Raw genomic sequence first — 57,671 nt, 5'->3', positions numbered from 1 at the left:
ACGGGCGCAGCACAGTACTACCGCGACGCCCGCATCCTGACGATCTACGAAGGCACCACGGCGATTCAGGCGAACGATCTGATCGGGCGCAAAACCTTGCGCGACGGCGCAGCGGTGGCGAAGGCCATCCTCGCCCAGATCGATCGAACGCTGGGAGAATTGCGGGAGTGCGCGTCGTTCTCCTCCCACCCCGCATTCCGGTCACTGCACAAGCGGCTCACGACAGGCCGCGAGGCTCTCGCGAACGTGGTGGAATTCGTGCTCGCCAATGCCAAAAACGATCCGAATGCGGTATTTGCCGGCGGCGTGGCCTACCTGAAGCTGGCCGGCATCGTCCTCGCGGGCTGGCAATTCGCCCGTGCCCTGCTGGTGGCTGCCGGGAAGCACGGTGAGGATCAGTCGTTCTACGACTCGAAGATCGCCACCGCTCACTTCTTTGCCGATCACATCCTGACTCAGGCCGTCGCGCTCGAGGCATCCATTGTCAGCGCGAAGAACAACGAAGGCATGCTGGCGCTGAGTGAAGACCAGTTCTAAAGAAAAGGCATCACATCGTGACAGACACAAGTCTCATTGAGCAGTACGGCCCCCGCGAGTCGATGGAATACGACGTGGTGATCGTCGGCGGCGGCCCGGCTGGCCTGTCCGCGGCGATCCGCCTGAAACAGCTGGCGGCTGAGAAAGGCGTCGAGCTGGGCGTGTGCGTACTGGAAAAGGGCTCGGAGATCGGGGCGCATATCCTGTCGGGCGCGGTGATGGACCCGCGCGCGATCACCGAACTGATGCCGGACTGGAAGGAAAAAGGCGCGCCGCTGACGGTCGACGTGACCGAAGACCGCTTCCTGTTCCTGACGGAAACCGGCTCGAAAAGCGTGCCGACCTGGGCGTTGCCGGACAACTTCAAGAATCACGGCAACTACGTGATCAGCCTCGCGAACGTGACGCGCTGGCTGGGTCAGCAGGCCGAGGCGCTCGGCGTCGAGATTTTTCCGGGCTTTCCGGCGGCCGAAGTGCTGTACAACGACGATGGCTCGGTGAAGGGCGTGGCCACCGGCAACCTCGGCATCGGCAAGGACGGCGAGCCGACCGAAAACTTCCAGCTCGGCATGGAACTGCACGCGAAGTACACGCTGTTCTGCGAAGGCGCGCGCGGCCACCTCGGCCGCCAGCTGAACGAGAAGTTCAAGCTGCGCGACGGCGTCGATCCGCAGGTCTACGGCATCGGCATCAAGGAACTGTGGGAAATCGATCCCGCGAAGCACAAACCCGGTCTGGTCATGCACACGGCCGGCTGGCCGCTGCAGAACGATACGTACGGCGGCTCGTTCCTCTATCACATGGATAACAACCAGGTGGTGGTCGGCTTCGTGGTCGGCCTCGGCTATTCGAATCCGTATCTGTCGCCGTTCGAGGAATTCCAGCGCTACAAGACGCATCCGGCGATCCGCGCGGTGCTCGAAGGCGGCAAGCGCGTGTCGTACGGCGCGCGGGCGATTACCGCCGGTGGCCTGATGTCGCTGCCGAAGCTGGTGTTCCCCGGTGGCGCGCTGGTCGGTGACGACGCGGGCTTCCTGAACGCATCGCGGATCAAGGGCTCGCATGCGGCGATCAAGACCGGCATGCTGGCCGCCGAAGCCGCGTTCGATGCCGTGCAGGCTGGGCGCACCAGCGACGAACTCACGGCCTATCCGGAGAGCTTCAAGACGTCGTGGCTGCATACCGAGCTGTACCGCGCGCGCAACTTCAAGCAGTGGATGAGCAAGGGCCTGTACCTCGGCACGCTGATGGTCGGCATCGAGCAGAAGCTGCTGGGTGGCAACGTGCCGTGGACGCTGCATCACCAGCATTCGGATCACGAGATGCTCAAGCCGGCTTCGCAGTGCACGCCGATCACGTATCCGAAGCCGGACGGCAAGCTGACGTTCGACCGTTTGTCTTCGGTGTTCATCTCGAACACGAATCACGAGGAGAACCAGCCGGCGCATCTGACGCTGAAAGATCCGTCGGTGCCGGTGAACGTGAACTGGCAGACCTATGCCGGGCCGGAGGCGCGCTATTGCCCGGCGGCGGTGTATGAGTTCGTCAAGAACGACGACGGCAGCGAGCGGCTCGTGATCAATGCGCAGAACTGCGTGCATTGCAAAACCTGCGACATCAAGGACCCGACGCAGAATATCGTGTGGGTCACGCCGGAAGGTGGTGGCGGGCCGAATTATCCGAATATGTGAGTGACCAGGCGGGCATCGAAAACGATGCCCGCGTACGCAATCGAAATGAAAAAGTGCCGTGTGTCACGAGAACGACTTCTCGTGACACACGGCACTTTCATTTGGGAAGTTCGGTAGGAACCCGAAAAGATGGACAGCCTCTTGAGCTTGCGGTGTTCGTGGCGCGAGAGCTACACGAACAGGCCAAGGTAGCCGGACATCAAACAAGCCATGTGGTCTTCGGCGATAGTATTGCCACTGAACCTCAACACATGTGCACGGCACATGTAGCCGCCATGTATGGCGGTGTCTCCGAAGCGGCGCCGACACGAACCGTGAACCACCTAGGGTAGCCGGACTCGAAGGTCTTCTGATTCGACGCCGGCCTTTCGCTCCAGCAAAGGCCTGAGCTCGACGCGGCCGCCCGGTGCGCTCGCGTCGACTACAGCAGCTTACATACCGCCAAACGGCTTCTCCACGGTCAACTTGTTGGTGACCGAAGTGACCCCGGGAACACCTCTCGCGATCTCCGCGACCCTGCCCACCTGGGACGCGTTCTCGACCGTGCCACTCAGCGTCACTGCGCCGTCTTTGGCGACCACGCTGATGTTGCCGGCGCTGATGTCCTTCTGCTTCGCGATCGCGTTATAAACCTGCCGACGCAGCGCGCGATTCGCCTTCCGTCCCACGGGCGCGTTCGCCGAACCCGATGCCGCCGTCACAGACGCGCTGACCGGTGCGCTGGTCTGGGCCCATGCGCTCATGCACGTCGCGACGACGACGAGTCCAACAGCCAGCCTGAAAGTCTGAATGCTCTTCATTGAATACTCCGGTTGTGGATAGCGGAATCAGAAGGTATGGCGGATGCCGATCATGGCCGCCGTGGTCGAGACGCCTGGCGCAACCGGAACCCCATAGATGATCGTCTGGTTCATGGTTCCCTTGTTGTCGACGTAGCCGACCTGTGCGTACGCCCGGGTCCGCTGGGACAGGTTGTATTCCGCACCCACCGCGATTTCGCTCGAATGATTGTCCGAATGGTTGCGGTCCTTCAGGTAGTAGAAGCCGGAAGTGATCTTGAAACGCGTAGTGAACTGATAGCCGAGACCGGCCGAAATCATTTCGAAGTCCGCAGTATCGGTGTGCGCCGGGTTCTTCCCCACGCCGTACGAGCCGGATAGCGAGAATCCGGCGATCGTGTACATCGCGCCGACATAGTAGAAGCGGTTATTGGCCTGGCCCGTCGCGGGCACGGCAGGCGCTGCCGGGTAATTCAGCGGATAAGGATTGGTGTCGTGTCCGTTGTAATACACGGCCGCGAGATTCAAACCATAGTTCGAGTACTTGAGCACCGCCGACTCGCGTGTGCCGCCCTGAAAGTGGCCGGCCACACCACCCGGCGCGTATTCGAGCGCGAGCGACGCGCCATAGAATTTCGGCGAGTTGTACACCAGCGCATTGCTGTCGTACAGCGCGCCGATCGGGGCATTCGTGCTGGTGCCGGGCCAACCGGCCGCCTGATTGACGCCGAGCCATGCAGTCAGAATACTGCCGAAGTACTGCGCGCCACGGACATCGGTTTCCGACATCGCGTAGATCATCGGGATGATCTGCCGGCCGGCGTCGAATGTGCCGAACGGACCCGATGCGCCGACAGTTGCAAACTGGTTGAAGATCGCGACCGCACCCGGGGTGTCGGACAGACCGGACTTGCCGGTCGTCGTATTGAACGAGCTCTGCAATTTGAAATTGATTTTGTAGCCGCCGCCGATATCCTCGCTTCCCTTCATGCCCCAGAAGCTGGAATAGATGCCGCCGTCCTTGAGCTGATAGACGTGCCCCAGGTTGCGGGCGGTGGGCTGGAACGTCGCCGCCGAGGTGCTCTGATACAGAAATCCGGTATCAAGCACGCCATAGAGCGTAACCGTCGACTGGGCCTGGGCGGCGCTGACGAACATCAGCAGCGCCGCGGCGCTGCTCAACTTCAACTTCGATTTCATTCTGTCTCCTTTGGTTTTTGGGTTTATGGTTTGAATTCATCCGCGATGCATTCAGGTCAGCGTGCGTCCTACAGGTAGTAGTTTCCGTACTGCTCGCGCAACTGGTGCTTGAGCACCTTGCCGGTCGCGCCGAGCGGAACCGATTCGACGAAAATCACGGCGTCGGGCTTCCACCACTTCGCAATCTTGCCGTCGAGGAAGGCAAGCAATTCGCCTCCGGTGAGCATGCTTCCAGGCTGTCTCACGACCAGCAGCAACGGCCGTTCGTCCCACTTCGCATGACGCGCGGCGATGCAGACCGCCATCGTCACTTGCGGATGCAGGCACGCGACGTTTTCGATGTCGGCCGAGCTGATCCATTCGCCGCCGGACTTGATCACGTCCTTGCTGCGATCCGTGATCTGCATGAAGCCGTCGGCATCGATCTTCGCCACGTCGCCGGTCGGAAACCAGCCGTCACGCAGCGGCGACACGTCGTCACCGCGAAAGTACTGCCGCATCACCCACTGACCACGCACCAGCAGGTCGCCGGCTGCCTTGCCGTCCCACGGCAGTTCGTCGCCCTGCGGGTCGACGATCTTCATGTCGATGCCGAACACGGAGCGGCCCTGCTTAGCCTGAACCGCGTAGCTGTCGTTGACGGACAGCGCGCACTGATGCGCCTTGAAGCTGCATACCGTGCCGACCGGGCTCAATTCCGTCATGCCCCAGGCGTGCAGCACGTCGACGTGGTAGCGCTCCTGGAACTGCACCGTCATAGCCGTCGGACACGGCGCGCCGCCGATGATCGTACGGCGCATCGACGAGAAAGCGCCGTCCCGTTCGGCGACATGGGAGAGCAGTCCCTGCCAGACCGTCGGCACGCCGGCCGACAGCGTGACCTGCTCCGTCTCGATCAGTTCGTAGAGCGACTGGCCGTCGAGCGCCGGCCCCGGAAACACCAGCTTCGCGCCGACCATGCAGGCGATGTAAGGCAGCCCCCACGCATTGACATGGAACATGGGGACCACGGGCAGGATCACGTCGCGCGCGGAACAGTTCAGCGAGTCGGGCAGCGCCGCGGCATACGTGTGCAGCAATGTCGAGCGATGGCTGTAGAGCACGCCCTTCGGGTTGCCGGTGGTGCCGGAGGTGTAGCAGAGCGAAGACGCACTGTTTTCGTCCAGCAGCGGCCAGTCGAACTCGTCGCTCTGAAGATCGATCAGGTCTTCGTAGCACATCAGCATGCCGGACCCGATACACGTCGGCTCCATGTGCTCACGATCGGTCATCGCCACGAAGACCTTCGGGCTTTTGACGCGAGATGCGATGCTCTCGATCAAGGGCAGAAAAGTCAGATCGAAGAACACCACGCGGTCTTCCGCGTGCTCGATGATGTAGGCCAGCTGGTCGACGTGCAGCCGGGGATTGAGCGTATGCAGCACCGCGCCGGACCCCGACACCGCGAAGTACAGTTCCATGTGCCGATAGCCATTCCACGCCAGCGTCCCGACGCGCTGGCCGGGCTCGATGCCGAGCGCCGCGAGGGCATTGGCCATGCGGCGGGCGCGTTGCGCAAGATCCCGATAGCGGTAACGGTGAATGTCTCCTTCGACACGCCGTGAGACGATTTCCTGATCGCCATGATGGCGATCGGCGTGTACGAGCAGCGAAGCCACCAGTAGCGGTTGCTGCATCATCAAACCTTGCATCCTTGTTCTCCTGAATATTCATGTGGCCTCGCGCGGCAGGTCCGTCGGTGCGGACTCGCGCCGCTCATTGCGGCGCGTCCCGGTTGGCGACGACCACGCGCGCAGTCCGGCACCGCATGCTTGCCGCGGTTCTTCCAGATCGGCATGTAGGGCGGGTCAATTAGCCGCCGACGGCAAACCCCGTCGGCCGGACCCCTATCATTGAAAAGCGGCGCGCAACCGCTTAGCGGCCGGCCCGGTCGCGCAGTGCGTCCAGCCGGTCCAGATCGACGGCGTAATTGCGCTTGCCGATAAAAAACGCGACCGCGGCGATCAGCGACGCAAACGGCACCAGTTGCAACGCGCCGAGCAGCCCGATCCGGTCGGCGACGATGCCCGTCAGAATCGCGGCGGGCGCGAGGCCCAGCAGATTGTTCGCCAGCGTCAGCGTGGCAAACGCGGACGAATGAATCGACGGCGGCGTGAGGTTGGCCACCATGGCGCCCGAGGGACCGCTCGCGCCTGCGCTGCAGAACATGCCGGCACCGATCAGTATGAGTTGCAGCGGGCCCGCCGGCAGGTGAATACCGATCGCGAGCAGCGTGAAGCTCGCGAGGCAGATTGCGATCGCGGTGCCCCACTTCCTTTCCCGAGAATGCTTGCCGAGCCGGTCGGCCAGATTGCCGCACACCACCATGCCAAGGCCCGTCACCAGCACGAACACTGCGGCGCCCATGGCAGCCTTGCCGGTCTCCATGCCGTAGTAGCGGTTCAGGAAGCTCGGCATCCACGCCCACAGCGCGGCAGGAACCAGCAGATGCACGCCGCTGCCGACGTAAGCGCATACGACCGACTTCGTCGAAAAGAGCCCCTTCATCAGCGCGCGAAAGCTCATCCGCACGCCGAGACCCTGATTACCCATGCTCGCCACCTGAAGCGGCGCAAGACGCTTTTCGGTGACGACGAGCCAGTAGATGACGACCAGCACGATACCCACGGCCGCCATCGCGCCGAATGCGGGGCGCCAGCCCATCTGAGCGGCGACCGCGCCGCCCAGCGCCATACCCAGCACCGAGCCGAACGCGCCGCCCGCCATGAAGGTGCCGGTGAGCGTGGCGCGCAGCCGCACCGGAAAGATGCTCAGGACAACCGCGATGCCGACGCTGCCGTAAGCGGCTTCGCCGATGCCGACGAAGGCACGCGCGAGCAGCATTTCGCCGTATCTCGTCGCGATCGCGCAGCCCAGCGTCGCGAGGCTCCACATGGCCGCCATCAGGACGATGCTTTTCACGCGCCCCCAGCGGTCAGCCAGCACCGACAGCGGGAACGTGAGCAAGCCGACCATCAGGGCGACCACACTGCTGAGCGAACCCAACTGCGTGTCGGAAAGGCCCCAGGCCGCCTTGAGCAGCGGGAACACCGCATTCAGCACCTGACGTGACATGTAGTCGGAAAGCAGCAGGCCGACCGTCAAGGCGAATACCACCCAGGCATAGGGGCGTACATCGGCTTGTGTTGCTGAAACTTCTCCCGTGGTGGGCTCAACGTGCTGCATGAGCATCATTTGTCTCCTTCGCATCTATCTCGTGTTTATCTGGTTGGCTGCCGTCCTGCTGCGCGGCAGACGATGGTCGATTCTGGATATCCCGTCGCCCTTCGCGGCGCGCCGGCAGGCATCTACGTCGTCACTCCGCCTCGTTCAATCTTGCCGGTGGCAGTCCCGCGCCCCGGGTTCGCGCGTGAAGCGCCTGAAAACTTTCCGGAGCGAAACTCACGTCCTGCTCGCACAATACGACCATCGCGCATTACACTTTTATGATCAGGCGCCATCCTTTTAGCGGCCGATGCCACTGCGCGTAAACACCGGTATTCGTTGCCGCGGGCATCTCACGCCCGGAAGGGGAGACGCTCCCCCGTATAGGATCTGCGGAGACAAGGCGATGGAAACGATGTTGCGCTCGATAGCGATGAGCGGCTATTTCGATGTGACGCGGCGGCTCGGACTGAATCCGGTCGAACTCGTCCAGCAGGCGGGGATCGATCCCGCGGCACTCGCGAATCCGGATGATCGCGTCCCGGCCGCCGCGTGCTGCCGGCTACTCGAACTCACGGCCGACAAAGCCTCGTGCCCCACGTTCGCGCTGCAGATGGCCGAGACCCGGCAGAAGTTCGGCACCGGCGTAGTCAATGTGTTGCTCGCGCACAAACGCACGCTGCGGGAGGTGCTGCGGGCCGCCGCCGAATTCCGGCACCTGCTCAACGAAGCGCTGGCGGTCTACATCGAAGACGCGGGGGAAACGGTCACCATCCGGGAGGAACTGGCCGTCACTCCGGGTACGCCGACCAGGCAGGCGATTGAACTGGCGGTCGGGATCCTCGCGCGCCACTCCAGCGCGCTGCTCGGCAATTACTGGAAGCCGCGCGCCGTGCATTTCACTCACCGGGGGCCCGCTGATCTGACGTTTCATCGACGCTTTTTCGGCTGTCCGCTCGAATTCGGCAGCGACTTCAACGGGCTCGTGTGCGCGGCCGCCGAGCTCGACTACCCGAATCCGGCCGCCGACCTGGAACTGGTTCGATATGCCGAGAGCCTCGCGACGCCACTGAACGCGGCGGCCGCGGATTCGATCGAGCAGGAAGTGCGCAAGGCGATCTATCTGCTGCTGCCCGTCGAGCAGGCCACGGTCGAGCTGGTGGCTCGGCATTTGAATTTGAGCGTGCGCACCATGCAGCGGCAACTTGGATCGGCCGATACCTGCTTTTCGACGCTGGTCGAGGAAGTTCGGCGGGAACTGGCGATACGCTATATGAGCAATGCTCGTTATCCGATCGGGCGGGTCGCGGCACTGCTCGGCTACTCCCAGCAGGGTTCTTTTACGAACTGGTTCACTTCGCAATTCGGTATGACGCCACGTGATTGGCGTAGTGGCCAGGCGAAATGACCGGACGCTGCGTGGCGTGCCTGAGCGTGCGTGCGCGATGCCTGTTGGGCTGCGGCGCAGACCGGTGAATACTCTGACGTTTACCCGTCCGCGTTGCGCGGACGGGGTCCTCTACTCGTCCGATCCGACTTGGGATGGGAAAAGCTTCTGGCTATCGCATCTCGGCCTGATCGGCCATCAGAGGCTTGCGCGGTCCGAGGAGACCGCCGAACCCGACCCGCGACCTTTCGCGGGCGTGTAATACGCCCGCCCGGCTCAAGTGTTCAAACGACCTTGCGCAGGAAGCCCTGCGTGCCACCGTTGCGGTTGGGCGCGAAACCGTTGGCAAGCAGGGTCTCTTCCACCGTGTCGTAGAACACGCCGATCTTGCTGATCTCGCGCGCCTCCTGGGCGGTGGCCACCTTGCGGCCAAACTCGCGTGAGATGCGCACCAGCTGCTCGATCTGCTCGACCGTGCTCATCTTCCTCGTGCGCGACTGGTTCCAGAGGTTGTCCTCGATGCCGCAGCGCACGTGCAGGCCCATGGCAATGCCCATCATGTTGACCGGCAGCACGTTGCGCATCGAGCTCTCCACCGTCAGCACCGCGCCATCCGGCGTGGCGCGCACGAAGTTGGCCAGGTTGTAGATGTTCGGTGCATCCATGCCGCCGCCGATCGCCACCCAGTTCATCACCAGCGGGCCCTTGTAGATGCCGCGCCGGATCAGACGCTCGACCGACTCGAAGCTGTTGATGTTGTAGCACTGGAACGCGCTCTGAATGCCCGCCGCGTTCAGGCGACGGATATGTTCCTCCGCCCAGCCCGGCTGCGCCGGCACGGTCATTTCCTTGTACGCGTTGTAGACCTCGGGGTCCGCCATGGAGGTGCCCTTGACGTCGGCATCTTCCCAGTGCTCGACGACGTTCATCTGCGAGGTATTGATCGTCACCGTCACCTGGTCGGGCTTGGGGTCGAGTTCGGCCAGCATGTGACGCGTGTCGTCGCTCAGCCATTTGGCTGCGGCGCCTTCGCTCTCGGGTGCGAAGCTGATCGAGCCACCCACCTGGATGATCATCTCGGGCACGGCATTGCGCACACCAGCGATCAACTCGTTGAACTTCGACAGGCGTTTGCTGCCCTTGCCGTCGAGTTCGCGCACGTGCAGGTGCAGCACCGTGGCGCCGGCGTTGTAGCAATCCACCGCCTTCTGGATCTGCTGGTCCATCGTGACGGGGATGTCCTCGGGAAAGTCGGAGGGCACCCACGACGGCGCGTAAGGCGCGGCGGTGATGATCAGAGGTTGCTGGTTTTCGGTGTAGAGGGAACCGTCGAGAAAGTTCATGGCATGGTCTCCAGGCGTGGATTGAGGGGAAGGAAACACTCAGGGAGTGCTAATAAAGTGCTGTCGTCAACGGAGCGTCGAGCAACGCAAACCTTCGCACCCTTCCCCCGTAAATGACGGATGTATCAACTCCGCATCGGGCACGTGCAGGCGCGACGGAAGATCGATCAGTTCGGCGAAGATACGGCAATCCGACGAAGCGATTTACGTTTTGGCTGCCATATTTTTATGATTTAACGCCACTACGTGTTAACACCCAGGTCACCGTCGAGAGACCTCGAGGTCGTATAGACCTGAAGGCTGAATGCCGGGCTGTGCTGCCCGGTTTTCTGAAGCGCCGCTCGGGCGAGGCGTGCGAATTCCGTATCCTGGAATGCGAACGGCCCGAGTCTATTCGCAGATAGACCCGGGCCGTTCGACGAAGAAAATCCGATACCGCGGTCAGCGATACCGACCTTCCCATTTGGCACTGCCTGGACCACAACGTAGCTGACCGGTCAATAACCGATGTGCTTTTAACGGAAGAGCATCGCCAACCAGCTCGCCCGAGACGACATAAGCGCCGTTCGGATCATTCCCACTCAATTGACAACCACCCGCCGCAAACCCACCGCAGAGCCTCGCTCGGCTCCCATTGCACCCGCCGATACCGTCAGCGATACCGGCATTCCATCCTGGCATTCAAGGGCTCTAAGTGGGCCGCAATTGGAAAATCAACGCCCCCCGCCTTAAAAAATCGTCAACGCCACGCATCTCAAGACGACTTGGCAGGTTGATACCGTCATCGGTACCGTCAAGTCACGCCCTTTTGCACCGCGATCAACCCTGAGCCGCGGTTCGAGCTTCTCTGACTACAACGACGATTTTTAAGGTACAACCGCCACTCGCCTTACTGAGTCGGTCGGCGGGTAGTCGGCCTTATGCGAAGCTTTCCATAAGGCCGATTATGCCAAGTCGTTGATTATGGAAAGTAGCAGGTCGGAACTCGCGTCGAGAGCTGATGGAAAGCGGCAAGCACGAATTCCGGCCTTTGCATAATCACAGCGCCTTCAGGAAGTTGAGCAGCGAGTCAGGTGCCCGATAGCGCGGGACCTTGCTGCCTGGTTCGTGAAGCCTGGCAAGCGCACGTTCCTTCATGTTCAGGTCGGCTTCGACGTAATGGTGTGTCGTGACGGGGCTCTCATGTCCGAGCCACAACGCGATTACGCTGATGTCGACGCCAGCCTGTAGTAGGTGCATGGCCGTGGTGTGTCGGATGGTATGGGGCGATACGTGTCGCTCTGCCAGACCGGGAGAGGAACGGGCTGCGTTCCTGGCAGCCAACGTCAGCCTCAACGCAACATTGGCTCTCGTCATTGCGTGACCGTTCCGATTCGGAAGCAGTGGCGATGTCGGCTGGAATTCCGGATTGACCCGCAACCATGCCCGTGCCGCCTTCACGGTAGAGCGCCAAAGCGGCACACTGCGCTGCTTGCGTCCTTTGCCGCGCAAATGAATGCAGGCAGAACTGTCATCAAGGACCACATCCGCAACTTTCACCCCGGTAATCTCCGAGACGCGCGCTCCGGTGTTGTACATCAGCAGGAACAGAAGGTGATCGCGTTGGCTCAGCCAGGAACCGCCGGGCGTACCGATCACCGTTAGCATCTCCTCGCGCGACAGATAGCTAAATATCGGGCGATCGAAGCGCTTGACCGGAACGCCCAAGGCGCGCTCAATCGCTTGTAACGACGCGACATCGCGGTGCGCGGCAAACTTCAGGAACGACCGCAGCGCTGCCAGACGTGCATTGCGCGTGCGTACACAATTGTGCCTTTGACGTTCAAGGTGATCGAGGAAGGCCATGATCAGTTCCGGCGTCATATCGGCGAGTGCCATCGTGGCTGGCGGCTTGCCCAGGCTCGCCTCTACGAAGTCAAGGAAGAGTACGAAGCTATCGCGATAGGCTGCAATGGTTTGCTCGCTGAGTGCCCGCTGCTGGGTCAGGTATTCGGCGAACCAGGCTTGCACGAGCGCGGCAAACGAAGGCGCTGTCTTAGTTTGCCTATACATTGCCGTCTCCGGCGAGATCGGCGAAACGCTCAAACTTGCCGCCGGCCAAGGCCATCAATTCCGGAACAGCCGTCAGATACCAGTACGTGTAGAAGATCTCGGCATGACCCATGTAGGTCGACAGCGCCAGCATCATCTGATCGATGTCGGTACCCTCGGCATGCCAGAGCATCATGCGTCGCACGGCGAAGGTATGCCGCAGATCATGAAGCCGTGGCGCCGTATGAGCGCCGCGGTTCACCCAGCCAAGGCTATCACGTAGCGAGTTGAAGACACGATGAGCCTGTCGCTCTCCAAGGGGCTGTCCCAGTCGCCGACCACGACTGCTGATCAGAAACGACATGTCAGGGGTATTGGCAATCTGCTGAATGCGTTGCCGTCGGTAGCGCCTTAACGCGGCAACGGTGCCCGGATGGATCGGCAGTTGTCGCGACTTGGCGACCTTGGTCTGTCGAATGGTCAGCATCCCACGCTTGAGGTCGACGTCGGCATCGCGCAAATGAATGGCCTCGGAGACCCGCAGGCCAGTCGAGGCCATCAGGCCGAACAAGGTCTCGTAGGTAACTGGCCGGAGACTTCCCTTTGGATCGAGCCGGCAGGCCGCCGCCAGCAACGCAACGATTTCGTCCTCATGGAAGATATGCGGGGCAACACGTCCCCGCTCAGGACCGAACACCGCTTCCTCCGGGATTTCGGTATCCGGTTCGAACTGCTTCAGGTAGCGGGCGAAGTGGCGAACTATCGCCAACCGGGCCGCCCAGGTCGCCGGCGTGTCACGGTGCCATTTATCCTGCCGGGCCCAATCCGTCATGAGGTCGGCCGTAAGTGGGCCACGGTGATGCCGATCGGCGGCGTAACGGGCGAAACTGGCCAGGAGCGTGTCCCGCGAGCGCAACTCAAATCCCAGGGAGCGCCTCTCGACGAAGTAGTCGTCGATCCGCTGCTGCAAGCTGATGCGCGCGCTCATGATTGACTCCCCGGCCACGGCAGAGCGACTGCCGACAGCTTCGGCGTGTCTAGCTTGGCGTAGATCAGGGTGGTATTGAGCGACCGGTGACGCAGCAGGTCAGCCACTTCCTTGAGCGAGCTGCCGTTCTCGACGAGGCGACAGGCCAGGGTATGCCGAAGTGCGTGGGCAGTGGAGTGCAGCAGACCGCTACGACTGCAGGCCCGCTTGATCACCTTCTGGACCGCCGTCGAGGTAACGGGCTGGTCTCGCCCTGCTACTCGCCGGACAAAGAGGGCCGGGTGGCTGGTCGCTGGACGTTCGTGTTGCAGATAGTCAGCCAGCGCCTGCCCGCATGCCATCGGCAACGGCATGACGTCCTGGCGCAGCGACTTCGTGCCTCTCAACGTCACAGTGCCTTCGCGCCAGTCGATGTCGCGGATCATGAGATGTGCGATCTCGCCAGAACGCAACCCCATGTCCAGTGCCAGCCGGACCATCGCATAGCTACGCTTCGGCCAGCGCCGAGCGCCTGCAACGGCGCCCAGGAGGCGGATAACTTCTTCTGGCTTGAGCGCACGTGGCAGGGATGCCAGCTTCCAGTGGACCGGATTCAGAATGACGGTGGAGAGCTTGCCGGGTTGGTCTCCGCAAACGGTCCGGTAACGCAGATAACTACGTAACGTTGCTGCCAGATGGGAGGCATAAGAAGCCGAGCCGCCTGCTCTCAACTGCGCCGAAAGAAACTGGCGAACATCGTCGGGGCGCACCTTTCTGAAGTCGATAGCGCACCGCTCGAATCTGTCTCGCAAGAGCAAACCGACAACACGAAGTCGGTTCTTACGGGTCTCGGCTGCCAGTCCCCGTACATCGCGCAGATATGCATCGTAGCGATGCAATTCGGCAGTAATGTGCGGTGGGAATGATGCAAAAGACGGCGCGTTGGACTTGGCCGGGTACAAACGGGTTGGCTTCATAACGGTCCCCTCAGGTGGAACCGTTACTCCAGATCATCGCTGAGATTATGTCGAGTTCGTGGGGCGTCACCTGCCGCCACACCCTGTGATTACCGGTTCGTGCCGCCGACCAGCACAGCTACTTTCCATAATCAACGACTTGGCATAATCGGCCATTGCAGACGTTGGAGAGGACTGGGTCCTACGTCGGCATTGGGACGGATTGCCGACGGTGGCGACATCGAGCAGCCGGGCCGCGGCTTCCTGCATCAGCGAACTCACACTTCCGCATTTCAACGGACATATCGGGTAGCGGTCAGTCCGTTTGGACGGGAGATACTGCTGTCTTTCGTCATGTCTCTTAAAAGCATTCCGCTGATACAAATTCTTACACTCTCTCAAGTGCACGCCCCTTGAGGCTTCTGGCCCCCGTCGGAAGACAACCGAAAGCAACCCTTCACAGGACTTTCTCATTTCAATCCTTACCTCTTGTAGGGCAGGGTCGTTCACAATCAACATACGAGGTGAAGAATGGACAAGAGCAGGAAGTGGGTTGGAGTTGGTGCAATATTCAGCGCGAGCGTGCTGGCGTTCGCGAGCATGGGCGCGACAGCGCAGGATCATGATGGCGATCACCACAACCAGCAGTACACGCATATCTTGCTAATCAGTGTGGACGGGATGCATGAGGCCGATCTGGTGAATTACGTCAGGACACACCCGGGATCGACCTTCGCAAAGCTCGTCAAACATGGTGTCGAGTACACACATGCTTCGACCTCCAAACCCTCGGACTCGTTTCCAGGGCTTCTGGCCTTTGCAACCGGCGGCAGCCCTCTTAGCCACGGCGTATTCTATGACGATACCTATGACGCTACCCTGTATCCCCCGGGCAGTAATTGCACCGGCACGCCCGGCACGGAAGTAAGCAACTTCGAAGCACTCGATTGGGATCTCACCAAGCTGGACGGCGGATCGCCGCCACCCGGCGCAACGTTCGACCCACGCAATCCTCACATCAATCCTGCGAACCTCGCGTTGCGCAAGACCGCCAACGGCTGCGAGCAGGTCTGGCCTCATCTATACATGAAGCACCATACGAACACGATCTTCGAGATCATCCATCAGGCCGGTCTGCGCACCGCATGGTCGGATAAGCACCCGGCGTACGAGATCCTCAACGGGCCGTCGGGGTTGGGACTGGACGAACTCTACGCCCCCGAGATCAACTCGACCTCCCTACAAGCGAATGGCTATCCGAACGCGCCTGCGACCGCCGATTGGACCGCCGACCCGACCTATACCCGGACGTACGACGGCTTCAAGGTCAAGGTCGTCCTGAACTGGATCCACGGACTGGATCAGACCGGGACGAAGCAGGTCGGTGTGCCGGCGATCTTCGGCATGAACTTTCAGGCGGTCAGCGTCGGACAGAAGGTCACGGTGGCCATGGAAGGCACCACCACGACCCGTGGTGGCTATCGTGACGCAGCCGCGACCCCGACAGTGCCGTTGGAGCAATCGCTGGACTTTGTCGATGCCTCGCTGGGTCAGATGTACGATGCACTCAACGCGGGCCATCTGCTTCAATCGACACTGTTCATCGTCGGCGCCAAGCATGGCCAGTCGCCGGTCGACGTCACGAAGCTTCACATGCTTAGCGGTTCGAAAAACGCTTACGCGACCGCCGACGTGAGTGACCCCGCCACCCTGCTCACCAATGGCGGCGTAGCGGTCGCCCAGGAAACGGCCGACGACGTGTCGCTCTTATGGCTCAAGAACCACGGCGATAGGGATCAGGCAGTATCGATCCTCAGCGCTGACCAGGGGAGTGTCAATTCCACCCGCATTCAGACGCTCTATGACGGCGCAACCTTGAAGTCGATCTGGGGCAATCCTGCGGAGGGCCGTGTTCCTGACATCATCATCCAGCCGATACATGGGACGATTTACAGCGGGAGCGCGGCAAAGCTCGCCGAGCACGGCGGCCTCTCGGATGACGATACGAACACACTGTTGGTGGTCTCCAATCCGAAGCTGGAAAAGAAGGAGGTCGATACGCCTGTGACGAACATGCAAGTGGCGCCGACCATTTTGAAGGCGCTCGGCCTCGACCCACACAAGCTCGTGGCCGTTCAGCGTGAAGGCACCCATAGCCTTCCGGGCCTCAAGACCAATGGAGACGACGATTCGGAGTAACGGCGGTGCAAGCGCCGGCGGTCACTTTTAGCTTCAGGCTGCCGGGGCGTGTTACTAAGAGGGCCGGCGTCAGCACGGGAATGCTCGTTGAGTCCAATAATTCCCCATGAGTTCGCAAATCTGACGTGCAACGCGTGCTCAGACAGGCCGAGCATGGTGAGCCCCGTCACTGTAAGTGCGGGGGGTTAAACGGCCGTTCTGGATATAAACATCGGCCGTTCGAAGCGACGCCGCAACTGTCTCTCGACGGCCGGCCGGTGCGCGACCGACAACATCTGTCCGATGCGCTCGGCGAGGGAAGCCGAGTTTACGTCATACAGGCGTTGTCGGGCACCGTTTGCTTGTTTGGGGCGCCGGCTTCGAACGCCGGCTCGACGGCTGCGAGCACCATCTGTTTGTCGTTCAGCAGGACCAGCGCCAGAATCTCGACCATCTCGCGGTCCCCGCCGGGACACTTCAAAAACACCTGCAACTTGCGGAACTGGCTGGAAACGCGGCGAAGGGTGCGCCATTGCGAAGCGCTCCAGATTTGCGCTGCAGAACTGCCAGGCAGTGACGCCAGTCGTAAATGGTTTCGCCAGGGTCGTGACTGCGCTCAATGCGCCGGTCGTGCTCGCCAATCACCTGACCTTTGGTGGCGAAGACAAGCTTTGTCGACGATCTACATCGTTATGCGAATGGCTCAAAGTGGCCGAGGCCGTGTAAAAACGTGTGAGCCGGCAGTCTGTCGAGCGACTGGTGAGGCCGCGCCTCCCCAGCTCCCTGTTGTCTACGACTGAAGTGATTGCGCCGCGCCAGCGAGCATAGACAGGTGTGAGATTACGCGCCTGCCAGCTTCATCGCTCGCATTGTCTTTGCAAATCCGAGGATCTTCATGACGCGTTTGAGGTTGTACGCCAGCACGTGCAAGCTCATTTCAGTCGAGACGTACCCAAGCCTGCGCATCTGGAAGTGGGTTGAGCCAGTGCTTCAGCGTGCCAAACACGTGTTCGACCGTTCGTCGCCGTATTGTCATCGCGTCAAGCTGACGATCCAGTCTGCGTTGCATTCTGTCGAGTACCGCTTCGTGTTCCCACCGACGAATGCGCCGATAGGGCGCCGGCGTGCACCGCTTTCTGAGCGGACAGTGTGGGCAGGCACTGCTCCAGTAGGTCCGCAGTTTCAGCAGATTGGCGCTCTCAAACGAGGTGTACCTGTATATCGCGCGTTGCCCCGCCGGACACAGATACTGCGTTCCGGGCTCACTCGCCCGGTGGCGAGGAAGCCTCAACCGCGGACCGCCACAGTAACCACAATGAGAGCCGAGAAGATCAGCGCCGGGGCGAGATGCCGGAACGGCTCCCGATTTCGTACCAACGTGAAGAGCGCGCCGATCATGATCGCACCGGCCAGCGTTAGGCCTAAGACTCTGGTTTGTTGTCGAAGAAGAAGTGCCGCACTGAACAGCTCGAGAGCGCCACAGAGCAACTGAAACCATGCCGGGTAACCCCAGCGTGCGAAGTCGCGCTTCACCGCACCGCGTCGTGCGAGATTGACCACCCCAGCAACCGCGAACAGAACCGCTAAGATCGTCGCGAGAATCGATTCGAAAGATGCACTGTTCCACGCCATGGTCATGCTCCGTTGATTTGCTGAAAGTGCTTTTGTACAGAGAGGTCTGCAATCAGGCCGGGGCCATGGGGTTGCCACGCAAGAACTCGCCGGGCATGCTGGCCGCTTACAGTCTGGTCGAGCGCCAGTGCGTCAGCGAACGGTCCAAGCGATTTGCGAGCATCGTCGAGCGGCCAGGGTTCGACACGATCGGCGCCGACTGAGGCCCTCATCGCTTCACCCATTTCGGCAACGGCAACGGCATCTTCCGCGACCACGTTGAAGATCTGTCCCGTGACTCGACCGTCCCCGCTTGCCGCCTGCTCCACCGCGCTCAGGTAAGCCGTGGCGAGATCATCGACGTGAACGGCAGGCCAGTGGTTGCGACCATCGCCGACGACTCTCACACTGCCGGTCTGATGGACCATGCCCGCAAGCATGCCGAAGATGCCGCCGCCGTAGCCGTGCACCATCGCCGGCCTGAGGATCACCGCGGCAATCGAGCGGCGTGCTGCCAGCGCCTGCACGCGTTGCTCCACTGCAGGCCGCCAGGCGACGAGTGGTGTCGGGTTCAGCGCCGATGCTTCGGTCGCGGACTCGCCCTTCGTATTGCCGTAGACCCAGGTGCCCGACGTATAGACAAACGCCGCGCCCGGATGCAGATGCGAAAGCATCGCTACCACCGCGGCCTCATCAGCAGCAGCGGCAGAAGCATCGTTGGTCGACGCGGTGTGCACCACGCCATCAGCGGCACCGGCAGTCGCAGCGAAAGACTGTGGCTCACGCAGGTCGCCGGAATGCAGTTTCACACCGAGACGTGCCAGCGCGCTGGCGGCCGCCGACCTGTCCTGGCGCACCAGCGCCGTCACCTGATGGCCGAGGCTGATTGCCTTACGCGCGACCGCTTGCCCGATGTAGCCCGTACCACCTGTAATGAACAGTTCCATAGCGTTCTCCTCGATGATTGCCCGCGAAGTTGATAAAGCACAAGAACGAGACTTATCGGTCTCGTTCCGGCAAATCTAAACGAGACTGACCAGTCTTGTCAACTACTCGGCGATCTGTTATTTATCTGACATGAACACGTCCTCTCCCCCCGACCTGAGCCCTCTACAACGCCGTAAGCGGTCCGCCATCCTCGACGGCGCGAAAACCGTTTTTTTACGCCAGGGGTTCGGTTTGGCAACGATGGACGATGTCGCCGCGGCCGCTGGCGTCGGCAAACAGACGGTCTACCGCCACTTCAAGTCGAAGGAGGCGCTCTTCGTTGGCCTGGTGAGCTCGATGTGCGCTGAGGTGGGTGGACTTCTTGTCGGCGCTCAGGGCGAGCAATCCGGTGGCTCACCCGAAGTCGAGTTGCGCGAGTTGGGATGGGTGTTGGCACAAATTCTTATCGCGCCGGATTATCTGCGACTTTACCGGGCCATCGTTGCTGAGGCCGAGCGTCTTCCGGAACTCGGCCAGGTGTTTTACGAAAATGGTGCCAAGGTCGTGCGCGCCTTCGCCGCAAAAATTCTGCGAAAGCGATTTGACGAATCGACTGCTGCATTGCGGGCAGCAACATTCGTTCAGTTGGTGCTAGGCGACGCGTATCTGGAACTGTCCATTGGCTACAGGGTGCCCGATGTTGAAGTGCGCTTTGCGCTGCAGATTGACGAGGCGGTGGCGGCTGCACTTCGCTAAGGAGCGCCGCATAAGATGTCGGGCCACTGCATGTGGAGCGCGACAGCGTGTAGCGCGGGAAGCAAGACACCGCGCTTCCGATTCCGAACGCATTCGTGCACCGGTTTCCGCACACTCCAAGCGCGTTTCTAAAATTGTGAATGCCGTTTTGTGGTCGAACCCGGAAGTCCAACGGCTACCGGCAATCTCCCATCGTGCCGCGGCGTCGAACTACGGAAGTCGGTAGAGTCATGCCCTGAGCAGGTCTGTCAAGCTTTCGTTCGACATCTACGCTCGCTATGACGATTATCCCGCGCCCGCCCGTGGACAACGACGCTGCCCACAGCACGAGGCTGTGGACAGCCGCCTAACGGCGGTTCCCTCGTTGACCACCGTCTCCCCGCGAGCTTCGCCTTCGGCCTGACGCGCCGCTGCGCGGCTTGCCCAAATCAGATAAAAGAGCAGGACCCGGTTTTGACCTAAGTGCTCAGCTTGCCGGCAAGGAGCGAACCGCGTTTTCTGAGCACGTTGAGGTAAACGGTCTCGTTGTACGGCGTGCGGTTCTGCCAGCAGCGATACAGGACGCGAATCCACTTGAACGCGAGGGCTCTCACGGCGACGTGGTGCGAGCTGCCCTTCGCACGCTGCTGCCGGTAGTAGGCACCAGCCCACGATGAGCGGGGGATGGTCTGGGCGGCCCATTCCACGAAGGTCTGGCGCAGGAATTTCGGACACTGCAGGCGCCAGTGGACCCAGCTCTGTTTGCCGCTGCGCTCGGTCACCGGGGCAATACCCACGTACTTCTGCAGTTCATCAGCACTCCTGAACCGTGCCCGCTGCTCACCAAAGGCGGCCAGCAGGCGTGGGGCGAGCTGCGCGCCGGCACCCGGCAGGTTCTTGAACAGCGTATAGTCTGGCAGCGTGGGCGCTACCGCGGCGATCTCGTGCTCGAACTGCATGATTGCAGCCAGCACCGCGCGTAGCTGTGCAGCGAGTGCCAGCACGTGCAGCCGGCACGGACCGATGATCGCCAGGTCTTCAGTCAGCGGCGCCGCCTCGCGGATCGATCCTATACGGACACTGATCCGCCTCGCACTGCGACAGTGGTGCGCACGGAAGAATGCCTCAAGAGTCGCCGTACGGGCCTGCTTGACCGAGCGCAGCGTCGGCCAGCGGTCGAGAAAGTCGCAGAACAGCACCGTGCCCCGGTCATCGAACCATTCCAGCGCCTGCGGGTAATACTGCTTGAGCGTGTCGCACAGCCGGTTGGTCAGCCGGGTCTGGTCGCCAACCAGCTGCCGACGCCGTTCCACCAGACTCACCAGTGTCCGCATCGCGGCGCTCTGCGGCCTCAAGGGGCCGAACCGTTCTGGATGGTGCAGCAGAAGATCAAGCGCGAGTTCCGCATCTTTCGGATCACTCTTGGCGCCACTGGGCTGGAATGCCTCACGATACTTCGCCAGGGTTGCCGGATTGATCGGAAACAACACAAGGAAATCATACTTCTGCAGCGCAGCGACGATTGGCCCCTTGGCCAGTTCGAGGGCCACTGCAATTGGTCCGCCGAAGCGCCGGTGCAGCGCGTTTGCCCATTCGTCGATGGCCGCGACCCGGTGCGCAATGCAGCTCGACTCACGACGGGGGTCGCCTGCCGCCTGAACGCAGATATCGTGCTTCGTGTCGGCCCAGTCGATCCCGACAAAGGCTGTGAATGGCTGCTCGAGTAGAAGTGACATGTGGACCTCTGCAGGTAATAGATAACGCAAAGGAACATGCATGCCTGCGTCCGCCGAAGGCGATATAGCAAGCCGGTGCGACGGCAAACCCTGAGTATTCGTTTGAACGCAGGCGCACCCGAGGACTCAAAACTGACTCTAGAAACGTCGCGAAACGTTGCGAGATGTTATTCGTAGTCCACGGGGTGCGTGTCCCGCCTTCGCCGACAGCTACCTGTCAGCTGTGACGAGTATCACGGAATGCAGGACAGGCTACCTATATCGAGATGTGGCGCGGTGGCAGTAGGTTGGGTTTGTCTGTTGCCGCCCCTTTCGTCTGGCGGTGCCCGAGTAACCTCGCCCTAACTCCGTTTCCACACCCCGCTCATCGAACCGGACATGCAGATCTCCCTGTAGTGGTCAAGTTATTTCGGACAGGCTGATAGGTTCTTTTACTGTCGGTTTTGCCTCGTAGGCAACGGGCGACAGATAGCCCAAAGTCGAATGCAAGCGTACTGCGTTGTAAAAACCGACGATGTACTGGTTGATGTCGCGCCGTGCTTCATCGTGGTTGGCGTACTGACGCTGCCACACGCGCTCCATTTTCAGGTTCAGGAAGAACCGCTCCATTACCGAATTGTCCCAGCAATTTCCTTTGCGGCTCATACTGCAAACCACGTGATGCTGCTTGAGCAAGGCCTGGTATTCATCGCTCGCGTACTGGCTGCCCCGGTCCGAATGCAGGAGCAGGCCTGACGCTGGCCGACGCTGCTGCAGCGCCATGGTCAGTGCCGAAATGACCAGTGCGGCCGGCATGGTCGGCGCCATGGACCAGCCGACCACCTTGCGTGAGTACAGGTCCAGTACGACCGCCAGATACAGCCAGCCTTGCGCCGTGCGGATATACGTGATGTCCGAAACCCACGCGCGGTTGGGCTCGGCGACCTCAAATTTCCGGTCGAGCACGTTCTCCGCGACAGGTAGCGTATGCCTGCTGTCGGTCGTCGAGACGAACTTGCGCTTCCAGCTCGTGCGCAGGCCCGCTTCGCGCATCAGCGTCCGCACCCGGTAGCGACCAATATGCAGCCCATGCTCCCGCAGCGCATGCATCACACGGCGGCTGCCATAGCTCGCGCCACTGGCGACGAATGCTGCCTTGACGTGGGTCCGCTCCTGCAGACTCTTTGCACTCGGCTTAGCGCGCTGGTGCGCATAGTAGCCAGAGCGACTCACCTCCAACACCCGGCAGGCGTGACTGACCGATACGGCCTCCTGTTGCAAGTGAGTTACCACGCGGTAACTCACTTCAGTTCCCGGGCAAAGAAGGCCGACGCTTTTTTTAGCAGCGCATTGTCCTCGCGCAATTGCCGGTTCTCCGCTTCAAGTTGCCGGATGCGCTGCTGTTCCGCCGTCAACGGCTTGCCCTCGCCGGGGCCGCCCGCACGCTCTGCGTCGTACTGGGCCACCCAGCGCCGCACGGCTGTCTCAACAAGGTCCATCGACCGGCAGACTTCGCTGACCGATAACCCCTGGTCCCGTACCATCCGTACCACTTCCAGCTTGAAGCTGGTGTCAAATTGTCGGCGCCTTCTTGTCATCCTGCTCTTTTTCCTCGTCGATTCCGGATTGTCCCCCTATCGACCTGTCCGAGGAAATTAGACCACTACACCCGCATCCGGCTCTCGGACAGGACATCACGCCTTCACACACGGCAGGTTCACAACCATGGACCAGTCAGACGCACGAGACCGAAGTGCCCGTAGAGGTGCTGGGATGGATAAGTCCCGCCTCTGCGACGTCGAACCTTGTACTTGTTGCGTAACCACCGACGCAACCGCGTAGCGGTGTAGCTGTCGAGCGCCCGATACGCGCGGCTGTCCGAGCCTACCTTGAAGTAGTTCGCCCAGCCGCGCAGCGTGCGATTTAACCTGCCCACCAGCTCCGTGGTCTCTTGCCACACCGTCTTGAGGGCGGTCATCGCATGAATCTTTTCGACCATGCGCCGGATACTCTTCTTCGACGGACGCATGCCCATACGGGCCTGACCAGTCGTCGCTGAGTACAGCCGCCCAAACGTATAACCCAGGAAGTCGAATTCGCCTTCCGGCACCTTGCAGATTCGTGTCTTCTCCTCGTTGACCATCAGCTTCAGTTTGTCCATGATCTCGCGCATTCGTGACAAGGCTTCCTCAGCCTTCCCTTTCTTGCACAGGATCACCAGATCGTCCGCGTAGGTCACAATGCGACTGCCAAGACTGCGCTGAAGTCCGAGCTTCTTCCATGCCAGCACAAACCGGCGCATATAAATATTCGCCAGCAGTGGTGAGATGGGTGAGCCTTGCGGAATGCCACGTCTGCTGTCTTTGGCCTCCGTCGTACGTTTCTTCCGGCCTTGGGTATCGGTTTCTTCCACGGGGCATTCCAGCCACATCCGGATCAGATGCAGCACGCGCCGATCAACGATGCGTCGCGCAAGCGACAGCATCAGTTCGGCGTGTGGAATACTTCCGAAGTAGTCCGCAAGGTCAGCATCGACAACGTCCGTTTGCCCTCGATGCAACCGTTCCTCCACCTCGATCACCGCCTGCTGGGCATTTCGCCCCGCACGATAAGCGTATTGCTCTGGTGGAAGGTCAGCTTCGAAGACCGGTTCGAGCACCAGCATCGCTGCTGTCATGCACACCCGATCACGCAAGGTCGAGATGCCCAGTGGCCTCAGCTTGCCATTGGCCTTCGGGATAAACACTCTTCTGATAGGATCCGGCCGGTAACTCTCCCGCCTGAGCGCAAGCGCCAGTTCACCGAGCCACTTCTGCACCCCGTACGCTTCGATCTCCGCGAAGTGTTGCCGATCGACACCCGGCGCGCCCCTATTCGAGCGACACTGGGCGTACGCATGCGCCAGCACATCCTCACGGTAGATCTTGTCGTACAGAGCGTAAAAGCGGTACCCGGCTTCTGCCTTCGCTTTCGCGTGTAACGCCGTCTGCAGCTTCTGAACACTGATCGGAGTTGATAGGTTGCCCAATCTCCAGGTCCCTCACTACGTGTTGCGTTGGTCTTGAACTGAGGCCCCTTCCCTCCACCGGCATTACCCGGCTTCACCAGTACTACGGGCCTCTCCGTCATCCCGAGGCGCCCGGCCTGTCCCTCGCGGGCGTCCGGTTGGTCATCCCTGACCACGCCGAGGGACTTCCCGTGTTGCGTACGCTTTCCTTGTGTACATGCTGTCGCCACTACCCCGGCGCAGCGACTGGGCATCCAGCCTGCTCATTCGCCCAGTCGTATCAGCCTTCCCCGATAGGGTTGTCGGGTCGGCCTGCGCATCGACCTTTTCGAGGTTTGCTCGGCGTTCACTCGCGTTACGGCCTGCACACTCGCGCTGTCACCAATTTGTGACACGCATCACCGAAGGCTTCAGCCACTTCGTTGCCTCCATAGCTGCTCCGAATTAGAAAGGACTTTCCCCATCCCGTGGCGTAGCGATATGCCACGATGGTTGGTGCTGGCAACCCATCTGAGAAGGGGTAACGTGATGGACAAGATTACTCGTATCGGCGTCGACCTCGCCAAGAATGGACAGCGTCAAGCAGGAAGTCCGGTTTACCGACAAACATCTTGGCCGGTCGGTCGAGATGTTTGTCGCTGTCAATTGGACATGGTTGTCGCTCCGTTCGGATTGTCAGCGGGTAATTGACGGCGCCGCTCCTTCTGTTTGTCGCTGGCTTTGCGGCGTCGATAGCTTTCAACATTCAGTTCGAAGATCGTCGAGTGATGCACAAGCCGGTCAATGGCCGCCACTGTCATGCCGGGGTCCGGGAAGACGTCATTCCAGCCTGAGAACGGCTGGTTGGCTGTTATCAGAAGACTTTTCCGCTCATACCTCTCGGCGATCAGCTCGAACAGCACGCTGGTTTCGGCCTGGTCTTTCCTCACATACGACAGATCATCGAGGATGATCAGGTCGAAGCGGTCAAGCTTCGCGAGCGCCGAAGGCAGTTGCAGACTCTGGCGCGCGACCTGGAGCTTCTGCACGATTTCGCCGGTGCGCGTGAACAAGACGCGATAGCCGGCGTCGATTAACGCATGGCCGATGGCGGACCCCAAGTGACTTTTTCCGCCGCCGGGTGGACCAAACAGGAGGATCGTGGCGCCTTTCTCAAGCCACGAATCGCCGGTGGCCAGCGCCATCACATGCGCCTTCGAGACCATCGGCACAACGCCGAAGTCGAAGGTGGCGAGCGTCTTGGTCGGATCCAGATGTGACTCGGTTCGATGACGCTCGATTCTCCGTTTGGCCCGCTCGGCGAGTTCATGTTCGAGCAATGCGCCGAGTAAGCGCGACGCCTGCCAGCTTTCCTTGTCCGAGCGTTCAGCGAAGTCCGGCCACAACCGGCTGATCGTGGGCAGCCGCAATTCGTTGAGCATCAGCGCGATACGGCCAGCATCGTAGGCGGCGTTCATGCGAGCAGCTCCTCATCGAGCAACGTGTCATAAAGCGCGGCAGACGGCATCTCGACGACAACCATCGGACACTCGGCCTGGCGCGGCGCCAACTCATCGAACAGCGCCCTCAGATCGGGTAGTTCACCGAGTTCGAGCAATGCATCGAGCCTCTCGGCGAGTTGCGCCTCGACGCCGTGGTTTCCTGCCAGCTCAAGCAGGCCGACCATGGTCTTGCATGCGCTGCGCGGCGTCAGCGCCTGCTCCAGTCGCTCCCAGGTCCGACGGTAGGCTTCACGCGGAAACAGATCGTCACGGAACGCGAGGCCCCGGAAGGCCTGCGGCTTGCGTTTGAGCGAATCGATGAAGTGCCGGTAGTCGATGCCGCGACCGCGCCGTTTGCTCGTGTGTGTGGCTCTCGCCGTGCTGTGCACGAGCGCGCCGGACAGATAGCAATCGAGCCGGTCACTGTAGAGGCGTACCTTCAGGCGATGACCGATCAGCCGCGACGGAGCGCTGTACAGGACGCAACGCACGGTGAACGTGCCGCAGCGTGTCACGCGCGCCTCTTCTTCGTCGAAGTCGGTGGTACGGTGCTCAGGTAGATCCAGCAGGTGTTCGCGCTCGATCTGGAACGCTGCAGCATTACGCCGGTTGCGGCGCATCACCACCCCGCGCACGAACTCGTCGTACGCGCCCCGGTCCGCGAAGTCGCGGTGACCTCGCAGCTCCAGGGCCTGATCGATCTGATCCTTCAGATAGCGATGCGAGGATTCGACACTGCCATTCTCATGACCCATGCCACGATTGTTGCGCGTGCCTTGCATCCCGTAGTGCTCGAGTAGCGCCGCATAGCGAGCTGTGAAGTCTTCCTCTTCCTGCAGGTTCCTGAAGGCCGCCGACAGACTGTCGGAGCGGTGTTCGCGCGGGCACCCGCCGGCCTGCCACAGCGCGTTCTGCAATCCCGTCGCGAGCGCCTGGAAGCTCTCTCCGCCATCGACCACACTGGCGTATTCCCAGCGCGAGAACGCCAGCACAAAGTGATACAGCGGGTGGTTAAACGGAACGCCGCCAATCGTCACGCACAGCTTGTCCATGTGGGTGAAGTCCGACAGGCCTCGCGCGCCTGGCTGATACGTTTGAGGGAAGAACACTTCCCGGTTCGGCCCTTCGAGCGCGCGCCACTGGCTGACATGCCGCTCAAACGTGCGACGCATGCTGTCGGGAAAGCGCTCGGGATGGTCTTCCTGCAATTTGCGCAGCAGCGTGATCGCCTTCAGCTTTGGGGCACTGTGCAGCAATGGGACGACTTCGGCTTCCCATACGTCGGCAAATGGATCAGGACGCGAGCGCCAGTAGCGCCGGGGCTGCTGCGACGGAAGCCCGGCTTCACGTTCGACGCGGCGCGCCGTGCGCTCGCTCATGCCCGACTTCGCTGCGGCGACCTTCTGTGGATGAAGTTTGCGCTGGTTCATGTAGAGGCGGACCTGTTGGTCGGTGATGCGGGTTCCAGACATGGGCTGACCGCCTCTTTTTAGATTCAGTCAGCCATCCTAGACCTCGCCGACCCGGCGCCGCCGGCAGCTCGTCGTCTGCGGCGGCTACGCCGCCTCCGACTCCTCACTACCGGCCAAGATGAATGTCGCTACACCGGACGCAATCATTGTCGCCCTCCACCAAGAACCTGATCGTGGTACATGGAGTCGACTCAATGGAGCGCGTGGCAGTCAGAAAGGCGATCCCAAGGCAGAAGTTTCTCGAATGGTTCGCCAATCTCGAGCCCTGCCTGGTGGCCATGGAAGCCTGCAGCGCGGCCCACTACTGGGGCCGAAAGCTACGCGCGCTCGGCCACGAAGTCCGCCTGATCGCCCCACAGTTCGCCGCGGCGTACCGCAAAGGCGGAAAGCACGTGAAGAACGACCAGCTGGACGCGGAAGCCATCTGTGAAGCGGCGAGTCGCCCCCATATGCGTTTCGTCGCGCTGAAGACCGCTGATCAGCAGAACGTGCTGGTGCTGCACCGGATGCGCAGCGGCTTCGTCGAGGAGCGTACAGCACTCGTCAACCGCCTGCGTGGCGAACTGTTCGAGTTCGGCGTGTTCCTCCCACAAGGCATCGACGCGTTCCGTGCCCACTGTCATCGGCACCTGTAAATTGATACACCGTCGGCACTGAGGAATTGATACACCTCGACGAAGGGATAATGGCCGCTTTGAGCGGCGATGATCTCGTACGAGGGATACATGCAGATCAGGATATTGCACAAGCAGGGCAAGAGCCTGCGTGCCATTGCTTGTGAGGTTGGCTGCTCCGTCAACACGGTGAGGAAATATCTGGCGACGCAGGACGCGCCGATGTTTCGGCCCGCAGCGACTGCGCGCGATTCGATACTGAAACCGTTCGAAGCCTATCTTCGGGAACGGATCGCGTCAGCGGCACCGGACTGGATTCCAGCGACAGTTCTGTGGCGCGAGATCCAATCGCAGGGATTCAATGGCGGCGAGAGAATCGTGCGCAAGTTCGTTGCGACATTGCGGCCTCTACCGGCGCCCGATCCTTTGGTGCGATTCGAGACTGCCGCGGGCGATCAGATGCAGGTCGACTGGGTCGAGTTCCGCCGGCGCAAAGGAGCGAATCTGTTCGCATTCGTGGCCACTCTCGGCTATAGCCGCGCGACTTACGTCGAATTCGTTTCCGACATGCGACTCGATACTTTGCTCAGGTGTCACGTCAACTGTTTTAACTGGTTCGGCGGTGTGCCGCGCCGTGCGCTGTACGACAATATGAAGACCGTTGTCATCGAGCGGGATGCTTATGGTCCGAAGCAGCACCGTTTCCAGCCGGGGTTTCTCGACTTCGCCCGGCACTACGGGTTTCAGCCCCAGCTTTGTCGGCCTTATCGCGCGAAGACCAAAGGCAAGGTCGAACGGATGAACGGATATTTGCGCCGCAGTTTCTACGTTCCGCTGGCCGCCCAGTTCAAGGCGGCCAACGTCGAACTGGACGTGACGACCGCCAACACTGAAGTCTGGCGTTGGCTACGCGAAGTTGCGCATGTCCGGATACATGGAACGACCCGCTTGAAGCCAGGCGAGCAGTTGCTTGTTGAGCAGAAGGCCTTGCAGAGCGTACCGCCACCGTATCCGTCGCTGTTGCCAGCAACGACACCGGCGAGCGGACAGGAGTTGCGCGAGCGATTCCACGACTGGCTATCTCCGCTACAGCACCCGCTGTCCGTGTACGACCAGCTGATTCGGGTTGCCGCATGAACATCGCACACGAACGAGTGGCGCAGCTATGCGCCCAGCTGAAGCTCACGACCATCGCGGACGCGTTGCCGCACCTGGCGCAAAAGGCGATCGCCGATGAGGTAAACCTGACAGAGTTTCTCGAATCGGTACTTAAGGCCGAGCACACGGCGCGGCTCGTCAGGCAGCGCGCGACGTTTGCACGCCTGGCAGGCTTCCCGACGATCAAGACCCTCGACGGTTTCGACTTCGCAGCAGCCAGCGGTGTGCCCAGATCGCAGGTTCAGGAGCTGGCGAGTCTGACGTTTCTGGAGCGAAACGAGAACGTCGTATTACTCGGACCGAGTGGCACAGGCAAAACGCACATTGCAATGGCGCTTGGTTATGCAGCAACGCAAGCTGGAATCAAGGTGCGCTTCATTACGGCAGCAGACCTGCTGATGATACTGACCACGGCACATCGGCAGAATCAGCTGGGCGACGCCCTCAAACGGTTCATCAACCCGTACCGGCTGTTGATCATCGATGAGATCGGGTACCTGCCGATGAGCCGTGAACAGGCCAACCTGTTCTTCCAGGTGATCGCCAAACGATACGAGCGCGGCAGTCTGATCGTGACCAGCAACCTTCCATTCGGGCAGTGGGACCAGACGTTCGCCGATGACGCAACGCTCACTGCTGCCATGCTCGACCGGCTATTGCATCACGCTCACCTCGTGGCGATCCAGGGCGAGAGCTATCGACTACGCGACAAGCGGCGCGCCGGACTGGTTATGAAGAGATCGACTACGACAAAGGAGAACGCCGCCAACGGAATGCGGTCGGCACCGCAATAACACTACAACCCGGTGTATCAAATCTGAAGTGCCGATGCCGACAGAAACTGTATCAATTCCTGAGTGCCGTTGACACCCTTCGTCGAGGCACTGGAGGACGGGACCACAGAGCTGGACGGTATCGCACGCGCCGCGCTCCTCGCCGGCTGGCATCACATCCACGCCCTCGACGAGCAGATCGCGTGGTGTGACTCGCAGATTGCCGCGCGGGTCAAACATGACACCAACGCGCAACGCCTCATGGCCATCGTTGGTATCGGGCCGCTCACCGCGTCGGCCGCCGTCGCGACCGTCGGTGACGCGCGCGTGTTCAGCAACGGACGGCAATTTTCCGCCTGGCTTGGCTCTGTGCCCAAACAGGCCAGCAGTGGCGGTAAGACCCGGCTCGGCCACATCACCAAGCAGGGCAACACCTATCTGCGCACCCTGCTGTTCCAGGGTGCTCGCTCGGCCCTAACGAGTGCACATCGACGAACCGACCGGCTGTCGCGCTGGATCGTTCAGCTCCGCGCGCGGGCGGGCTGATATCAAACGCTGGTCGCCATCGTCAACAAGCACGCGCGAATCCTCTGGGCGATCCTCGCCAAAGGCGAGCGCTTCGATCCCTCCTATACCCCAATCCGTCCGTCGTGACTCGTGAGCCGCACCACGATCCCTGAAACGCAGGACACCACCGTACAGCACCCCAAAAGGGGCCACTCCCAACCCAAGGACGCAATAGGCATGGATAGCGACAGGTCAGACCGGCAGCAGGCGAACTCGAGGAAGCTCCAGGCGACGCATCTCATGCGTGGCGCCGCGCTCCGGATGGAGTCCTGCTGCGCGGTTACTATCCAGGCCCGGGCACAGAAGTGACAGTGCCCCCAACAAGGCCGTTTATAGGTATGCAGTCTGCCCCGCCGCCGATCTGCCATCGCGTCCGCCACAACATCGGAATCAATCAATGACCGAATGAACCTCAAGCTTGCCAAAAAGGGGAAAGTCCTTATAGGTTGCTTCCAGCTGGCGCGGTTGCCGGGCGGGGCTGACGCCCGTTGGGAAAGCGCCGCCTTTTCACGGCGCACACCCACTCCGGTCATTGGTCCCGACGCTACATCAACGGCAGGTTGCTCCTTGTCAGCGGACAATGGTGCGCACTGATGTGCTGTTTCTTAGAATCGAGTGCGTAGTGTGGCGTGAGACGATGCGACCAGGAGCCGCCAGACGTCTGGGCGACGGTGTGGGGCGAGCGATTTCTTTACGAATTGACATGTGCGAATTGCTTTCGGCTGGGCGCGGCCGACCTTTCCTATCTACAGGCTTGCCGCGGGCGCGAGGAGGTCGCACGCGCGGAGCGCGAGTCGCAGTTGCAACAAATCGTTGAGGATCGAGCCCATGTCAAGGAAGAGCAGGCACGGACAGGGCACGCAGCGACGCATCCAGGTACTGATTGGCGCGATCGTATTCTTTCTAATTGTGACTGCGGGGTGGTTCATTCACCAGACTCGGGCGGTCGCACGCCAGACTTCCCTTGCGTTGGTGTCGGCCGCGACGACGGCGAACGACGCGGGAATTTATGACCGCGCGATGCGCTTCGCCATGCTGGCAATGGGCAACGGTTGGCTCTCGCCGGGATCGGTAGAAGCAGAGCCTGAGCTTATGCGTGGCGCGCAAGCATCGATGCAAATTGCGTTGCTCAGCGGGCATCAGAATGCGGTTGATTCCGCCGTCTTCAGCCCGGACGGTAAGCGGGTGGTGACCGCGTCCTGGGATGGGACAGCGCGGGTGTGGGACCTGGCCACGGGTAAACAGATTGTGCAGTTCAGTGGCCATCAGAATCTGGTCTATTCTGCCGCCTTCAGCCCGGACGGCCAGCGGGTGGTGACCGCGTCCGCGGACAGGACCGCGCGGCTATGGGACGCGGCTACGGGCAAACAGATTGCGCAGCTCAGCGGGCATCAGGATCTGGTTTATTCCGCCGCCTTCAGCCCGCACGGCCGGCGTGTGGTGACTGCGTCCGCGGACAGGACCGCGCGGGTGTGGGACGCGGCTACGGGCAAACAGATCGCGCAGCTCAGCGGGCATCAGAAACCGGTCTTCTCCGCCGCCTTCAGCCCGGACGGCCGGCGCGTGGTGACCGCGTCCGCGGACAGGACCGCGCGGGTGTGGAATGCCGCGACTGGCCACGTGATCGCACAGCTCACCGGGCATCGGGAACCGGTAAGCTCCGCGGTCTTCAGCCCGGACGGCCGGCGCGTGGTGACAGCGTCCGATGACAAGACGGCGCGGGTGTGGGATGCGGCGACCGGCCAGGTAATCGCGCAGCTCATAGGGCATCGGGGACCGGTTTTCTCCGCCGCCTTCAGCCCGGACGGCCAGCGCGTGGTGACAGCGTCCGGTGACAACACTGCGCGGGTGTGGAACGCGGCGACCGGCCAAGTGATCGTGCAACTCACTGGCCATCGCGGACCGGTGAGCTCCGCGGTCTTCAGCCCGGACGGCCAGCGCGTGGTGACCGTGTCCGATGACAAATCCGCGCGGGTGTGGGATGCGGCGACCGGCCAGGTGATCGCACAACTCACCGGACACGAGGGGCCGGTGAATTCCGCCGCCTTCAGCCAGGACGGTCAGCGGGTGGTGACTGCGTCCCGTGATAGGACCGCGCGCACATGGGACGCGGCGATGGGCATCTTGCTGCTCGGAGGGCATCAAGGGTCAGTTATTTCCGCCGCCTTCAGCCCGGACGGCCAGCGGGTGGTGACCGCGTGCGCGGATAGGACCGCGCGGGTCTGGGACGCGACCACGGGCAAACGGATTGCGCAGCTCAGCGGACATCAGGGGGCAGTTTTTTCCGCCGCGTTCAGCCCGGACGGCCAACGGGTGGCGACCACGTCCGGGGATCAGACCGCGCGCGTATGGGACGCAGCCACGGGTAAGCAGGTCGCCCAGCTCGGTGGGCATCAGCGGTGGGTTTACTCCGCCGCGTTCAGCCCGGACAGCCAGCGGGTGGTGACCGCGTCCGCGGATAGGACCGCGCGGGTGTGGGACGCGGCCACCGGCAAACAGATCGCCCAGCTCGGTGGGCATCAGGGCCCGGTTGATTCCGTCGCCTACAGCCCGGACGGCCAGCGGGTGGTGACCGCGTCCTGGGACGGGACCGCGCGGGTGTGGGACGCGACCACGGGCAAACAGATCGCGCAGCTCAGCGGGCACCAGGATCTGGTTTATTCCGCCGCCTTCAGCCCGGACGGTCGGCGCGTGGTGACCGCGTCCGCGGATAGGACCGCGCGGGTGTGGGATGCGGCCACGGGCAAACAGATCGCCCAGCTCGGTGGGCATCAGGGACCGGTTTTCTCCGCCGCCTTCAGCCCGGACGGCCAGCGCGTGGTGACCGCGTCCGCGGACAGGACCGCGCGGCTGTGGGACGCGGCGACCGGCGAGGTGATCGCGAAGCTCACCGGACATCAGGGACCGGTTTTCTCCGCCGCCTTCAGCCCGGACGGCGGGCGCGTGGTGACCGCGTCCGCGGACAGGACCGCGCGGGTGTGGGACACGGCGACTGGCCAGGTGATCGCGCAGCTCCGCGGGCACCAGGGACCGATAAGCTCCGCCACCTTCAGCCCGGACGGCCAGCGGGTGGTAACCGCGTCCGCGGATCAGACCGCGCGGGTGTGGCCTATCCGATGGCTCATGCAGAAGCGAGGTCAGAGCCTGGCTAAAGCCGTGTGTAGGGAAAAGCTCGCGGGAGCAAACCTGCTCACAACCGATGATGAAGCTGCCCTTTCTCTCGTACGCGGGCGCCGGGGCGAAAATGTATGTGGATCGTAACTCGCCGACCGTTCGGAGCGAGCTGCCACGATACGTTTGGCCAGCGCGACCCATTGCTTTCCCATCTTCCTAACCAGCTTCACATCGAAGATGTGAGACAGACATACCCTCATGTCCTCCTGTGACAGATTCCTCTTTAGGCGCAGCAGTAACCCCGCCCCTTCCATCCAGGCGTGGCCGGCACGGCCACGCAGCCGCGCTCGCCGCGCGGCATCCCTGCCCGGTCAACCCCGAGGCATGGCATGCACCCGGCTCCCAGGTTCCCGCCCTGACCCCGCGACCGTAGCCGATAGCGGGCAGGCGTCAAGGGGCGAGGGACCGTGTCGCCCGCACCCCTCCCTCGCCTTTTTCCTTGACACCTACCCGCTATCGGCTCCCTGAGTCGCACGGGCACGAACCTGGGAGCCTGGCGGCAGCAAAGCCAACCCCGGGTTCCACCAGAAGGTGCCCAACCACAACGGCAAGGCACACGCCATCGCCCGGTCCGTGCCCTCAACCCTTTGCTGTGGAGATTGCCATGCAACTCGCCTCTTCTTTCCGTTCCGGTTCCCCGATCCTCCGCTCGAACGCGCCGCTCTCCGACGATCAGATCCACCACGTCGCCCCATCGATCTTTGCCGAAGGCAAGCACGACAGCCGCTCGGACCGCTACACCTACATTCCCACGATCGATGTATTGCGCGGCCTGCGTAACGAAGGCTTCGAGCCGTTCATGGTCTGCCAGACCCGCGTGCGCGACGAGAGCAGGCGCGAATACACCAAACACATGCTTCGCCTTCGCCGTGCCGACACGATCACCGGCGACGAAGCCAACGAAATCAACCTGCTCAACTCCCATGACGGCACGAGCAGCTATCAGATGCTGGCGGGCGTGCTGCGCTTCGTCTGCCAGAACGGCATGGTCGCAGGCGAGAACGTGGCCGATATCCGCGTGCCGCACAAGGGCAACATAGTGCAGAACGTCATCAACGGCGCATTCGATGTGCTCGACGGCTTCGACCTGATCCGCGAGCAGAAGGAAGGCATGCAGGCGGTGACCCTGAACCACGACGAGCAGACCGCCTTCGCGCGCTCCGCGCTCGCCCTGCGTTATGACCCGACCGACGCCACCACCCCCGCGCCTGTCACCGGGAACCAGTTGCTCTTTCCGCGCCGCTTCGAGGATCGCGACAACGACCTCTGGACGGTCTTTAACCGCGTGCAGGAAAACCTCACGAAAGGCGGACTGCGCGGGCGCTCGGCAAGTGGGCGTGCGATGTCCACCCGACCTGTGACCGGCATCGACCAGAACGTGAAGCTGAACCGCGCGCTGTGGATGCTCGCTGACGCCATGCGCCAGATGAAGGCATAACCCTCACCGGAGGGGTACGCCGACAGGCCACCCCTCCATTCATTCGATCAGGAGTCCTCTCCGGGTCAACTCCTGATCGGATCGAGTGAAGTGACCCGAAACCTGTCTTTTCTATCTGGAGCCGATCATGGAAGCCCAAACCGTTACCCAAGCCATCGAGACTACCGACGCCACGGAAATGCCCCTGCTCGAAAGCAACTTCGGCAACGAGCAGCCGGTTGTCGCCGTGCCCTATTCGTGCCTGCGACTCTCCCCGCTCAACACGCGCACAAAGCCGCTCACCGGGATTCCCGGCCTCGCGGACAACATCGCCGCGAAGGGACTGCTGCAGAATCTCGTCGTGCATGAACTGCGCGGATCGCGTGGCAAGCAGCGCAAGCTCGGCGCTCTGCGCGGGTCAGCGCCGCCATGCGGCACTTGATCTGCTGCACAAGGCCGGGCGCATCGGGGACGACTATGCTGTCCCTGTGCGGATTGTCAGCGAAGGCGAAGCGCTCGCTATCAGTCTCATCGAAAACAGTCAGCGCGAAGGTCTCGACCCGTTCGACGTGCTGCGTTCATTCAGGATGCTGGCCGGGGAAGGTCACGGCCCTGCCCGCGCGACTGGCCGACCTGCTACCGTGGCGGGTCGAGCAGGACCCCGGCACGACGCTGCTCGACCTGCTCGCCTTTTGCACCGGCACCCTGCTCGATGGGGTCACCGGCACAGATGGGCCGCACGCGAACAACGCCCTGAGCAACGTGCTGCAGCTCGACATGACACGGTACTGGACGCCGACCTGCGCCTCGTATTTCGATCACGTCAGCAAGGCGCGCATCGTGGATGTCGCCATGCAGTCGGCGTCGCCCAGGATCGCTCTTGGCCTGAGCAAGATGAAGAAGGGCGATGCCGCCGCGTCGGCGGAACCGCGGCTCGCAAAATCCGCGTGGCTCCCGGAAATGTTCACCGATCGGGATGTGCCGGTTTTCCACACCTTCGGTGTGGGAAGCGACACGGACGACGAAGACGACACCGGGGGTGATGGGGACGATGAGCAGGAGACGGAAGGGTCCGCTCCGGCTAACCATGCCGAGGAATCGGACGATCAGGCCAACGCCGTGAATGACGGCCCACGCCCCGCGTGGCCCTTCCCGACTGCAGCATCCATAAACAGCCATCCTGCAACACGGGACGCTGCATAACCCGTGAATCCCTCGCCCCGGCAACGGGGTGAGGCTTCTTCCCCTGTCTGTCACCGGCCCGCATATCCTGCCTGCGCGGCATGAACACCGGCCCACCAGCCAACGCACGCGCCCGCTCCCGTCGCCAATAGCAGGACAACCAGCATGCCTCCGAGCAGGCGGCGGAATGTGCGCACTATGTCACGCGTCGCCACCTGTCCCGCGCCAGCTACCTGGGCAATCGCGCCGTCCAGTCGCTCACGCTGCTCGCGCGAGGCGACAGCCGACACGCCAACGAGGCGGTTTCCGGCCACGCGCGCAATCTTGCCCGCTGCCCGTTCGGCCAGCACCGTCAGAGACTGGTCGCTCAATGTCGCCAGCACGGCCCGATAGCGCGCCTCGTGCTCCCGGGTCATTTCCTCAGCCAGCTTGATCGTCTCCTTGCAGCGCGCGAGCGCGTCACGATGCTGGCGCATCAGGGCGTCGGTCGCCGCCTCCGCTTCCCGGCGTACCGAATCGAAGCCGCCATTACCCGCATGCCGGATGCGCGTTGGCATCGCCTCATATAGCCGCACGTAGTATTCAAGCACGGCAATGACCGACCATAGCGCATCGTTGTCGCGCAGGTTCAGCGTGCCGGACATCCGGCGCATGCGCAGGAGGCTGGCGTCGTCGGGCACCTCGCCCGTGACGTCGAGGAACAGGCGGGCGAGCGCATCAGGCGACTTCGCCCGCCTGTTACGCATCGGCCGTTACCTTGGCAAACATGGCATCGCACAACGAACGCCAGCGTAATAGTTCGACCCGCTCGCCGATATGCATCGTCTCCGCCGCCTTGCGGATCGACAGGCGCTGACTGCGAAGCTCGTCGGCAGCGCGATCCGCGAGATCGGGAAAGTCCAGCGAATGACCGCGCGTTTCGACGGAGCGGCGAAGCTGCGACCCCTGATACAGGGTGAACTTGTCCGCCGGACCGAAATAGCCATTGCGCACGACGTTCGTCACCGCGTCCGGAAATGTCTGGCTGAAAGCGTTCAGCAGTTCAAGGCTGTCGCGTTGCCGGTTGATCACCCACAGGACAACAAGCTGGCGTCGAAGCTCGCCAAGCGCACCGGCCAGTGTCGCACCGAATTGCGCCACGCCCGTCTGAATCCGCGCCGCCGTGTTGACGACGATTGCAGCGTCCCGGTGCTCGTCGCAGAAATTGACGAGGCCGATCCAGCCGTTTGCATCATCCAGGTTATATGCGATGCAATGCATCTCGTCCCGAACCGCTTTCATCACGTCCGGATTGGAGGTATCGGTTTCCGCCAGGGCCGCATGAATCTCCCGCCGTAGCAGATAATCGGCCAGCGCGAGCGCAACAAAACTCTTGCCCACGCCGCCCTTACTGCCGCCAACGAGATAGATGGGGTAAGTCCGCGTATCCATTTGGATCCTCTAAAGGTTCTCGGTGTCGGGCGTGATCTCAAATGAGAACGCGTCACGCATCACCATGGCCCCCGGCTTGTTGACTACCTTTTCCCCATCCTGCCTTTGATTCTTGCGGGCATTTTCCGCACGCTGTACGTTGCCCTGGTTTATTTTCTTCGCGCGAGGCGATGGTGCGGCATCGCCTCGTGCACATTCTTTTACCGCCTGTCGGGGTGGCTTGCTTTTCTTCGATGGATATAACGCGTATTTGACAGAGCCAACGCTAAATTCGACGCCCTTGCCCCTTGCATGCTCAACGATTTCTTCCAGCGTATATCCCTTTTCCCTCACCGCGCCGATCACCACCCGCATCTCTTTCATCGCATCGGTAATCGGGACGCGCTGCTCGGCCTCCGGCTTAACAGGCAGTGATTCGAGAGAGTGGACAAGCTCATCCCATTGCGCACGTGTATAGCTCTTCGCAACCGGCATGAGTCGCTCCATCCCGCTTTCTTCACTTCATCCTGGTCACTCAGGAAGACGCCGTCAATACCCGCTTTTAGCCAGAATTTCGCGACCGGAACACCATGGAATCAGCGGGATCGCATCGGAATAAAAGAAAAATTCTGGACGCGTCGGACGCGAGCAACGGACCCCGATAGATATCTTGAAAAAGTTTGGAAGAGATGCAGGCAGACATCACGACTGCGCCGACAGCAACACGACAAGTTCGCAGACTTTTCCTCTTACCCTACAGACTCGCGACAGCCCGCCTGCATAACCTCGGGAACGACCGCACGGATTTTGGAAACAGAGCAGGCTGCCGAAGCCGGATCGATCTCATGGATTCGGAGCATGCGATTGCCGACTGCAGCGGCAAGCCTCGAGGACATCCGGCATTCAGCCATCCACCATGGACCGGACTACCACGCAGGAATCGTCCTGCACTGTATGCAGACTCGATCAATCGACATCACGGACTCACGATGGGCAGTATGCAGTCCAGCAAAGGAAAGCCAGCAGACTCAGGGGTGTCGCCCGCGAACTCCCCCCGGCTACCTCGCGGAAATTCACGGCCGACCTCGCCGAAAACGTTTAGATCGGGGCATTAAAAACAACATAAAAACGAGGGATGGCAGGATAGGCTATCGCCGGTTTTAGCCATCAAGCACACTAGGGCTCATCAATTTCTATTCGTAACGTTCGATATGTAAGTCGGCAACACACCTCCTCAGGCCCACAACTGCCGGAACGCTATCGTACGCCGTGATCTGGAGCGATACGAATCGAACTGCTTCGCTAGATACGCAGTGAGAGGGCTGCGGCAAGAAAATCCGTCGCGCTGCGTACGCGTGTAGGTACGAATCGGCGCTTGGGCCAGATCAGGCTGACGTCTCTGGGTGCGTTCACGAATTCGTCGAGAACCGTGACCACATCCGTGTGCCGAAATTCACCGACGAGCGAGGCTCGACGAAACATGCCAATGCCGACGCCGGCCAGCACGCCGGCCACGATCGTTTCAACGCTGTTAGATGACAGATTGCCGCGATTTTTTTTTGGCCCTAGCCTCAATGTATGAGACCAAGGATTCCATTATGGCGGACCGAATCCTGCGATCGATAGACACGCTTCGGCTACGCAAAGAAGCGCGTCATATGCAGTTGGAGGAGGTACTGGCCGAGGCGATGTACGAGCTATGGTCAGATCCGACTCGGCGGCCTGCTTGACGTCTAACAGCCATGATGGCTATGGGTACGCTTCGGTTTGCTAAAGACAACTGGCGACGGGAAGACGCCGCGCATCCGTTGACGCATTATATCGATGAGGCCTTCGATCTTCTCGACCACCAGTCGAAGCAATGAAGGTCGCCGTGACAGCCAAGCGTCTGAGAACGCAGGCAGCTAAAGTCCCAATCCGGTAAGGAATGCATCGATCTGCCGCTCGAAACGAGGCCGGTCGTAGTCCACCAGCGCCATACGCCAAATGCCCTGCAGATAGGTGACGACAACTGATGCGGTAACGTGCGGATCCAGCGTTGCAGGCAATCGACCCTCGTCTCGATCCTGGCTCAGCCGCTCGACGAGACGAGCGTGAAAGCTTCCCAGGCCATCCTCGACAAGCTTGCGCAGCTCGGGCTCCGACAGCACCTCTTCGGAGGCCATCGCCGCCATCATGCAGAGCCTCGACGGCGTGGACGGATTGTCGAGGCAGTCGAGCACCACACCGAACAGCGCGTGAATCCCCCGGCTAGCCGTCGGCGCGCTCATCAGGGCCTGCCCGCGCTTGCGCCCCTCCGTCTCTTCATAGCGTCTCACGCACGCCAGATAAAGCTGCTTCTTGCTCTTGAGGGTGTTGTAAAAGGAGCCTTCGCCGATGTCCATGATCTTCAGCAGATCGCGCAGCGACGTGCCGGCATAGCCGCTCTTCCAGAACAGCCACGTCGCCCGCTCCAGAGCCCGATCGTAGTCGAATGCAATTGTTCGTGCCATGCCGCCATCATAGCTTATTTGTAGCAGTAGCTAAAAATTGCATTGACAGGCTGGGCGGGCGTAAACGATATTTGTATCGACCGCTACAAACAAGCTTGTGGCGAAACATCGAGGCGCGCCGAACGTCAAGGCGGACGCGCCCTTCTCAACCCTGTGCCCGGCGATGTCAGCCGGTCATTTACCGTGTCAACGAATACAAGGAGCACGTCATGTCGGTCAAACAGGCCTCGTCGGAATACAAGGCAATGGTTCACGAAAAGCTAGGCGAGAAGTTCAATATCATTGCCGGCGATATGGAGCGTGTCCGTGCATCCGGCGCGATCGATGGCGCGTTGAAGAGCGGACAATCCGCACCGGACTTCACGCTGCCCGACGCGTTCGGCAATCAGGTCTCGCTCAAGACTCTGCTGGCCAAGGGGCCGGTGGTGATCAGTTTCTATCGCGGCGAATGGTGTCCGTTCTGCGATCTCGAACTACGCGGCTTGCAAGAAGCACTACCGAAGATCGAAGCGCTTGGCGCAACCCTGATTGCCATCTCTCCGGAGAAGCCGGATCACGGCATCGTGGCAACCGAGAAGAGCAAGCTGACGTTTCCGGTCCTCAGCGATTACGGCAACGCGGTGGCACGGCAGTTCGGCATCGTGTTCCGGGTCGGGGATGAGTTACAGGCGTTTTCGAAGAACGTCTTCAAGAACGATATCGCGCTGCGTAACGGGGAGGATTCGTACGAACTTCCGGTTCCGGCAACGTATGTGATCGATGGGGCCGGCGTCATTCGCTTCACGCATGTCGACGTGGATTACATGACAGGTCGAGCGGAACCCCATAAGGTGGTCGCCGCGCTGGCAACCTTGAAATAAGCTCGATCGATCCTGAAAACGGATCCTGTCAATGAGACGGGACCCGTGCACTGTTCGACGACACGATCTATAGATGACGTCGACAGGAAAGCGAGGCAGCTTTACACAAGTTGCCTCGGCAGAGAAACGCACACGTACCAGAAGTTCGCCCCTGGATCCCATCACCACGTCACCTCTTGGTACGGCTCGCCTTGTCAATCCATCATCTTGTCTCGCGTATCGCCTGTAATGAGTCGCGTGCTGCGCCGGTAGGTGAGATACGCCCAGAGCCAATCGAGAATGACGATGGCCCGGTTCCGTCCGCCGACCAGAAAGGCGATATGAGTTGCGCCCCAAAACCACCACGCGGGCTCCCCCCATACGCAAAGCCTGCCGATCTCGGCAACGGCCGCCTGACGCCCGATCGTGGCAAGACTGCCAAAATGCCGGTAGCGAAACGGCGGCGGTGGGCGCCGCCCCGTCAGACTGGCCACGATCACGCCAGCCACATACCGGCCCTGCTGTTTGGCTGCCGGCGCGAGACCAGGAACAACTGCGCCGCGCCATCCCAGACAGGACGCGGTATCGCCAATCGCATAGATCCGTTGCAGAGCCGGCACGGACAGATCAGCGGCGACGGCAAGCCGTCCTGACGGATCAGTGGTCTGATTCAACCACTGAGCAGCGGGCGATGCTGCAACGCCCGCCGCCCATAGAACGGTACGGGCGGCGATGCGCTGCCCGCCAATGTCGACACCCTCGCGGTCCACTCCCAGCACCCGGGTGTCGAGCCGGACCTCGACCCCGAGCGCTTGCAGTGAGCGTTCTGCGGCGCTGGATAGCGTAGCGGTGAAAGTGGGCAGGATCCGCGGACCCGACTGCAACAGGATCACGCGAGCAATGGCCGGATCGATCATGCGGTATTCTTCGGCCATCCCGTGCCGGGCCAGTTCGGCGATGGCTCCAGCCAGTTCGATGCCGGTGGGACCGCCGCCGACGATCACGAAAGTCAGCCACGCGGCACGCTCGGTCTCGCTCGCTGCGCTTTCGGCTTCCTCGAACGCCCGCAAGAGGCGGCTGCGCACGGCGGTCGCATCTTCGATACTCTTGAGTCCTGGTGCAAAAGGCGCCCAGCTGTCCTTGCCAAAATAGCTGTGGCGAGCGCCCGTCGCCAGCACCAGATAGTCGAATTTCATGGGTAGCACGCCGATGTGTACCTCGCGCGCGGCCGCATCTACCCCCGTCACCTGCCCTAGCCTGACCTGAACGTTGCGCTGACGCCGGAACAGGCTGCGGATCGGCGTGGCGATCTCGGCGGGCGACAGCGCGGCCGTAGCCACCTGGTAAAGTAGCGGCTGAAATAGATGATGGTTGCGCTGGTCGATCAGCGTGACCCGACAGCGCGCATTGCGCAATCCCTGCGCGGCTGCGACGCCGCCAAAGCCTCCCCCGACCACAACGACATGAGGCAGGTTTTCCGGGACAGGATCGTCTTCCTGCGACTCACTGCCCGTCCACCGGCCAAACAGCCAATCGAGGGAGAAGACGCCACCGCCCGCGACCATGAGCACAAAAAGCAGAAGCAGGACTGCCAGCCGGTCGTCCGTCGACATGGCGATACCAGCCACTGGAACCATTACCGCGATGAACAGCGCGGCAAACCGCGTCGCACAGCCAAGCACCAGCGCCAACGCGAGCGCCGCCCCACACCACGCTGGATGGACAAGAGATGTCGCCGCGGCGCCCAACATCCCTTCCTGCAACCACGAACCAACCGGTAAAACGAAGTTAACGAGTGAAGCGGCAAGCCCGGCACGCATGACAAGCTGCAGAAGCGGGCCTAGGTAACGTTCGAGCGAGACATAAAGCCCACGCGTGAGCCTTATTGGGCGAAATGGGATCCATGACAAACCGCGCCCCAGAAGATTGTCCAGCGACATGGCCCCCGCCCCGCTTACGATGAGCCACGAAAGGAGCGCGAGTTTGGCTCCCTGTGCGCCCACGGCCAGCGCACCGTGACTGTCTGCGATTGTCTCAATGAGCAGCACCAGCGCAACAGGACGAGTCAGCAGCCCCATGGTAAGCAGCAACGGAACCACACTGTGCAGCGCTGCATCGAGCCCGGACGGGACGCGCAGGTCGCCGGAAAACAGACCACCGTGAGGGCTTTCTGCCATCGTCATGATCTGGTGCACGAAGACGACCTGCCCAAACCAGATCCGGGCAAGCAACAGCAACCAGGGCATGCATAGCACGCGCAGCGCGAGGCCGAAACCGCAGGCACGTTTAAGGGTCTTTCGTAACATAGGGATAGATAGTCCAAATATCCATGAACGGCCCGGCGCTCCACTGCGGACAGAGAACAGACCGCCGGACGGAGGCACGGGGTAGCGTGATGGCCCAGGACAGCAAGTCAGCCGTAGCGCCTGCCCGTGTCTGGCTCCCCGCCAGACGGTCAACGGCTCTCCGAGACCATAGCGTCGACATCCGACTTATAGTTCGTCCCCGGCAGGCAGAAGGTTACGGTCGCTGAAGAATTTCTCTTTGGCGCTCAGATGCCAGCCCGCAGGAGAACTCGAGTGCGCAAAATCGTCCTGTTCGCTTAGCAATGCAAAATAATCATGCCAAACTCAGGTCGCCAAATCTGTCTCGAAGCTGGGGCCTCGCCTGCTGCGCTGGCAATCGTGCTTCAACAATGCGATATACGTCAGTTTAGTGTCGGATTTGCACCGCCGCTAACACGGCTGTTGCCTACTGCACATCTATGCCTTCCTCAACTAATCAAACGGCAGATGTCATCGCTCCACAGGTCGAAAGCAAAAAAAGCGATTTCCCTGTAACCAGACATCTACCGCCGGCGAATTAGATCACGTATCCATCACGGGTACCCTCTATTCCAATTACTGGAGAAATTTAATGTCCACAAAGATCACGGTCAGTTCCACCCTGCTCGCCGGCGTTGTCGCGAGCCTGCTTGCATCAGTCGCCCACGCAGCGCCGCTCACGCAGGCCGAAGCCAGCGCTGCCGTCGCCGCACACAAGGAGAAGTGCTACGGCGTTGCCCTGAAGGGGCAAAACGACTGCGCCGCCGGTCCCGGCACCACGTGTCAGGGCACTTCCGCGATGGATTTCCAGGGTAACTCGTGGAAGTTCGTTCAGGGCAGCACCTGCACGAGTATCGAAGTGCCGGGTGGCGGCCACGGCTCGCTCACCCCGTTGAAGTCCTGATTCGGCGAGCGACAGGAGGAACGGGACGGCCATGGGCAATTCCACGATGACAACGGCAGTTGGCCAAACAGACCGCCCCCCTTCACGCGACACCTGGCGCCCAGGGGCTCGCAGGGACCCGTTTCAAGCATGAGCACCTGTCTGCGAGTATGGCCTGCGCGATTGCGTTACCAGGCGGCTTATGCAGCGCGCAGGCAAACCCGGCCGGAAGCACGATGACTCACCGAGCGAATTCGCACAAAATGGCGGGTGGCCCGATCAGGACTACGTCGCCCGGACGGAGCCTACCGCCTGACATCCGGTTACCGGAACCGCTCTTGCAGGAATGTCGAAAGCGAACCCAAGGCAGCATCGGTAACGATGCTCCGGACAGTATCAGTGCCCTTTGAACAAATCGAGCAACTGGTCTTGCAATTGCATCATTTCGCGCTCGTGCTTCATCTCCATTTGAGACATTGCGTCTTGATGGTCCATCTCCATCTGCATCATTTTCTGTTGGATGTTGATGGCCTGAGTCCGTTGTTCGGGCGTCAGCTTGTCCATCATCATTTGATAGTCCTGCGGCATCAGATAGGTACCGCTGCGCCCGATTCCCTCAGCATGCACAGATCCCGCGGCTATGGAAAGCCGGGAACATTGCGTACAAGATGATTTTTCGAATCGTTTTCATTGGATCTCCAGTTTCATGTTTTCGTGACGCAAATTTAGGATGACTATATACAATACCTGCTTTATTCCGGCCGCAACCTGGTATGTTCGTACTACGGGCCGCGCCTCCCGTCAGGATCTTTCGTGCCCGTATTACTACCTCGAACAGATTGAACCTCGACGATCAGTTTGCCTTGCTATTCCCTACCGTCCGTTTAGTGACGGGTGAAATTCGGTGTGCCGCCAGGCCCATAGGGATCGGGATTACCGAAACGCGGGATGGTACCGTTCATGCGAGCGTGAGCCAGTTCCTCACGCACCTGCTCCCGAGTCTTCGGACCTTGATTCGATCCTGCCGCCATTGAGTTTGCGTCAGGGGGCTGCACAGATTGCGCGCTCGCCAACGCCGACATGCCGAGAGTTGCCACGGCCACGATCATCACCAACTTGTTCGCTTTCATCATTGCTCTCCCAAAGGGATATTGATCAGGCTGCCCAAATGCCAGCCAACCCTGGCGTTCCAGGTATCCTGAGTTCCTGGCGTCGGTCGCTCAAGCACAGGCTTCTGCCTGCGCTTCATACGGTATTTCGCCTATTTACCCGGATTGGTTACAGGACACACAAAAAATAAGTTTGGGGATCAGTTACGCGGCGTCATGTGCCGGTGTGGACGTGAATCACTCGTACGCGATCGGGTGAAGACCCGCAACCAGATACATGGTTTCCTGCTGGAGTTCGGCATTTACCTTGAAGTTGGCCACGCCGTCATCACGCACCTCTGCGCAGCGCTGGCTGAACACAGTTTGACCTTCCAACGGTCCAACTCACCAGTTCAGCAGCCGGGGCCCGAGCGCCACGCCAGCAAGCGTGGGAGTCAGCATGCCGAGGAGATACCAGACGGCCCAGAATGGCGCGCCCATCTCGGGGCAGTGGAAACAGTAAGCAACTGCTGCAGTCGCTCCCGCCAGCAGGCCGCCTGCGGCGCCGGCCAGCCTGGGACGCGTGGGAGCCAGACCTCGCATCGCCCAGAACACCGTGATGAACACTGGCACTGAAAGCAACGCGATATTACGCGGGCATACGCGCCACGTATTGCCCATTACCAAGGGCAAGCGCGCGTTGGGAGGGGTCAACCACAACAGGATGAGCGTCGCAATCCAGACGGCGAGCACTGGCGCAGCAAGCGCGGCCCACGCGCGGCCTACCGCCATTCCTGGCCGGGACAGTCGCGCCGTCGCCAGCAACGCAGCGAGTGTGAGGCACAGAGGCAGAGCCAGCTTGATCCAGAACAGCGGCGTCTTCATCGCCGCGCCGATATCGGGGCGAACGCCATAAACGATTGCCATGAGCACCGTGGAACCGACACCGCCGCATAACATCGCCCAGCTGAATCGCTTTGCCGACACGTTATGATCGATAGCGGGCACCCCCGCGGCCAGCAGTGAAACAAGATTCTCTGTCTTCATGATGCCCCTTGAAACTTCAGTGCCAATGCTTTCAAACCGCGGTGCACGCCAACTTTGACCGCCGACTCCGACAGGCCGGTGAGCTTTGCGGTTTCAGTCACCGACAGCCCCTCCAGCTTCACGTGCAGAATCGGCAGGCGCTGGCGATCGGGCAACTGTTCGAGCAGCTTGCTCAGATCACGCCGGGCCTCCGCCGGTTCGACATCGGATGTAGCGAATATCTCGAGCTCGTCGTCAAGCGGCATGTGCAACGCTTCCCGGCGCGATCGCGCGCGGAAAAAGTCCGCCAGTTTGTAGCGGGCGATCGCATACACCCAAGCCGTCAACGGCTGGTCTGGACGGAAGGTATGGCGTCCATTATGCACTGCCAGCAAAATCTCCTGGACCAGGTCCTCGATGTCGTCTTGCAGATAGAAAAGACGCTTTCTCAGGAACCCGCGCAGATGCCCGGTCAGGTCGCCGAGAAATGCATGATAAGCCGCCGCATCCCCATCCAGGCCACGTACGAATAGAGCCTTCAGTCGCTCTTCGACGGGACGCGCCGGTCTATCTTCGGTAGTTCGGTTCATTGCGAGTTCTGGTTAAAGTTCGCGCGAAATAAGCCGCGCGAAAAACATTTACGCGGGTAGCGGACAGATGTCTTTCTCCTGGAGGTGTGGTGAAAAAGTCTCACGCCCGGCCTCCAGCGGCGAGTCTGTCGAGAACCGGAAGCAGCTCGGCGGGGTCGGGGCGTTTCGTGCAGTCCGGACTCACCTCGGCGTAAGCGATGATGCCGTTCTTGTCGATTATGAACCTCGCCGGCATCGGGAGCGTCCACGAGGGGTCGTCGTTTGAATGACGACAGGTCGACCCCGAACATGGTCAGGTACAACTCGACGAGGTAGTCCGGTAACGCGACGCGCAGCCCATAGTCTGCCGAAAGTTCACCATGCGGGTCTCCGAGTATCGGGAAACTGAGACGGTTCTCGCGGATCGTTCTGCGACTATTGACCCCGGTTTGCGGCGAAACCGCCATCAGGCTCGCGCCCCGGACGACGATATCGGGGAGTGCTGCCTGCAGCGCCTGAAGATCCAGATTGCAGTATGGGATCCACACGCCGCGATAGAACGTCAGCACCAACGGGCCGTCGGCAATCAGCTTTCCCGAACTGACCGGCCGGTGGTCCGGGTCCTTCAGGACAAAACGCGGCGCAACGTCGCCGACCCTTTTTGCTCGCTCAGCAAGGCCAGATTCGATTAGCTCGTCGGTCGCCCGCTGGAGCGTATCGACGACCGAACGACGCACATTGTAAGGAGGTAGCCCGGACTCGAGTGTCGCCTTGAAGGCATCGAGACGTTTCTGCAATGACATGACAGGGTTCTCCGATTCGACGTGTGCCCACCGCTCGACCTACGGCGGAAAGGCAGGGCTGTACCTGACTACGCTTGTTGTCGCCCGCCTGGTTGGTCGTCTTAACCACAACTCTGCATCCGATTAACCCTAAGTGGGTTCGTTGATCGATGAAACGGACACTTACCTTCCCTCCTATAGTCGGGGCTCGGCGCCAAAGATGACACAAGATATAACCTGAATTATTCCGCCTTCCCGGTATTCCCAATAACAACAGATGCCTCTCTTCCAGCAGCTTCTTAAGACATGAAGAAAGACGTCGCGAACCGTCCCAACACCTTTTTCAATACTCGCCCGAACACCAACTCCTCACGGGGGAGAGTTGCGCGTTCGGAGGCAACCGCAAGTCTCTGGACATGTGACGGAATCAGTCGGTTCAACTGCTGCTCACGCCGGGATCAGCGCTTGATTTCAACTCTCATCGCTCACTCAAGATGGAAATTTCGGCGCAAACCGGGTGACCTTTGCAGCTAACGGCTTCAAATTTCAAACCGTTGAACCAAATGGTCCTTGTCGCAAAGCCCTACCGGAAGGCCGAGAACACTGAAAACACGTCGGCGGCGCTGCCGAAGTCCGAAATACGAATCTGGATACTTCAGGATAAGGCTTCATTTCCAGTGACATCCGAATCATTGGCGTCAGACTGCCGTCCGCACGCCCTCTGTATCGACTGCAAAAAGCGATGACGCTAACCGCGCGCCTTCGGGCGCGAGCGCGTTTGCTTTGCGCGCCGGTTAGGCGAAAGGTGGCGAGCGTCAGTTACCATCACTTTCAGTTCGCGAAAGGCAAGATCAAGACGCCCGGCGAGACTAAAACCGGGATCCTCGAACCAGGAAACCGTGGCGTAAACGAACGCAGCCACGCCGGTGCGTGCTGCGAGATCAGCTTGCAGTTCCTCGACACCTCGCGCCTTCAATGCTGCTGTCAGTGCATCGGCCAGCGCGGCCATTTTCGCCAATTCACGTTCTTGAAGCGCGGGCGCGTCGGTGATGACCTCGTGCCGGGGCGCGGAAAATGGCCGATTGTCTTCAAGCATGGGTTGGACCGACCGAAACGCTCGATACAGTGTCGATTGGACCGAGATCGTCGGGCGCGTTAGCTATAGAAGCAGCCAAGGCTTCTCGTAGCCTAGCCTCGCCAACAAACAACACCTCCTTCTTGTCTTGAAAACAACGAAAGAAGGTCCGCTCCGTCACACCGGCCAGTGCGGCGATCTCGGCAGCCGTAGTGCAGTCGTAGCCGCGCTCGCGGAAAAGCTCCAGCGCTCCCCGTTGCAGCCGCATACCGACCTCATCCTGTTCAATCGGCCGGCAGGTAGGAGTGCCAGCGCAATTCCTTACCGCCGGACAGGCGACGGCCCATTTCGGAAACCTCGCGACGTTTGTCGCTGGCAACGGCCCGGCCACAAGTGAAAAGACAAGAGCGGTACTCGGATGGGAACCAAGGGAAATGGGTCTTATCCGAATATCGACCGACCGAACTATCACGAATGATCGGCCTTGTTTCGACCAGTCCGACATGCCACTCGAAGCACCGCAGTGTTGTGAAGCAAAGCCATTGCCAGGAGACAGGGCGGCCATCCGGCCTTGCAGGCACAGCCGGAATCACGCCGAATCGATCTGGAACTCCCCGTTAGACATTGCTTCCCATAAGGCAGGTAGCGGGGTGCACCCCATTGCCTGCCGTAACCGTCACTGCCCGAAGTGCCAGGCCAGCGCTGCATGCCGGTGGCTCGAGGCGCGCCGGGCCGATCTGCTGCCTGTGGAGTACTACCAGGTAGTCTTCACATTGCCCGCCGCCATCAGCGCGATCGCCTGGTACAACAAGGCGGCTAACTCTCGCGATGGCACAATTGCCGTCGCGGCGCTCATGCCAGTGAAATACCCTCATTTTCCGCGTCTGAGCTTGCGGACTACGCTTGACTGGCTGAGCCCCAGCATCTTCGCGACTTCACGCGTATTGCCATGTTTGCGCAACGCATCTTCGATTAACCGGCGCTCGAAGCGTTCCACCCGCTGGCGAAACGTGTTTGGCTCCTGGTCCAGCACATCGACCGGCAGGACGCCATCAAGGAATTCAGGCCCGATCACGTCGGTCTGGCTTGTCACGACGAGCCGTTCGACCACGTTTCTCAGTTCACGGACGTTGCCTGGCCAGTCATAGGTGAGCAACAACGCAATCGCCTGCTCGGAGACCTTGCGGCGCAACATGTATCGCTCATTGAATTCGTCGACGAACTGCAGCACGAGCGGAGCGATGTCGTCTCTGCGTTCCACGAGCGCCGGCACTGTGATCGGCACGACGTTGAGCCGGTAGTACAGGTCGTCGCGAAAGGTGCGTTCCAGCACCATCGCCTTGAGATCACGGTTCGTCGCCGCAATGACGCGTACGTCGACGGAAATCGACTTCGTGCCGCCCAGCCGGACGATGATGCGGTCTTGCAGGACTTGCAGCAGTTTGACCTGCAGATCAAGCGGCAGATCGCCGATTTCGTCCAGAAAGAGCGTACCGCGGTGCGCCAGTTCGACCAGTCCGGTTTTGCCTTGCCGCTGCGCACCGGTGAAAGCGCCGGGCTCATAGCCGAACAGTTCCGACTCGAGCAGCTCGCGCGGCAGCGCGCCGCAATTGATCTTGATCAGCGGTCCGTTCGCACGGAAACTTTCCCGATGGATGAGCCGCCCAACCACGTCCTTGCCGACACCCGATGGACCTGCAATCAGCACTGTGGCATCAACTTTGGCCACGCGCGCCGCGAGGCTCGCGACGCGCTGCATCGGTTCGCTGCGTAGAACGAGGCCCTCTACCTTCAGGTTTTGCAAACGCAGCGCTTCGATCTCCGCGTCCACTCGCTGCAAGTCCGCCTTCGCCCTGGCGAGCGCATCCTGAAGCTGGATCAACTCCGTCGTGTCGCGCGAATTGATGATCACCTTGCGCACGTGGCCAAGCGTGTCGAACAAGGGGATGCCCGTGACCATGATGGTCTTGCCGGTATGCGTTTGCTGCGTGGTGGAAATGCGCTGCCCGGTTCTGGCGACCTGCTGCGCGACCACCGGCCGGATCCAGCCCTTCTGCTCAAACTCGGACACATGCCGGCCTATCATGTCGGCCGCCTTCAGGTCGTAGTTGCGCTCGCAGCCTTCGTTCACCATCAGCGTCATGCCGCGGCCGTCTGCAACGAAGATGCCGTCAAACGAATGGCGAAAAATCTCTTCGAGGTCCTGGCACAACTGACGCAGCCGCACGATCTCGGGAAACGGGATTTCCGAATCGCTCCCTGGCATCAGCAGCACCAACGCCGATTCGCCCGACGCATGCACGCCGATGTAGTAACAGGTGCCCCCCAACTCCATCCGCGCAGCCACCTGATCCGTTCCGGCAGCGCGCATCGAACCAAGTGCGGCGAGTGCCCCGTGAATCACGCCCGGATCTCGCGGATCCCTCGCCATGCCGTCGCGAACCACGGCGTTATGCCACTCGATCCGTCCATCCCGGATCACCGCGACGCCAAGCGGCAAGTCATCCAGCGTCGCCATCAAGGCCCTATTGTCCATACGCCATCCGCGCTTTTCGAGGATCCAGCATACACCAGCTCCGCCAGATATCTGCACACGGTCAACGCCGCCAAATCCCGAGTCAAATCTGAATCAGCCGCCATCAAAACTGGTTCGCTTAACGAGCCTTAAGCAGTTTCAGCGGTTGATCGTGAGGGATCGGATCCGGGCACTCACGTGCGCCGCACCGCCTCTCAGGCCTTTAGCGCAAACACCGTGCGGTCTGCGCGCGGTACGCCTGCTGCCTGCTGGTGCGGACCTTGCTCTTTGCAGAACGCGGGCCGAACTGAACAGCGGGTGGTCAGCCACCTCAACCGGCCCGCGTACGCGGACACATCTACAAATGCATGGAGACATAGATGATCGAACTCTCGCACGACCCGCATCCGCCGCAAACTCCTCCGCTAGTCCCGTTGCGCATCGATGAAGGATCCTCGGTGCCAGTCTCGGCGGTAAATTCGATGAGCTTCCGGGCGTTGGTCAGCGCAAAAATCCGCGTCGTCGCGCCGCTGCTGGGTCTTAGCCTTCTCTTCATCCTGGGCACCGCGCTGCTCGCCGGCTATAACCGCCCGCGGATGGCGCAGAAAGTGGTGGGAGCGTTTAACGTCGGATATCTGCTCGTGTTGCTCATGTACGGATTGAGCTGGGCGGCCGCCTGCATCTATGTCTATGCAGCCAACAACCGGTTCGACACGCAGGCTGCACTGGCGGCCGACGATGCACGCCGCCGGAGCCGGATATGAAAGCGATGACTGTCGGCATCTTTCTGCTCATTCTCATGCTCACACTCGCCATCACATGGTGGGCCGCGCGCCGCACGCACACCGCCAGCGAGTTCTATGCCGCGGGCGGTAACCTGTCAGCGCGCGCCAACGGCTTTGCGCTGGCGGGCGACTGGATGAGCGCTGCGGCCTTCCTCGGCTTTTCAGGCCTCGTGTCGCTGTATGGCATGGATGGTTCCCTCTATGCAGTGGCTGCGCTGGTCGCTTTCCTCGTTGTACTGATGCTCATCGCGGAGCCGGTTCGAAACACCGGCCGCTTCACTTTCGGCGACGTGATTGCGGAGCGCATGCGCAGCCGTCACGCACGGCTTGCGGCCGTGATCGGCACAGTCGTCGTCAACCTGGCGTACATGGTCCCGCAAATGGCCGGTGCGGGCGCGCTGATCAAGCTGCTGCTCGGTATTCCGTATGATCTGGCGATCGTACTGGTCGGCGTCGGCATGATGGTGTACGTGCTGTTCGGCGGCATGATCGCGACCACGTGGGTGCAGATCGTCAAGGCGGTTCTGTTGCTCATCGCGGCAGTCGTATTGGTACTGATGTTGCTCTCGGCCGTACATTTCAACGCCCTGACGTTGTTCGCGTCGGTGGAGCATCTCTACGGCCCACGCATGCTCGTCGCAGGCGGCTACTTCCATCACCCGCTCGATCCCCTGTCGCTTTTCCTGTCGTTTGTCTTTGGCGTGGCGGGCCTACCTCACATCATGACACGCTTCTATACGGTGCCCGACGCGCGGACCGCACGCAAATCCGTACTTTGGCTAATGTTTCTCGCGGGTAGCTTTTTCCTGGTCACAACACTAATCGGCTTTGCCGCGGCCACCTTCGTCGGACAGGATGCGATCCGGGCAGCGGACGCGGGCGGCAACCTTGCGCTGCCGCTGCTCGCGCAATATCTTGGCGGCGGAGCCGGAACGCTCGGCGGTCAAATCTTCCTCGCCTGCATATGCGCAATCGCATTCGCGGCGATCCTCGCCGTTGTCGCCGGCCTGACCCTGGCATCGTCCGGAGCCATCGCACACGATCTTTACGTGAACGTGATAAACGACGGCAAGATTGGCGAAGCGGAACAGGTTCGCGTCGCGAGAATCGCCACCATCGCGGTGGGCGCCCTGGCTGTGCTGCTGGGGATGCTCGCGCAAGGCATCAACGTCGGCGTGCTGGTCATTCTCGCGATTGCAGTCGCGGCATCGGCCAACTTCCCGGTGATCCTGCTGTCAATATTCTGGCGACGCTTCAATACGGCGGGCGTGATTGGCGGGATGGCGGTTGGGCTTGCCTCGTCAGTAGTCCTCGCCTTCATCGGGCCCGCGTTTCTCAAGGGACACGCCATCTTCCCGATCGTGAATCCGACCATCCTCAGCATGCCGCTCGGATTTGTGGGTGCATGGGCCGGCACCATGACGACGAGTCGCCAGGGGCGGCGAGCCGCCCGTGAAGCGCACGAAGCGCGCTTCGACGCCTTCGTGTTCAAAGCACACACGGGCTTCGATCCCGAGCATGAGCGCACAGCGAAGTAACCCGTTCAACCCTTTTTGGCCGCACAGCCGATCCCGCGTCGGCCTTCCTGAATCTATCCTGGAGAAACAATATGACAATCATCAAAGGCATCGTTTTCGACCTGTACGGCACGCTCTACGACGTGCATTCGGTCGCTCGCCGTTGCAGCGAATACTTCCCATGCCGAGGGCTCGAAATCAGCATGATCTGGCGGCAGAAACAACTCGAATATACGTGGCTGCGCAGTCTGATGGGACATTACCTCTCCTTCGAGGAAGCAACCGACGATGCACTGCGCTACACCTGCGGCCACCTGAAGCTAACGCTCAAGGATGACGTACGGGCCACTCTCTGCGACGAGTACCTGAAAATCCAGCCCTATCCGGAGGTGCCCGCGGCACTCGCCGAACTTCAGGCCATGGAGTTGCCGCTGGCGATCCTGTCTAACGGCTCGGTGCGCTCAATTCACAGCGTGGTGAGTCATTCTGGACTCGAAGGGCGCTTCGCTCATCTGATCAGCGTGGAGCACGTCAAGGTGTTCAAGCCACATCCTGACGTGTACGCGTTGGCGGAAGACACGATGGGGCTGCATCGGTCGGAAGTCCTGTTCGTGTCGTCAAACGCGTGGGATGCCTCCGGGGCCCGCCATTTCGGCTATCCAGCCTGCTGGGTCAACCGGGCCGGCGGCACATTCGAGGAACTCGGCCAGCAACCCGACCATGTGGTGTCGCGGCTGGACGAACTGCCGCTACGGCTCGGACAGGTGGTCCCGCGCTAACAGAGGATCGGCGCTCGCGAGGTTGCGCACGCGCCAGCCGGGAGAGATCCAACACCACCGCCATTGCCACACTTGAGCGCCCTAACGGATCGTTTATTTTCGGAAGGTGTAACCCGATCGAGGCCCGCGTCGAACTAGCATAAGGACTGCGTCAGCAAGCGCTGCGAGACAGGTTGAGGCGTCCTGCTCATGCTTTCATTTCAACGACACAGCTGGAGATCTGGATGAAACTAGTCCGCAACATTGCAGTGTGCGCGTTTTCCGCGCTCGTCCTTGCGATGGGCGCCGTTCAGGGGGAAGGTATTCGCCGTAGAAACGCGCCCGTTGGAAAGGGTGTGCGCCCCTAACGCAGTTACTGAGGGAGCTTGATCAAGAGGTTCCTTAGTTTTCTCTTCGGGCTGTCATATCGCCTGCTCCGCCGCGACCGATGCATCAACGATGCTCACCAGGAGTCAACTCATGCTAGCCCGTCTGCTTGGTTTCATTTCGCTGCTTGTGGCCCTCCCGGTCGTCGCGGCAATGCCCCGACCCGTGGTTGTCGAACTGTTTACGTCCGAAGGCTGTTCATCCTGTCCGCCGGCTGACGCCTACCTGTCGGAGTTAAGTCAACAGCGAAGCGACATTCTCCCTTTGGCTTTCCACGTAACCTACTGGAACGGCCTTGGGTGGAAGGACCCGTTTTCCCTCGATATCGCCACTCAACGTCAGGCTGAATACGCTCGACGCTTCGGCGACGGCTCCTACACCCCTGAAATGGTCGTCGACGGAACAACCGGCTTCGTGGGTTCGGACCGCTCAACCGGCGAGGCCGCGATTCAAAAAGCGAAAGACGCCGATTCAACGGCCATGCCGGTATCCGCCGTGCGCAAGGGCAACGCCATCACCGTTTCAGTCGGTGCGGGCTCCGGAAGCGCGCAGGTGATTCTGGTTGGTTACGACGCGCAGCATGTGACCTCAGTCGGGCGTGGTGAAAACGGCGGGCGAACGCTGAAAGAGTCGAACATCGTTCGTTCGTTTCAACCGATTGGCCAATGGATGGGCAAACCGGTGATGTTCGAAGCGCAGATACCCGCGGGTGAGAAGACCGCAATCCTGCTCGAAGCACCGGACGGACATATTGTCGGCGCGGCCCGCGTGACAGATGAGCCTTGAAGTGGTTTCGCTCCGTCCCGGACGGACGGCTTGTGAAAACCCGACGCACCTATCCGCTTTTCGACGAGGAGCAAGCGATGCCCCGATTCACTCGCATTGGCGCCTTCTTTGTCCTAGTCGCAACGCTTGTTCTTGCTCCATCGTTTGCGGCTCGTGCGGCGTCCTCGAACTGGACTGGCGATCAGCGCGCCCGTGTACGCATCATCACAGCAACCAACGGCGTACCGGGCAGCACGCTGCAGTTAGGTGTCGAGTTCCGGTATCCGGACGGGTGGCATGGTTACTGGCGCACGCCTGGCGATGCCGGCATTGCACCGATTTTCGACTGGTCTCGGTCCCGGAATGTTGCATCGGCATCCGTGTCCTGGCCAGCGCCGTCCCGCCTCGTTGTTTCGGGTCTGCAAAACAGTGTCTATACGGGCGATTTCATTCTGCCGGTGAGCCTTAAGCTGGACCATCCGCACGCGGCGACCCGCATTGCGCTGACTCTCGACTATGCGAGTTGCGCGGATGTCTGCGTGCCCGAACATGCAGAGGTGGCGCTCACATTACCGCCGGGCATGGACGGACCATCAAGCGAAGCCGCAGATATTGCCACAGCGGCGCAAGGGGTGCCGCAAACGCCCACAGAGGCCGGAATCGGCGTGGTGCATAGCACGCTGGAGCAAACCTCCGCCGGCCGGCGCTTGGAGGTCGATCTTCGCAGCGAAGGCACCCCGTTTCGGTCGCCCGACCTGTTCGTCGAAGGAGCTGAGGCCGGTCTGCCCGCAGCGCCGCAGGTACACCTTTCAAACCACGGCCACCGGGCTGCACTGGAAGTCGAACTGCCACCTGCCGGTGCAGCGAAAGACCCGCTGCGCCTGACCGTGGTGGACGGATCCAGAGCGACCGAGTTCATGGCCGCACCAGTCATCCCCACGGGAGACGACGATCACGGCATCGTCGTCATTCTGGCCTTGGCTCTTCTTGGCGGCCTGATTCTGAACTTCATGCCATGCGTGTTGCCCGTTCTTTCAATCAAGGTTTTCTCGGTGGCGAAAGCCGCAGGCACCGAACGCCAAACGGCAAGGCGGGTGGCGCTCGCGACGGCACTGGGAATTGTCACGTCATTTGGATTGCTTGCAGTCGTGCTGTCGGTGCTCAAACTCGCGGGTGCGTCACTTGGTTGGGGCATACAGTTCCAGCAACCGTGGTTCCTCGCAGGCATGGCGGTCTTCACAACGCTGTTCGCTGCAAGCTTCTTTGACTGGCTCCCGATCGGTCTTCCGCCAATCCTTTCCGGAGGTGCAAGCGGTGCAACGAGTCGGGGGCCGATTGTCGAGGCGTTCGTGGGCGGCATGCTTTCCACGCTTCTAGCGACACCGTGCTCGGCTCCGCTCGTCGGTACTGTGGTCGGCTTTGCGTTGGCACGTAGCCCGCTCGAGATTACGGCGGTGCTTCTCGCACTTGGGGTAGGAATGGCACTTCCGTTCCTGACGTTGGCGCTCGCTCCGTCGCTCGTGACGTTGCTTCCGCGACCCGGCCAATGGATGATCCAGTTGCGCAAAATCATGGGCCTACTGCTCCTCACGACTTCGGTCTGGCTGATCGTGTCGTTGTGGAATATCGCGGGTATGGAAGCCGCGTCACTCGTCAGTATCGTGCTGATTGCCATTCTCGCCGTGCGGGCCGTCGTTACCAGATTGGGAAGCCTGCGGACCAACCGATGGTCAGGCGCGACGACTGCGCTCCTTGCGTGCAGTGCCATTGCAATTGCCTCGCTTACCCCTTCCGGAGCAGCAGACCGAAGCGCTCCACCCTCCGAATGGCAAGCGTTCGATCCAAATGCAATCAGCCCGCTGGTCGCCAGCGGCAAGACTGTGCTCGTCGACGTAACGGCAAGCTGGTGTCTCACCTGCAAAGTCAATGAGCTGTCTGTTCTGGACACGGCTGTCGTGCGCACTCGGCTCAGACAGGACAATATCGTGCGCATGCGAGCCGACTGGAACCGGTATAACCCCGGAGTCCTCGCCTACATTCAGGATTTTGGTCGTTTTGGCATTCCGCTCGACGTCGTATATGGGCCTCGCATGCCACAGGGGCAATTGCTGCCGGAGGTCTTGCAAACTTCGACGCTCTTCCGTGCGCTCGACAATGCCACCCCCCCGCAAACGGCGAAGAGCCATTCGTCCGCCAGTTGACATGGCACAATTTCTTCAGAAGCTTTTCAAACGTACGACCACCTGAAGGTAAGGGCTCGTTGAGATAGGGGTGTAAGCCGCCACATGTTTCGAGTGGGCGCCTGGACTCAGGAAAGTCTCCCCCATGTCCTTCGTACATGGTTTGCCCG

47 protein-coding genes and 7 pseudogenes (1 of these 54 cut by a window edge) are annotated in these 57,671 nt (G+C 61.1%); 23 read left to right on the top strand and 31 right to left on the bottom strand.

Features of this window, described 5'->3' with window-relative positions; genetic code table 11:
- On the top strand, window positions 1-537 hold the 3' portion of the coding sequence (locus tag B0G69_RS13945; RefSeq protein WP_121317768.1) for an acyl-CoA dehydrogenase. 1,266 nt of this gene lie to the left of the window's left edge; 537 of the gene's 1,803 nt are visible here — the last part of the coding sequence; its start codon lies off the left edge, out of view; it ends in the stop codon at window positions 535-537.
- Window positions 538-554: 17 nt separating this feature from the next.
- Window positions 555-2,228, top strand: a complete 1,674-nt coding sequence (locus B0G69_RS13940) for an electron transfer flavoprotein-ubiquinone oxidoreductase (RefSeq protein WP_121317766.1) — start codon at window positions 555-557, stop codon at window positions 2,226-2,228.
- Between the two features lie 431 nt (window positions 2,229-2,659).
- On the opposite strand, the gene B0G69_RS13935 is transcribed toward B0G69_RS13940, so the two are convergent.
- The 4 genes from B0G69_RS13935 to B0G69_RS13920 form a co-directional block, all read right to left on the bottom strand.
- Window positions 2,660-3,028, bottom strand: a complete 369-nt coding sequence (locus tag B0G69_RS13935; protein ID WP_121317764.1) for a BON domain-containing protein — start codon at window positions 3,026-3,028, stop codon at window positions 2,660-2,662.
- A 27-nt stretch (window positions 3,029-3,055) separates the two neighbouring features.
- Complete coding sequence (locus B0G69_RS13930; RefSeq protein WP_121317762.1) at window positions 3,056-4,207, bottom strand: porin; 1,152 nt, start codon at window positions 4,205-4,207, stop codon at window positions 3,056-3,058.
- Between the two features lie 68 nt (window positions 4,208-4,275).
- Complete coding sequence (locus tag B0G69_RS13925) at window positions 4,276-5,898, bottom strand: 3-(methylthio)propionyl-CoA ligase (RefSeq protein WP_121317760.1); 1,623 nt, start codon at window positions 5,896-5,898, stop codon at window positions 4,276-4,278.
- Window positions 5,899-6,121: 223 nt separating this feature from the next.
- On the bottom strand, window positions 6,122-7,438 hold the full coding sequence (locus B0G69_RS13920) for an MFS transporter (RefSeq protein ID WP_121319390.1): 1,317 nt from the start codon (window positions 7,436-7,438) through the stop codon (window positions 6,122-6,124).
- A gap of 379 nt (window positions 7,439-7,817) precedes the next feature.
- Here B0G69_RS13920 and B0G69_RS13915 point away from each other — a divergent pair, with 379 nt between their 5' ends.
- Window positions 7,818-8,819: an AraC family transcriptional regulator gene (locus tag B0G69_RS13915; protein ID WP_121317758.1), complete on the top strand. Its 1,002-nt coding sequence runs from the start codon at window positions 7,818-7,820 to the stop codon at window positions 8,817-8,819.
- 263 nt (window positions 8,820-9,082) lie between these two features.
- Here B0G69_RS13915 and B0G69_RS13910 read toward each other — a convergent pair whose 3' ends face one another.
- The 4 genes from B0G69_RS13910 to B0G69_RS13895 form a co-directional block, all read right to left on the bottom strand.
- The gene (locus B0G69_RS13910; protein ID WP_121317756.1) at window positions 9,083-10,141 is read right to left on the bottom strand and encodes a 3-keto-5-aminohexanoate cleavage protein; all 1,059 of its coding nucleotides are present in this window, start codon (window positions 10,139-10,141) and stop codon (window positions 9,083-9,085) included.
- Window positions 10,142-11,179: 1,038 nt separating this feature from the next.
- Window positions 11,180-12,193: a tyrosine-type recombinase/integrase gene (locus tag B0G69_RS13905; RefSeq protein ID WP_121317754.1), complete on the bottom strand. Its 1,014-nt coding sequence runs from the start codon at window positions 12,191-12,193 to the stop codon at window positions 11,180-11,182.
- On the bottom strand, window positions 12,186-13,160 hold the full coding sequence (locus B0G69_RS13900; protein ID WP_121317752.1) for a tyrosine-type recombinase/integrase: 975 nt from the start codon (window positions 13,158-13,160) through the stop codon (window positions 12,186-12,188). Before B0G69_RS13900 ends, B0G69_RS13905 begins: the two co-directional genes overlap by 8 nt.
- Window positions 13,157-14,116, bottom strand: a complete 960-nt coding sequence (locus B0G69_RS13895; protein ID WP_121317750.1) for a tyrosine-type recombinase/integrase — start codon at window positions 14,114-14,116, stop codon at window positions 13,157-13,159. Before B0G69_RS13895 ends, B0G69_RS13900 begins: the two co-directional genes overlap by 4 nt.
- Before the next feature lie 510 nt (window positions 14,117-14,626).
- On the opposite strand from B0G69_RS13895, the gene B0G69_RS13890 reads away from it, so the two are divergent.
- Window positions 14,627-16,294, top strand: a complete 1,668-nt coding sequence (locus B0G69_RS13890) for an alkaline phosphatase family protein (RefSeq protein ID WP_121317748.1) — start codon at window positions 14,627-14,629, stop codon at window positions 16,292-16,294.
- Window positions 16,295-16,530: 236 nt separating this feature from the next.
- Window positions 16,531-16,626: pseudogene (locus B0G69_RS41820) on the top strand (MoaD/ThiS family protein); the annotation flags it as partial.
- Window positions 16,627-16,634: 8 nt separating this feature from the next.
- On the opposite strand, the pseudogene B0G69_RS13880 reads toward B0G69_RS41820, so the two are convergent.
- From B0G69_RS13880 to B0G69_RS13865, 4 genes and pseudogenes are all read right to left on the bottom strand, one after another.
- A pseudogene (locus tag B0G69_RS13880) lies at window positions 16,635-16,945 on the bottom strand (IS21 family transposase); the annotation flags it as partial.
- Between the two features lie 168 nt (window positions 16,946-17,113).
- A pseudogene (locus B0G69_RS13875) lies at window positions 17,114-17,522 on the bottom strand (transposase); the annotation flags it as partial.
- Between the two features lie 38 nt (window positions 17,523-17,560).
- A complete protein-coding gene (locus B0G69_RS13870) occupies window positions 17,561-17,905 on the bottom strand; it encodes a DoxX family protein (RefSeq protein WP_241991326.1) in 345 nt (114 codons plus the stop codon).
- Window positions 17,906-17,907: 2 nt separating this feature from the next.
- Window positions 17,908-18,831, bottom strand: coding sequence for an NAD-dependent epimerase/dehydratase family protein (locus B0G69_RS13865; protein ID WP_121317744.1), 924 nt, complete (start codon window positions 18,829-18,831; stop codon window positions 17,908-17,910).
- Window positions 18,832-18,961: 130 nt separating this feature from the next.
- Here B0G69_RS13865 and B0G69_RS13860 point away from each other — a divergent pair, with 130 nt between their 5' ends.
- Window positions 18,962-19,567, top strand: a complete 606-nt coding sequence (locus B0G69_RS13860) for a TetR/AcrR family transcriptional regulator (protein WP_121317742.1) — start codon at window positions 18,962-18,964, stop codon at window positions 19,565-19,567.
- 458 nt (window positions 19,568-20,025) lie between these two features.
- Here the strand turns inward: B0G69_RS13860 and B0G69_RS13855 are convergent, their stop codons facing one another.
- The 5 genes from B0G69_RS13855 to istA (B0G69_RS13825) all read right to left on the bottom strand — a co-directional run bounded on the left by B0G69_RS13855 (window position 20,026) and on the right by istA (B0G69_RS13825) (window position 27,221).
- Window positions 20,026-21,282: an IS110 family transposase gene (locus tag B0G69_RS13855; protein WP_121317740.1), complete on the bottom strand. Its 1,257-nt coding sequence runs from the start codon at window positions 21,280-21,282 to the stop codon at window positions 20,026-20,028.
- A 399-nt stretch (window positions 21,283-21,681) separates the two neighbouring features.
- A protein-coding gene (locus B0G69_RS13845; RefSeq protein WP_199731125.1) for an IS3 family transposase occupies window positions 21,682-22,859 on the bottom strand; the annotation gives its coding sequence in 2 pieces (ribosomal slippage) (window positions 21,682-22,592 and window positions 22,592-22,859; 1,179 coding nt in all).
- Window positions 22,860-22,978: 119 nt separating this feature from the next.
- Window positions 22,979-24,289, bottom strand: coding sequence for a group II intron reverse transcriptase/maturase (gene ltrA, locus B0G69_RS13840; RefSeq protein ID WP_121317738.1), 1,311 nt, complete (start codon window positions 24,287-24,289; stop codon window positions 22,979-22,981).
- Between the two features lie 620 nt (window positions 24,290-24,909).
- A complete protein-coding gene (gene istB / locus B0G69_RS13830; protein WP_121315180.1) occupies window positions 24,910-25,725 on the bottom strand; it encodes an IS21-like element helper ATPase IstB in 816 nt (271 codons plus the stop codon).
- Window positions 25,722-27,221 carry an IS21 family transposase gene (gene istA / locus B0G69_RS13825; RefSeq protein WP_121317736.1) on the bottom strand — a complete coding sequence of 500 codons (1,500 nt, stop codon included), beginning with the start codon at window positions 27,219-27,221 and terminating at the stop codon, window positions 25,722-25,724. Before istA (B0G69_RS13825) ends, istB (B0G69_RS13830) begins: the two co-directional genes overlap by 4 nt.
- Before the next feature lie 122 nt (window positions 27,222-27,343).
- On the opposite strand from istA (B0G69_RS13825), the pseudogene B0G69_RS13820 reads away from it, so the two are divergent.
- The 8 genes and pseudogenes from B0G69_RS13820 to B0G69_RS13790 all read left to right on the top strand — a co-directional run.
- Window positions 27,344-27,838 (top strand): annotated as a pseudogene (locus B0G69_RS13820) (IS110 family transposase); the annotation flags it as partial.
- 108 nt (window positions 27,839-27,946) lie between these two features.
- Entirely contained in the window at window positions 27,947-28,972 is a 1,026-nt protein-coding gene (gene istA, locus B0G69_RS13815; protein ID WP_241991246.1) for an IS21 family transposase, read from the top strand.
- Window positions 28,969-29,787, top strand: a complete 819-nt coding sequence (gene istB / locus B0G69_RS13810; protein WP_121317734.1) for an IS21-like element helper ATPase IstB — start codon at window positions 28,969-28,971, stop codon at window positions 29,785-29,787. Before istA (B0G69_RS13815) ends, istB (B0G69_RS13810) begins: the two co-directional genes overlap by 4 nt.
- Before the next feature lie 69 nt (window positions 29,788-29,856).
- Entirely contained in the window at window positions 29,857-30,312 is a 456-nt protein-coding gene (locus B0G69_RS13805; RefSeq protein ID WP_241991325.1) for a transposase, read from the top strand.
- 849 nt (window positions 30,313-31,161) lie between these two features.
- On the top strand, window positions 31,162-33,594 hold the full coding sequence (locus B0G69_RS13800; protein ID WP_241991324.1) for a WD40 repeat domain-containing protein: 2,433 nt from the start codon (window positions 31,162-31,164) through the stop codon (window positions 33,592-33,594).
- A gap of 517 nt (window positions 33,595-34,111) precedes the next feature.
- Window positions 34,112-34,945 carry a DUF932 domain-containing protein gene (locus B0G69_RS13795; protein ID WP_121317732.1) on the top strand — a complete coding sequence of 278 codons (834 nt, stop codon included), beginning with the start codon at window positions 34,112-34,114 and terminating at the stop codon, window positions 34,943-34,945.
- A 127-nt stretch (window positions 34,946-35,072) separates the two neighbouring features.
- On the top strand, window positions 35,073-35,366 hold the full coding sequence (locus B0G69_RS42955; protein WP_347232471.1) for a hypothetical protein: 294 nt from the start codon (window positions 35,073-35,075) through the stop codon (window positions 35,364-35,366).
- A 35-nt stretch (window positions 35,367-35,401) separates the two neighbouring features.
- Window positions 35,402-36,127 carry a hypothetical protein gene (locus B0G69_RS13790; RefSeq protein WP_347232470.1) on the top strand — a complete coding sequence of 242 codons (726 nt, stop codon included), beginning with the start codon at window positions 35,402-35,404 and terminating at the stop codon, window positions 36,125-36,127.
- 50 nt (window positions 36,128-36,177) lie between these two features.
- On the opposite strand, the gene B0G69_RS13785 is transcribed toward B0G69_RS13790, so the two are convergent.
- From B0G69_RS13785 to B0G69_RS13765, 5 genes are all read right to left on the bottom strand, one after another.
- Window positions 36,178-36,852, bottom strand: coding sequence for a hypothetical protein (locus B0G69_RS13785; RefSeq protein ID WP_121317730.1), 675 nt, complete (start codon window positions 36,850-36,852; stop codon window positions 36,178-36,180).
- Window positions 36,845-37,537 (bottom strand): protein mobD, encoded by a 693-nt coding sequence (locus tag B0G69_RS13780; RefSeq protein ID WP_121317728.1) that lies wholly within the window; start codon window positions 37,535-37,537, stop codon window positions 36,845-36,847. The genes B0G69_RS13785 and B0G69_RS13780 overlap by 8 nt, the downstream gene beginning before the upstream one ends.
- A gap of 9 nt (window positions 37,538-37,546) precedes the next feature.
- The gene (locus B0G69_RS13775; protein ID WP_121317726.1) at window positions 37,547-38,011 is read right to left on the bottom strand and encodes a hypothetical protein; all 465 of its coding nucleotides are present in this window, start codon (window positions 38,009-38,011) and stop codon (window positions 37,547-37,549) included.
- An 807-nt stretch (window positions 38,012-38,818) separates the two neighbouring features.
- A complete protein-coding gene (locus B0G69_RS13770) occupies window positions 38,819-39,091 on the bottom strand; it encodes a LysR substrate-binding domain-containing protein (RefSeq protein ID WP_277873539.1) in 273 nt (90 codons plus the stop codon).
- 329 nt (window positions 39,092-39,420) lie between these two features.
- On the bottom strand, window positions 39,421-40,008 hold the full coding sequence (locus B0G69_RS13765) for a TetR/AcrR family transcriptional regulator (RefSeq protein ID WP_121317724.1): 588 nt from the start codon (window positions 40,006-40,008) through the stop codon (window positions 39,421-39,423).
- 95 nt (window positions 40,009-40,103) lie between these two features.
- Between B0G69_RS13765 and B0G69_RS13760 the strand changes: the two genes are divergently transcribed.
- Entirely contained in the window at window positions 40,104-40,868 is a 765-nt protein-coding gene (locus B0G69_RS13760) for a peroxiredoxin-like family protein (protein ID WP_199731208.1), read from the top strand.
- 194 nt (window positions 40,869-41,062) lie between these two features.
- Here the strand turns inward: B0G69_RS13760 and B0G69_RS13755 are convergent, their stop codons facing one another.
- Window positions 41,063-43,153, bottom strand: a complete 2,091-nt coding sequence (locus tag B0G69_RS13755) for an FAD-dependent oxidoreductase (protein ID WP_121317720.1) — start codon at window positions 43,151-43,153, stop codon at window positions 41,063-41,065.
- Window positions 43,154-43,763: 610 nt separating this feature from the next.
- Here B0G69_RS13755 and B0G69_RS13750 point away from each other — a divergent pair.
- Window positions 43,764-44,075 (top strand): DUF2282 domain-containing protein, encoded by a 312-nt coding sequence (locus B0G69_RS13750; RefSeq protein WP_121317718.1) that lies wholly within the window; start codon window positions 43,764-43,766, stop codon window positions 44,073-44,075.
- 375 nt (window positions 44,076-44,450) lie between these two features.
- Here B0G69_RS13750 and B0G69_RS41010 read toward each other — a convergent pair whose 3' ends face one another.
- Window positions 44,451-44,624 (bottom strand): hypothetical protein, encoded by a 174-nt coding sequence (locus B0G69_RS41010; protein WP_158608939.1) that lies wholly within the window; start codon window positions 44,622-44,624, stop codon window positions 44,451-44,453.
- A 314-nt stretch (window positions 44,625-44,938) separates the two neighbouring features.
- Window positions 44,939-45,187 carry a DUF4148 domain-containing protein gene (locus tag B0G69_RS13740; RefSeq protein WP_121317714.1) on the bottom strand — a complete coding sequence of 83 codons (249 nt, stop codon included), beginning with the start codon at window positions 45,185-45,187 and terminating at the stop codon, window positions 44,939-44,941.
- Window positions 45,188-45,394: 207 nt separating this feature from the next.
- On the opposite strand from B0G69_RS13740, the pseudogene B0G69_RS13735 reads away from it, so the two are divergent.
- A pseudogene (locus B0G69_RS13735) lies at window positions 45,395-45,529 on the top strand (IS110 family transposase); the annotation flags it as partial.
- 18 nt (window positions 45,530-45,547) lie between these two features.
- Here B0G69_RS13735 and B0G69_RS13730 read toward each other — a convergent pair.
- The 5 genes and pseudogenes from B0G69_RS13730 to B0G69_RS41395 all read right to left on the bottom strand — a co-directional run bounded on the left by B0G69_RS13730 (window position 45,548) and on the right by B0G69_RS41395 (window position 48,862).
- The gene (locus B0G69_RS13730) at window positions 45,548-46,189 is read right to left on the bottom strand and encodes a DUF1109 domain-containing protein (RefSeq protein WP_121317712.1); all 642 of its coding nucleotides are present in this window, start codon (window positions 46,187-46,189) and stop codon (window positions 45,548-45,550) included.
- Window positions 46,186-46,758, bottom strand: a complete 573-nt coding sequence (locus B0G69_RS13725) for a sigma-70 family RNA polymerase sigma factor (protein WP_121317710.1) — start codon at window positions 46,756-46,758, stop codon at window positions 46,186-46,188. Before B0G69_RS13725 ends, B0G69_RS13730 begins: the two co-directional genes overlap by 4 nt.
- A gap of 100 nt (window positions 46,759-46,858) precedes the next feature.
- A pseudogene (locus B0G69_RS13720) lies at window positions 46,859-47,540 on the bottom strand (peroxiredoxin-like family protein).
- 727 nt (window positions 47,541-48,267) lie between these two features.
- The gene (locus B0G69_RS41400; RefSeq protein ID WP_199731206.1) at window positions 48,268-48,615 is read right to left on the bottom strand and encodes a hypothetical protein; all 348 of its coding nucleotides are present in this window, start codon (window positions 48,613-48,615) and stop codon (window positions 48,268-48,270) included.
- Window positions 48,608-48,862, bottom strand: a complete 255-nt coding sequence (locus B0G69_RS41395; RefSeq protein WP_199731204.1) for a helix-turn-helix domain-containing protein — start codon at window positions 48,860-48,862, stop codon at window positions 48,608-48,610. The genes B0G69_RS41400 and B0G69_RS41395 overlap by 8 nt, the downstream gene beginning before the upstream one ends.
- A gap of 394 nt (window positions 48,863-49,256) precedes the next feature.
- On the opposite strand from B0G69_RS41395, the pseudogene B0G69_RS13710 reads away from it, so the two are divergent.
- Window positions 49,257-49,409, top strand: a pseudogene (locus B0G69_RS13710) (transposase zinc-binding domain-containing protein); the annotation flags it as partial.
- A 56-nt stretch (window positions 49,410-49,465) separates the two neighbouring features.
- Here the strand turns inward: B0G69_RS13710 and B0G69_RS13705 are convergent.
- Window positions 49,466-51,130, bottom strand: a complete 1,665-nt coding sequence (locus B0G69_RS13705; RefSeq protein ID WP_121317708.1) for a sigma 54-interacting transcriptional regulator — start codon at window positions 51,128-51,130, stop codon at window positions 49,466-49,468.
- Between the two features lie 359 nt (window positions 51,131-51,489).
- Between B0G69_RS13705 and B0G69_RS13700 the strand changes: the two genes are divergently transcribed.
- From B0G69_RS13700 to B0G69_RS13680, 5 genes are all read left to right on the top strand, one after another.
- Window positions 51,490-51,873 (top strand): DUF485 domain-containing protein, encoded by a 384-nt coding sequence (locus B0G69_RS13700; protein ID WP_121317706.1) that lies wholly within the window; start codon window positions 51,490-51,492, stop codon window positions 51,871-51,873.
- Window positions 51,870-53,432, top strand: a complete 1,563-nt coding sequence (locus B0G69_RS13695; RefSeq protein WP_121317704.1) for a cation acetate symporter — start codon at window positions 51,870-51,872, stop codon at window positions 53,430-53,432. Before B0G69_RS13700 ends, B0G69_RS13695 begins: the two co-directional genes overlap by 4 nt.
- Window positions 53,433-53,503: 71 nt before the next feature.
- Complete coding sequence (locus B0G69_RS13690; RefSeq protein WP_121317702.1) at window positions 53,504-54,190, top strand: haloacid dehalogenase type II; 687 nt, start codon at window positions 53,504-53,506, stop codon at window positions 54,188-54,190.
- A gap of 459 nt (window positions 54,191-54,649) precedes the next feature.
- Window positions 54,650-55,342: a DUF1223 domain-containing protein gene (locus B0G69_RS13685; protein WP_121317700.1), complete on the top strand. Its 693-nt coding sequence runs from the start codon at window positions 54,650-54,652 to the stop codon at window positions 55,340-55,342.
- A gap of 32 nt (window positions 55,343-55,374) precedes the next feature.
- On the top strand, window positions 55,375-57,522 hold the full coding sequence (locus tag B0G69_RS13680) for a protein-disulfide reductase DsbD domain-containing protein (protein WP_147440728.1): 2,148 nt from the start codon (window positions 55,375-55,377) through the stop codon (window positions 57,520-57,522).
- Window positions 57,523-57,671 lie beyond the last annotated feature (149 nt).

Origin of the sequence: Paraburkholderia sp. RAU2J, assembly GCF_003634845.1 — a bacterium.
GTDB lineage: Bacteria > Pseudomonadota > Gammaproteobacteria > Burkholderiales > Burkholderiaceae > Paraburkholderia > Paraburkholderia fynbosensis.
The sequence above is the reverse complement of the archived record's forward strand: the minus strand, read 5'-3'. Positions and strand labels throughout refer to the sequence as shown.

What these genes read in the sequence shown, in the direction of transcription:
- B0G69_RS13935 (WP_121317764.1), bottom strand. Translation starts at nt 3,028, where the DNA reads ATGAAGAGCATTCAGACTTTCAGGCTGGCTGTTGGACTCGTCGTCGTC.
- B0G69_RS13930 (WP_121317762.1), bottom strand. Translation starts at nt 4,207, where the DNA reads ATGAAATCGAAGTTGAAGTTGAGCAGCGCCGCGGCGCTGCTGATGTTC.
- B0G69_RS13925 (WP_121317760.1), bottom strand. Translation starts at nt 5,898, where the DNA reads ATGCAAGGTTTGATGATGCAGCAACCGCTACTGGTGGCTTCGCTGCTC.
- B0G69_RS13920 (WP_121319390.1), bottom strand. Translation starts at nt 7,438, where the DNA reads ATGCTCATGCAGCACGTTGAGCCCACCACGGGAGAAGTTTCAGCAACA.
- B0G69_RS13915 (WP_121317758.1), top strand. Translation starts at nt 7,818, where the DNA reads ATGGAAACGATGTTGCGCTCGATAGCGATGAGCGGCTATTTCGATGTG.
- B0G69_RS13910 (WP_121317756.1), bottom strand. Translation starts at nt 10,141, where the DNA reads ATGAACTTTCTCGACGGTTCCCTCTACACCGAAAACCAGCAACCTCTG.
- B0G69_RS13905 (WP_121317754.1), bottom strand. Translation starts at nt 12,193, where the DNA reads ATGTATAGGCAAACTAAGACAGCGCCTTCGTTTGCCGCGCTCGTGCAA.
- B0G69_RS13900 (WP_121317752.1), bottom strand. Translation starts at nt 13,160, where the DNA reads ATGAGCGCGCGCATCAGCTTGCAGCAGCGGATCGACGACTACTTCGTC.
- B0G69_RS13895 (WP_121317750.1), bottom strand. Translation starts at nt 14,116, where the DNA reads ATGAAGCCAACCCGTTTGTACCCGGCCAAGTCCAACGCGCCGTCTTTT.
- B0G69_RS13890 (WP_121317748.1), top strand. Translation starts at nt 14,627, where the DNA reads ATGGACAAGAGCAGGAAGTGGGTTGGAGTTGGTGCAATATTCAGCGCG.
- B0G69_RS13870 (WP_241991326.1), bottom strand. Translation starts at nt 17,905, where the DNA reads ATGGCGTGGAACAGTGCATCTTTCGAATCGATTCTCGCGACGATCTTA.
- B0G69_RS13865 (WP_121317744.1), bottom strand. Translation starts at nt 18,831, where the DNA reads ATGGAACTGTTCATTACAGGTGGTACGGGCTACATCGGGCAAGCGGTC.
- B0G69_RS13860 (WP_121317742.1), top strand. Translation starts at nt 18,962, where the DNA reads ATGAACACGTCCTCTCCCCCCGACCTGAGCCCTCTACAACGCCGTAAG.
- B0G69_RS13855 (WP_121317740.1), bottom strand. Translation starts at nt 21,282, where the DNA reads ATGTCACTTCTACTCGAGCAGCCATTCACAGCCTTTGTCGGGATCGAC.
- istB (WP_121315180.1), bottom strand. Translation starts at nt 25,725, where the DNA reads ATGAACGCCGCCTACGATGCTGGCCGTATCGCGCTGATGCTCAACGAA.
- istA (WP_121317736.1), bottom strand. Translation starts at nt 27,221, where the DNA reads ATGTCTGGAACCCGCATCACCGACCAACAGGTCCGCCTCTACATGAAC.
- istA (WP_241991246.1), top strand. Translation starts at nt 27,947, where the DNA reads ATGCAGATCAGGATATTGCACAAGCAGGGCAAGAGCCTGCGTGCCATT.
- istB (WP_121317734.1), top strand. Translation starts at nt 28,969, where the DNA reads ATGAACATCGCACACGAACGAGTGGCGCAGCTATGCGCCCAGCTGAAG.
- B0G69_RS13800 (WP_241991324.1), top strand. Translation starts at nt 31,162, where the DNA reads ATGTCAAGGAAGAGCAGGCACGGACAGGGCACGCAGCGACGCATCCAG.
- B0G69_RS13795 (WP_121317732.1), top strand. Translation starts at nt 34,112, where the DNA reads ATGCAACTCGCCTCTTCTTTCCGTTCCGGTTCCCCGATCCTCCGCTCG.
- B0G69_RS42955 (WP_347232471.1), top strand. Translation starts at nt 35,073, where the DNA reads ATGGAAGCCCAAACCGTTACCCAAGCCATCGAGACTACCGACGCCACG.
- B0G69_RS13790 (WP_347232470.1), top strand. Translation starts at nt 35,402, where the DNA reads ATGCTGTCCCTGTGCGGATTGTCAGCGAAGGCGAAGCGCTCGCTATCA.
- B0G69_RS13785 (WP_121317730.1), bottom strand. Translation starts at nt 36,852, where the DNA reads ATGCGTAACAGGCGGGCGAAGTCGCCTGATGCGCTCGCCCGCCTGTTC.
- B0G69_RS13780 (WP_121317728.1), bottom strand. Translation starts at nt 37,537, where the DNA reads ATGGATACGCGGACTTACCCCATCTATCTCGTTGGCGGCAGTAAGGGC.
- B0G69_RS13775 (WP_121317726.1), bottom strand. Translation starts at nt 38,011, where the DNA reads ATGCCGGTTGCGAAGAGCTATACACGTGCGCAATGGGATGAGCTTGTC.
- B0G69_RS13765 (WP_121317724.1), bottom strand. Translation starts at nt 40,008, where the DNA reads ATGGCACGAACAATTGCATTCGACTACGATCGGGCTCTGGAGCGGGCG.
- B0G69_RS13755 (WP_121317720.1), bottom strand. Translation starts at nt 43,153, where the DNA reads ATGTTACGAAAGACCCTTAAACGTGCCTGCGGTTTCGGCCTCGCGCTG.
- B0G69_RS13750 (WP_121317718.1), top strand. Translation starts at nt 43,764, where the DNA reads ATGTCCACAAAGATCACGGTCAGTTCCACCCTGCTCGCCGGCGTTGTC.
- B0G69_RS41010 (WP_158608939.1), bottom strand. Translation starts at nt 44,624, where the DNA reads ATGATGATGGACAAGCTGACGCCCGAACAACGGACTCAGGCCATCAAC.
- B0G69_RS13740 (WP_121317714.1), bottom strand. Translation starts at nt 45,187, where the DNA reads ATGATGAAAGCGAACAAGTTGGTGATGATCGTGGCCGTGGCAACTCTC.
- B0G69_RS13730 (WP_121317712.1), bottom strand. Translation starts at nt 46,189, where the DNA reads ATGAAGACAGAGAATCTTGTTTCACTGCTGGCCGCGGGGGTGCCCGCT.
- B0G69_RS13725 (WP_121317710.1), bottom strand. Translation starts at nt 46,758, where the DNA reads ATGAACCGAACTACCGAAGATAGACCGGCGCGTCCCGTCGAAGAGCGA.
- B0G69_RS41400 (WP_199731206.1), bottom strand. Translation starts at nt 48,615, where the DNA reads ATGCTTGAAGACAATCGGCCATTTTCCGCGCCCCGGCACGAGGTCATC.
- B0G69_RS41395 (WP_199731204.1), bottom strand. Translation starts at nt 48,862, where the DNA reads ATGCGGCTGCAACGGGGAGCGCTGGAGCTTTTCCGCGAGCGCGGCTAC.
- B0G69_RS13705 (WP_121317708.1), bottom strand. Translation starts at nt 51,130, where the DNA reads ATGGACAATAGGGCCTTGATGGCGACGCTGGATGACTTGCCGCTTGGC.
- B0G69_RS13700 (WP_121317706.1), top strand. Translation starts at nt 51,490, where the DNA reads ATGATCGAACTCTCGCACGACCCGCATCCGCCGCAAACTCCTCCGCTA.
- B0G69_RS13695 (WP_121317704.1), top strand. Translation starts at nt 51,870, where the DNA reads ATGAAAGCGATGACTGTCGGCATCTTTCTGCTCATTCTCATGCTCACA.
- B0G69_RS13690 (WP_121317702.1), top strand. Translation starts at nt 53,504, where the DNA reads ATGACAATCATCAAAGGCATCGTTTTCGACCTGTACGGCACGCTCTAC.
- B0G69_RS13685 (WP_121317700.1), top strand. Translation starts at nt 54,650, where the DNA reads ATGCTAGCCCGTCTGCTTGGTTTCATTTCGCTGCTTGTGGCCCTCCCG.